The sequence below is a fragment of the Kitasatospora sp. NPDC086801 genome, from assembly GCF_044745805.1.
Lineage (GTDB): Bacteria > Actinomycetota > Actinomycetes > Streptomycetales > Streptomycetaceae > Kitasatospora.
This window is the reverse complement of sequence record NZ_JBIVAX010000006.1, coordinates 230,687-284,806: the sequence shown is the minus strand read 5'-3', so window position 1 is coordinate 284,806 and position 54,120 is coordinate 230,687. Positions and strand designations below refer to the sequence as shown.

Genomic DNA, 54,120 nt, shown 5'->3' with positions numbered 1-54,120 from the left:
GACCAGCCGCGCTCGGTCAGGGACTTGCCGTCGTGGCTGCCGTTCTCGTCCAGTCCCGGGTGGGCGCCGTCCGGCTTCTCGCCGTGCCGGATGATCATCACCAGGGCCTCACCGCCCGCGTCGCTCGCCCGGGCCGCACCGGCGTCCTTGCCCGCCTTCTTGCCGGCCTTGCCGGAGGAGGCCGAGCAGCCCGCCAGCAGCACCGGAGCGGCGATCGCCAGGCCGGTGAGCAGGGTGCGCCGGGCCGGCCGCGCCGCCACTCGGTGCTCCATCACCTGGTCCCCCGTCACTCGGCACCCCGCTCCAGGCGCACCAGCACGTCGATCGCGACGCCGCCGCCCTCCCCCTTGTGCCCGGGTTCCGGGCCGACCGGCCGGTGCACCCGTTCGGCCCGGACGGTGCGCAGGCCGTGGTCGGCGAGGTCGGCGAGGACGTCCTGGGGGGTGAACAGCACGGCCGGATCCTGGGGGCCGCCGACGCCCTCGGTGAGGTTGCTCAGGTCGTGCCCGATCACCAGCAGGGTGCCGCCCGGGGCGAGCGCGGCGGCGGCGCGGCGCAGCGCGGCCCGGCGGTCCTGGGCGGGGACCTGGAGGTAGGCGACCAGGATCAGGTCGTAGCCGGCGGCGGGGGCGTCGAAGGTGCGGGCGTCGCCGTGCCGCCAGGTGAGCCGGTCGGCGACCTCGTCGGGCAGGTCGGCGGTGAGCCGCTCGGCGCGTTCCAGGGCGACGGCGGAGTAGTCCAGGCCGGTGACCTCCCAGCCCAGGGTGGCCAGCCAGATGGCGTTGCGGCCCTCCCCGGTGGCCAGGTCGAGGGCGTGGCCGGGGGTGTGGGCCGGGGTGTGGCCGGTCAGTTCGCGGACCACCCAGCGGTTGGGCTCGGCGCCCCACACCAGCGCGCTCCCGGCGTAGCGGTCGTCCCAGTCCTGGCTGTCCATGGCGAGTCCTCCGTTCGGCGGGCCTGCTCCGCAGCGGTCAACCTACCGGGCCTGGGCGGCGGCGGCCCGGAACGGTCCAGCGGGCGGACACCCTTGACGGCGAATATTGGTCCAGTCCAATCTGTGATGTCGTGATGCGAGCGGGTCAACCGGCCCGCCGCGTCCGCCGTCCGCACGTCGGCACGCTCCACCTGTCCGCGCGCCCCCACAGCGCCCGGGCGGCTCCCCAGGCCCACCCGGGCCACGCACCGCCGGAACCCCCACACATCCGGAGGACACACCGCATGCACGACCGCGTCATGCCCGCACGGGCCGCCCAGGAGCCCACCGGGCGCCGGGCCGCTCCGCGCAGACGGGCCACGGCCCTGGCCCTCGCCGCCACCCTCTGCACCAGCGGCGCCGCCCTCGCCCTGACCCTCGGCCCCGCCTCGGCCGCCCCGGTGAACCTGCTGACCAACGGCGACTTCGAAGCCGGCACCCTGGCCGGCTGGACCTGTGCCAACGGGTCCGTCGTCACCACCCCGGTGCACGGCGGGAGTCACGCGCTCAGCGGCGCCGCCTCGGCCTCCGACACCGCGCAGTGCCAGCAGACCGTCACCGTCCAGCCGAACACCACGTACACCCTGTCCGGCTTCGTCCAGGGCAGCTACGTCTACCTCGGCGCCACCGGGGCGGGCGTCAACTCCTCGGTCTGGACGCCCGGCGGCACCGGCTGGAACCCGCTGAGCACCACCTTCACCACCGGCGCCACCACCACCTCGGTGACGGTCTTCACCCACGGCTGGTACGGCACCGGTGCCTACTACGCCGACGACCTCAGCCTGACCGGCCCGGCCGGGCCCACCTCCTCCGGCAGCCCGACGGCGAGCGGCAGTCCGACGGCCTCCACCAGCCCCACCGGGTCCAGCAGTCCGACCGCGTCCGGCAGCCCCACCGCCTCCACCAGCCCGACGGCCACCGGCAGTCCCACCGCCACCGGCAGCCCGACCGCGACGGCCACCGCCAGCGGCCCGGCCGGGGACGGCAAGGTCACCACGCCCACCGGCGTCGGTGTCAGCACGGTCACCGCGGGCGCCGTGGTCCTCACCTGGCAGCCCTCCACCCTGACCACCGGCGACGGCCCGATCGCCTACAAGGTGTGGTCCAACGGCCAGCTGGTCGCCACCTCGATGGGCACCTCGGTCGCCGTCAGCTCGCTGCTGCCCGGCAAGGCCTACACCTTCAGCGTCCAGGGCTACTCCGGCTCCCACGCCTCCGCCCAGTCCGCCGCGGTGAGCACCACGACCGCCGCCGCCCCCGCGCAACAGCCCGTCCGCTCGGCCTACTTCGACCAGTGGGGCGTCTACGAGAACGCGTACTACCCGAAGAACGTCGACACCAGCGGCGCCGCGGGCAAGCTGGACGTCATCCACTACGCGTTCGCCAACATCGACCCCACCAAGCTCACCTGCTTCCAGGCGGTGAAGGCCTCCGACTCGACCAACGAGAACAACCCCAACGCCGGTGACGGCGCGGGCGACGCCTACGCCGACTACCAGTCCGACTACAACTCCGGCACCAGCGTGGACGGCAGCAGCGACACCTGGGAGCAGCCGCTCAAGGGCAACTTCAACCAGCTGCGCCAGCTCAAGGCCAAGTACCCGAACCTGCGGTTCACCATCTCGATCGGCGGCTGGACGTACTCCAAGTACTTCTCCGACGCGGCCGCCACCGACGCCTCCCGGAAGACCTTCGTCTCCTCCTGCGTCGACATGTTCCTCAAGGGGAACCTGCCGACCGGCGTCGCGGGCGACGCCTCCGGCGGCGCGGCCACGGCGGCCGGCATCTTCGACGGCGTCGACCTCGACTGGGAGTACCCGGGCTCGGCCGGCGGCCACACCGGCAACCACTACTCCCCCGCCGACAAGCAGAACTTCACCCTCCTGCTCAAGGAGTTCCGCACCCAGCTGGACGCGCTCGGCTCCGCCCAGGGCAAGCGCTACCTGCTGTCCGCCGCCCTGCCCAGCGGCCAGGACAAGATCGCCCAGCTGGAGACCGACAAGATCGGCGCCTACCTCGACTACGCCGACGTCATGTCCTACGACATGCACGGCGCCTGGGACGCCAAGGGCCCGACCAACCACCAGGACCCGCTGCACGACAGCCCGGCCGACCCGACCACGCCGATCACCCCCGGCACCCGCAAGTACAACGTGGACACCATGCTCGCCGCATACACCACCGGCCTACCCGAGTACGGCATCCCCGGCGGCTTCCCGGCCGGCAAGCTGGTGCTCGGCATCCCGTTCTACTGGCGCGGCTGGACCGGTGTCCCGGCCGGCTCCGACTACGGCCTGTACCAGAGCGCGACCGGCCCGACGGCCGCCAAGCCGCTGAGCCAGGAGGCCGGACTGGCCGCCTGGAAGGAGCTCAACCCGACCGCCGCCACCACCCACTGGGACTCGGTCACCGAGAGCAGCTGGGTCTACGACGGCACCAACTTCTGGACCGGTGACACCCCGCAGGCCATCCAGGCGCGCGGGGCCTACGCCAAGAGCAAGGGCCTCGGCGGTCTGTTCGCCTTCTCCCTGGAGAACGACGACGCCTCCGGCACGCTGCTCAACTCCATGGACGGCAGCCTGCGCTGACGCCCGGCACACCGGTGGGCCCGCGCGGATCCGCGCGGGCCCACCGTGGTTCAGCAGGTCCTGCTCAGCCCTTGAGCCCGAGGGAGGGGAACAGGTCGACGAACGTCTGGGTGGTCACCGAGACGCTCCGGCCGAACGGATCGTCGAAGTCCCAGATCATGAACAGCAGGAACGCGATCAGCGCGCTGAAGCAGCCCGCCAGGATCAACTCCCGTGGTGTGCGCCGGATCTGTAGCGCGAAGAGCATGCCGACCGTCACCACGGCGCCCGTGATCAGGCCGAACCAGACCACCCCGGGCATGGTCGGCCCGGCGTTCTGCCCGCGCGAGTTGCGGGCGTCGTCGGCCTGACTGATCCGGTCCATGATCGGCTGGTAGGACTGCGACTCCAGCTCGGAGGCCGGCGGCCGGGTGGCGACGTCCACCCGCAGCTTGTCCAGCAGTTCGGTGCCCTTGTCGGAGATCTCGCCGTTCTTGCGCATGTAGTCCCACTCGACCTTCACCACGTACGAGACGTAGGCGTCCACGTCGGCCCGGACCTGGTCGCGGAACTCGGCCGGGTAGACCACCGCCCGGTCGCTCACCTCCTGCAAGGACTGCGCCTCCCGGAACAGGTCGTCCTGGGCGGCGCCGCGCGCCTCCCAGACACCCGCGAGGGCGAGGCCGAGGACGATCGCGTAGACCACGCCGATCATCATCGTGATGTAGTCGATGACGTCCGGGGTCTCGTCGACGTTCTTCTCGGTGCCCACCCGGCGGTGCCGCAGCACCACCACCGCCACCACGACGGCACAGGCCGCCGCCATCGCGATGGCCAACGCCAACCATTCGGACATGGGAACTCCCTTCTCTGGCTCGGCTTGTGACGGAACAAAGGGTCGAGGCCGGCCCCGGGCCAGACAGGTCGGGCTCCAGGGCCGGACCGGGGGCCCGGGGCGGGCCGCCTCGGCGGGGCGGTCAGGACCGCCCGGAACGGCCGCGGCCGCGTCCACGGCCCGGGCGCAGGGCCGCCGCCGCCAGCACGGCGGGCACGGTGACCAGCAGCATGGTGGTCGTCGCCGGGGCGCTGTGGTGGTGCTGCGGCACGGCCAGCGGCCTCGCCGCCCGCACGTGGTACACCGGCTGCGCCGCCGGGGTCGGCCACAGGGGGCTCGGGCGCACCGGGCTCGGCGCGTCCGAACTGGGGGCCGGCGGGGGCCCGGGTGCCACCGGAGCCGGGGCGGGCGGTGGCGGGGGCGCGGGTGACGCCGGTGGCGGGCTGGGGGCCGGCGCCGTCGGCGAGGGGGTGGGTGTCGGCGACGGACTGGGCTTCGGCGTCGGCGAAGGCGTCGGAGTGGCGCTCGGCGGAGGCGTCGGTGTCGGTGTCGGGCTGGGCGTGTGGGTGGGGCTCGACGTCGGGATCGGCGTGGCCGTCCGCGTCGGCGTGGGGGTCGGGCTGGGGGTGGGGCTCGGGCAGGGGTGCGGGTGGTGATGGTGGTGGTGCCACCAGTCCCCGTCGTGCTCCCCGGGCCACCAGTCCCCGTCTTGGCCGCCGTACCCGCCGTGCTCGTCGTACCCGCCGTACCCGCCGTGCTCGTCGTCCGGGCGGCCGGGCTGCCGGCGGACTCCCCCGGTGCCCGAGGACGACGGTGCCGCCGGGCCCGGTGCGGCCTTCGACGCGTGGCACGGGTGGTGCCAGTGCGGGGGCTTGGGGCCCTGGTGCCGCGGGTCGGCCGTCGGGGCGACGGTGACGCCGACCTGGACGTCCACGTCCACTCCGACGTTCACGTCCCCACCCGGCCCGACCTGCACCGACACGTCCGTCCCGGTGCAGACGCAGGAGTCGACGGTCGTGCCGTACCGCTGCCCCCCGCCGTGGTGTTCGGTGCCGGACGCCGAGGCTCCGCTGACCAACGCGCACATCGCGACCACGCCGACCGCGGCGCCGATCAGCCTGGTCCGCCGACCGGAGGCCGCACCCCCACCACCGTCCAGCGATATCCGTCGGGACTGCCGGCGCTGCGGCATGGGCTCCACTCACCTCTCGGGTCGCCAGGGACGGGAACGGGGTCGCGAACAGGATCAGAACAGGGCGATCCGCCCGGCCCGCAGTCGGACGCGGGCAGGCGTGATCAGGCGTGATCAGGCGGACGGCCCGCCTTCGGGGGCGGGCCGTCCGTCATCAGGTCAAACGATCTTCGAGCCGGCCGGTTACGGCCCGGGCCCGCTGTCGGCCGCCCTCAGTGGCGGCGGTGCGCGATCTCGACGTTCTCCAGGACGCCGACCGCGTCCGGCACCAGGATCGCGGCCGAGTAGTAGGCGCTGACCAGGTAGGAGATGATCGCCTTCTCGTCGATCCCCATGAAGCGGACCGACAGCGACGGCTGGTACTCGTCCGGGATGCCGTTCTGGTGCAGGCCGATGACGCCCTGGTTGTCCTCACCAGTACGGATCACCAGGATGGAGCTGGTGTTCTCCTTGGTGATCGGGATCTTGTTGCACGGCAGGATCGGCACCCCGCGCCAGGCCGGCACCTGCTGCCCGCCGAGGTCGACGTGGTGGGGGTACAGGCCACGGGCGTTGAACTCGCGGCCGATCGCGGCGATGGCCCGCGGGTGGGCGAGCAGGTAGTCGGGCTCGCGGCGGCGGTTGAGCAGCTCGTCCAGGTCGTCCGGGGTGGGCGGGCCGGAGTGGGTCTGGATCCGCTGGTCGAAGTCGGCGTTGTTGAGCAGGCCGAACTCCGGGTTGTTGATCAGCTCGTGCTCCTGGCGCTCGCGCAGCGCCTCGATGGTCAGCCGGAGCTGGTGCTCGATCTGGTTCATCGGCTCGTTGTACAGGTCCGCGACGCGGGTGTGGACCTTGAGGATGGTCTGCGCGACGCTCAGCTCGTACTCGCGGGGCTTGAGCTCGTAGTCCACGAAGGCGCCGGGGAGCTCGAACTCGCCGTGGTGGCCGGCCGACATGGCGATCTCGGCCTCGCCGCGCTCGTTCTGGGCCTGCTGCGGCAGGGCCAGGAACGAGAGCAGGTGCTCCTGGAGGCTCGGCGAGTTGTCCCGGATGGCGGCGAAGTCGCGGCGGGTCAGGGTGAGCGCCACACCGGCGGTGGCGGACGTGGCGGTGAACTCCCAGGCGGCGTCCGGGTCCAGCAGGGCGTCGTCGCCGAAGCGGTCGCCGTCGCCGGCCACGCCGACCACGGTGTCGTCGCCGTACTTGCCGGTGCCGATCTTGTTGATCTTGCCGTGCGCGATCAGGAAGATCCGGTCGGCGGCCTCGCCCTGGGTGGTGAGCACCTCGCCGGGGCCGAAGTCGCGCTGCTCGCAGCGGTCGGCGATCGCGGCCAGCACCTCCTCGTCCTCGAAGCCGCGCAGCAGGGCGAGTTCGCCCAGCTCGGCGGGGATCACCCGGACCTGGGAGCCGGTCTTGATGAACTCGACCACGCCGTTGCCGACGGTGTAGGTGAGCCGTCGGTTGACGCGGTAGGCGCCGCCGGCGGCCTGCACCCAGGGAAGCACCTTGAGCAGCCAGCGGGAGGTGATCTCCTGCATCTGCGGTGCGGACTTGGTCGTGGTGGCAAGGTTGCGGGCAGCGGCCGTCGTAAGGCTGGACTGCTGCGGGACCTGCGCTGTCTCCGGGCTCGTGTCCACGGGCATCGGCAGGGGTCTCCTCATCTGGTCGGATCACGCGGTCAGGGACGGACGGCGACGGAGTCGTACCGGTCCACCTCGACTGATGCCATGATGGATCATCAGATACGCGCGTTGGCGGGGGTGTTGGCGATTCATCGCGATCACGGCCACCGTCTCCCGGCGGCCCATGCGGAACCCTAGATCACCAGCCCCCGACCAGACCCGCACGGAGGCCGACTACCCCCCGATAGGGTGAATCTGGAGCGGTCCCATTCCGGTCGGACCCCGGGCCGCGAGAACATCCGTTCGCCGCCGTGGATCCCGCACCGCCAGACGCCCGCCCGACGCCCGCCCGACGCCCGCCCGACGCCCGCCCGGGCGCGGACGGCGGCCCGGCGCCCGCGCGCGGACGGCGGCGTACCTCCCGTACGACATCGGCGGGAGCGGGTCGTCGGCAGGGGCGGTGAGCTGCGCTTCGGCCGTGGGCGCCGTGCCCGCCCCGCCGGGATCCGGGCATGCGAACAGCCCGTCAGGTGCCGGGACGGGGGCGGCCGGCACCTGACGGGGATCGGGGATGCGCAGTGGGGGTTGCGACGGGGGAAGCGGCGAGGGGAACGCCGGTCGGGCGGCGCGTCAGGCGCAGGCGATCTGGCTGCCGGGGATGCCGACGATGCCGGAGTTCTTGGCCTCGCCCCCCTTGTACTCGTAGTACAGGTAGGAGTAGAAGTCGATCCGGGTCGCCGCTCCGCAGGTCGAGTCCGGCGCCACGGTGTAGGTGACCGTGAAGCTGCTCGTGGCGCCGGGGGCGAGCGGCACGTTGTACCGGGCGATGCCGCCGTGGACGTTGTCGCTGCAACCGTTGGTCTGGGTGCCGCAGGCCGTGGCGGTGAACTTGAGGCCGTTCTCCAGACTGGTCCGGTAGGTCGGCTGAACGCTCTGGTACACGAACTGGATCGGCGTGTCGTACGGGTTGCTGAGCGTCAGGGTCAGGGTGAACTCGCCGCCCCGGACGGTCGTTTGCCGGTCGGAGACGGCCGTGAACGGCAGCGGGGCGTCGGCCTGCGCGGGCGTGGCGGACAGGAGCAGACCGACCGCGAGGGCCGGACACGCGGCGAGGGCGACACGGCTCAAATGTGTTCTGCGCATGACCAAGGAGCGTAGGGCGCGGCACCGGTTCCGTTGCCCCGCTCCGCCCCGGTCCGTACCGACGCACGAGTCGGCGGCGGACACCGTGGACCACCCCGGCCGCGTTCCGCCCCCGCCGCCCCGCTCGGGGCCCTATGCTTCGCCGCCGCCCCGGACCGGCCGGTCGGACCGGCCGCGGCGGCCCCGGCCCCGCCCTGGACCGGCCGGTTCAGGCGAGCGGCGGCAGGATGTCGCAGAGCGCGGCGAGCGCCGCCGGGTAGGCGTGGTCGGGCGGCGTGGCATAGCCCACGACCAGGCCGTCCACGACCGGCATGGCCTCCGGGCCGATCCCCGGGTGCCGGTAGTCGGCGAGCCCGTCCAGGCCCAGGCCCCGGTAGGCCGCGGCCTGGAGCACCGAGTGCTCGGTGCCGGGCTCCAGCCGCAGGACGGCGTGCAGACCCGCCGCGACGCCGGAGACCTCGACGTGCGGGGCGCTCGCCGCCAGGGCGGCCACCAGCTGGTCGCGGCGCTCCCGGTAGCGGCGGCGCATCCGCCGCACGTGCCGGTCGTAGCCGCCGGAGTCGATCAGCTCGGCGAGGGTCAGCTGGTCCAACGCGCTGGCCCAGCCCTCGCGTTCGCCCTTGGCGGCGAGCACCCGGTCGACCAGGTGGTCCGGCAGCACCATCCAGCCGAGCCGCAGCGCCGGCGACAGGCTCTTGCTGACCGAGCCGAGGTAGACCACCCGTTCCGGGTCGAGCCCCTGGACGGCGCCGACCGGCTGGCGGTCGTAGCGGAACTCGCCGTCGTAGTCGTCCTCCAGCAGCAGGCCGCCGCGCCCGCGCGCCCAGTCGACCACGGCGGCGCGGCGGCCGGCGTGCAGCGGCCCGCCGGTCGGGAACTGGTGGGCGGGGGTGAGCAGGGCCGTCCGGACGTCCTGACGGTGCGCCAACCCGCCGAGCCGGGCGCCGTGTTCGTCGACCGGAAGGGGCACGGTGGCGACCCCGGCGGCGGCGAGCAGCCCGCGGTGGAACCCCAGCCCGTACGCCTCGACGGCCAGCGGCCCGGTCGCCTCCGGCGGCAGGACGGGCGCCCCGCCGGCGAACAGCAGCCGCAGCGCGTGGGCGAAGCCCGAGCAGACCACGATCCGGTCCGGGTCGGTGCGCACCCCGCGGGCGCGGGCCAGGTAGTCGGCGAGGACGGTGCGCAGCTCGCGCCGCCCCTGCGGATCGCCGGGCCCGAAGGCCTCGTTGGGTGCCGTGGTGAGGGCCCGGCGGGCGGCGGCCAGCCAGGCGGTGCGCGGGAAGGAGGCGGCGTCCGGCTGGCCCTGGCGCAGGTCGTGGACGGGGCCCGGCCGCACGGAGGGCCGGCGGGCCCGGGTCGGCGGGACGGGCTCGGCGCGCTCGGCGACGGCGGTGCCGGAGCCCTGACGGGCGGTCAGCCAGCCCTCCGCGACGAGTTCGGCGTACGCCTCGGCGGCGGTGTTGCGGGCCAGCCCGAGGTCGGCGGCGAGCGCCCGGTACGGCGGCAGTCGGGTGCCGGGTGCGAGCCGGCCGCTGCGGATCGCCTCGCGCAGGGCCGCCATCAGCGCGGCACGGCGGCCGCCGCCGGCGGGGAGGTCGAGGTGCAGGTCGCTGCCGGTCGGGTGGGCGGGCCCGATGGGGTGCGCGCCCGGCGTTTCCGTCATGGTCACGCACCCTACCCGCCGCCGTCCGGCCCCCTGCCGGGCGGCCCGGCAGGGCCCGGCCCGCGCTACGGGACGACGGTGACCGGCCAGCGGCCCGCCTTCACCAGGCGGACGGCGACCGAGCCGATCACCCGGTGCCCGGCCTGCTCGGAGGCGCCGACCACGACGGCGTCGGCGCGCAGTTCGTCCGCGAGCTTGGCCAGCCCCGTATAGGGGTCGCCGCGCATGGTGAGGAAGCGCCATTCCACCCGCCACACCTCCTTCACGTGGTGCTCGGCCTCGCGCAGGGCGGCCAGCAGTTCGTCGGCGATCTCCTGGGTGGTCTCCTCCACCACGGCACCGGCCAGGGCGGTGGCGGCGCCCAGGATCGGCTGGACGTACGCGACCGCGAGGGTGGCGCCCTGCCGGCGGGCCAGTCCGGCGGCGTAGGCGGTGGCGCGCCAGGAGGAGTCGGAGCCGTCCAGCCCGGCCAGGATCACCTTGGGCCCGTCCGTCCCCAGCTCGAAGCCCGCGGGGGCGACCGCCGCCCCGGGCTCCTCGGCGCCGCCGACGGCCTCCACGTCTCCTGTATCGCTCTCGTTGTTCATGGCCCTGAGGCTATGCCCGCCACCGAGCGTGAGTGGAGGGGGCCCTCCGGGTGAGGGCTGTGGCGCGGGCCACCCGGGGCGCCGGGCGACGCGGCGATTCCGGCACCGGGGGCAGGCGGGTCGTCACCCTCTGTCGACGATGTGCGCGGGCTCACACGGCATTTGGCGTGACGCAGGCCACTTCACCAGGTGGTTTGATCTTGCAAATGGGGGCAAATCGGCCCAAATCATGCCATTTCCTTGATCCTTACCGCCGGTAGCAGGCTCCTGACGTGCCTAAACCTCCAAATCCTTGAATCCGCCACGACGGCCCCCGTACCTTCGAACTCGTTGCACCGAGCGACCAGCTCCGATCGGCCTCACCGCCCCGGAACCGGAACGGTGCCGAACCACGCGAGTGATGAGTCCCCGAAACCGACGGCCTTCCGAGGGCCTGGTTCCGCACGCTCGCAGACCCCCTCCGAAAGGACCTTCATGACTTTCCGTAACGAGACTGCCGCTGCCACCACCACTGCCACCCCGAAGCGCCGCAACCGCGTCCGGATGGCTCTGATGGCCGGGGCGATCACCGCCCTGCCGGTGGCCGGCCTCGTCACGGCCACCAGCGCCTCCGCCGCGCCGGCCGGTGTCTGGGACAAGGTCGCCTCCTGCGAGGCCACCGGAAACTGGGCCATCAACTCCGGCAACGGCTTCTTCGGCGGCCTGCAGTTCACCTCCAGCACCTGGGCCGCCTTCGGTGGCACCGCGTACGCCCCGCAGGCCCACCAGGCCACCAAGGACCAGCAGATCGCCATCGGCGAGAAGGTCCTCGCCGCCCAGGGCCCCGGCGCCTGGCCGATCTGCTCGGTCAAGGCGGGCCTGGGCAAGTAGTCCCTCCCCCCGGCCCGCCTGTTCCGGGCCCCCGACGCCGCCGCACCCTCCCCGGGTGCGGCGGCGTCGTCGCGTTCGCGCCCGGGGCGCGGCCGCAGCGCCGACCCTCGGGCCGGCCCCGGGCCGCGCTCCGGGCGGTTGATCGAGCTGCCGGAGCGGCCCCCGCCCCCTGGTCCCGCCAGGCGGGGTCAGTCCACCGTCACCGAGAAGTCGGTGTGCCAGTCGGGCGAGGGGCAGTCCTCCTGCCCGGCCACGTCCAGCGTCCCGCCGGGCAGCACCTGGCCGGCGGTCGTCGCCGGATCAATCACCACGGCCGGGTCGATGAACATCGCGTCCTGGTAGCGCGGCCCGACCCCGTAGTGGCAGGTCAGCGTCCGCGGCCCGGTGGCCGTGCAGTCGTACGGCGTCGTGCCGGTCAGCGTGGTGTGCTCCGGCACGGTGATCCGTACGTCGATCGGGTGGGTCGAGTACGACGGACCCGCGTTGTACACCCACAGCGGCAGGTCGATGGTGGCCCCGGGCTTGCCGGTGAAGTCGCCCGGCTGCGGCACCGGGTGCCCGGCCTGCCAGGCGGAGGAGGCGCCGACCATGAAGTGGGCCCGGGTGTCGGCCGTCGTGAAGCTGTACGGCGTGGTGTGGCCGGACTGGTCCGGGTCGCCCGGGTAGAAGGCCTGCACGTCACCGCTGATGGTGATGAACGGCGAGGTGATCGGCGCGACGTACAACGACAGCCGCTCCACGGACGCCTCCCCCAGCGCCAGGCCGGCCGGGACGGAATAGGAGCTGCCCGTCCCGAAGTACGTCAGCTCCACCGGCGGGTCGGCCGACTTCACCACGCCCGGCGGGGGCAGGTGGACGACCACCAGGGTCGGCTCGGTGGTCGCCGCCGGGCCCTGGTTGGTGACGCGCACCTCCAGGACCCCGGTCTCGCCCGGGACCACCGGGCCCTGGGGCGGGCAGAGTTCGACGGACAGCCGTGCGGTCGCGGGCTGCGCCGCGCGCGGGGCGGTGGCGGCCTGGGCCGGCCACGCCACGAGGACAACGGAGAGCGCAGCCAGAGCGGCCGCACGCAGGGTTCGTATCATGACCATCACGCTCCCCCCATCCGACACGCAGGGCAACCGGATGACTGCCGTCCGTAGCGCGGGCGAGCGGCGGGCGGGGCGGTGCCGACCAGGCAGGTGACCGGCCCGACCGCGATGCGCACCGGGGAACCCTGCCCGCAGGCGGACGCCGCCCGAAGACCCGCTACGGCGTGCCCGGCCGGGGCGGGAGCGGCAACGGGAGGGCGGGCAGGCCGTCGATGCTGCTGCCGACGTACTGCTTGCCCTCGCAGTAGGTGCCGAACTCCTCCTCGCCCTTGCGGTCGAAGTACTGCGCGTGCAGCTCGCGGTCGGCGCGGTAGTCCATCAACGGGACGGCGAACCCGCAGGAGTCGCTGACCCGTTCGGCCCGCACCAGCACGATCGCGCGCAACCCCGAACCGTCGACGGTCGGGTCGAAGCGCCCCAGCAGCCCCGCGAAGCGCGGATCGTCACGGAACACCGGCTCGCCCCGGCCGTGCACCCGCACCACGGTCGGCGGACCGTCGAAGGCGCACCACATCAGCGTGATCCGGCCGTTCTCCCGCAGGTGGGCGATCGTCTCGGCGGTGGATCCGCCGAAGTCCAGGTAGGCGAGGGTGAGTTCGTCGATCACCACGAGCGTGCCGGAGCGGCCCTTGGGCGAGACGTTGACGTGCCCGTCGGTGGCGAGGGGCGCGGTCGCGACGAAGTAGACGGGCTGCCGTTCGATGAACTGCCGCAGCCGGCCGTCGATGCTCTCGTACTGCTTTCCCATGCCCACCAGTGTGCGCCCATCTCGCCTGGTAAGAAAGGATGATCCACTGGGCGAGACGGCCACCACCCCGCCGGGGCGCCCGTAGGATGGCTCGTGCACAAGCCACCCGTCCATCCCGCCAAGGGAGTTGAGATGGCCCGGGACGCCCTCGCCACGGCCGCCCACGGGATGGCCTTCGGCACACCCGCCGCGCCGCTGCGCCCCTACGTACTCGGCTACCGCGGCTACCGGCTGGCGCTGCACGTGCCGCGCCGACGGCTGGAGGTGCCGACGGACGTGGTCACCCTGGCGCTCACCTTCGAGGGGACGATGCGGCTCACCGACGCCGTCGAGCCGGGCCCCGGCGTCGCCCTGGCCTCCGTCGCCGCCGGACTGCGCCGCACCGCCACGATCGCCGAACACGCCGGTGTCCTGCACGGGTTGGCCGTCTCGCTCACCCCGCACGGCGCGTACCGGGCGTTCGGGCCGCTGGCCGGCGAGCTGGGCGGGCAGTGGGCCGAGGCCGGGGACGTACTGGGCCCGCGGCTGCGCACGCTGTCCGCCCGGCTCGCCGACGCCCCGACCTGGCCGGCCCGGTTCGCGTTGCTGGACGCCTACTTCGACGCGCGGCTCGCCGACGGCCCGCGCTGGGAGCCGTCCGTCCACTGGGTCTGGCACCAACTGCGGCGCTCCCACGGGCTGGTGCCGATCCACGCCCTGGTCGAGGGCACCGGGTGGAGCCGCCGCCGCCTGGAGCTGTGCTTCCGCCGCCACCTCGGGCTGGCGCCCAAACAGGCCGCCACCATCCTGCGCCTCCAACGGACGCTCCGCGTCCTCACCCACCAGGCCGCGACCGGCCCGGACGGCGGGCGGCTCGCCGGTGAACGGATCGACGGCGCCCGGATCGCCTCCCTCTGCGGCTACTACGACCAGTCACACCTCGACCGCACCTTCCGCACCATGGTGGGCTGCTCGCCGCGCGAGTTCCTGTCCTCCCGGGGCTCCGCCACCGCCCGGCCCGAGCCCACCGACCGGATCGCCGGGCGGGTGACCAGCGCCGTCCTCGCCCCGGGCGGCTGAACCCGCAGGCCCCGGTGCGCATTTGTACAAGACGCCCGCCCCCACCGCACGGCACCCTCGAAAGGCCCGGCCGGTACGGGGGACCGGCCGGGCCCGGACGGCCGCAGCGGACCGGCGGAACGCTGCGGCACGCGCACCACCGGCCGCCGATACTGGGAACGTGACGACGGAAGCCCCCGAGACGTCCGCAACCGGCGCGACCGGCCCTGCGGCCGCAGCCGACCAGGCCGCCGACGCCGGCCTGATCGACGAAGCCGTCCGCGCCCGGCCCGCGACCGCGCTGCGCCCGTACGTGGCCTGGTACTCCGGGTACCGCCAGCGCGGCATCCCGCCCGCCCTGCACCGTGGCCTGCCGTCCCCGTACCTGACCTTCATCCTCACCCTGGACGAGCCGCTGGTGATCGCCGGGCACCCCGACCCGGCTCAGCCGCCCGGCAGCTACCCGACGCTGCTCGGCGGCCTGCACACCCGTCCGGCGCTGATTACCCACGACGGCCGGCAGTCCGGCGTGCAGATCGCCGTGCACCCGCTGGCCGCCCGGGCGCTGTTCGGGCTGCCCGCCGGGGAACTGGCCGGCATCGACCTCCCGGCGGAGGAGGTGCTGGGGCGGCTCGGCCCGCACCTCCAGGAGCAGGTGCAGGCCGCGCGCACCTGGTCCGAGCGCTTCGCGCTGCTGGACGGGGCGCTGCTGCGGGCCGCCCGCCCGTCCGGGCAGGTGCCGCCGGAGGTCGGCTGGGCCTGGCGGGCGCTGCGGCGCAGCGGCGGCGCCCTGCCGGTGGCGGCGCTGGCCCGGGAGACCGGCTGGAGCGCCCGGCACCTCCAGGAGCGGTTCCGCCGGGAGACCGGCCTGACGCCGAAGGCCGCCGCCCGGGTGATCCGCTTCGACCGGGCCCGCCATCTGCTGGCCGCCTCGCCGCCGCCCCGGCTCGGCGACCTGGCCGTTCGCTGCGGGTACTTCGACCAAGCCCACCTGGCCCGGGAGTTCCGCGCGCTGGCCGGGGCCGCGCCGAGCGCGTGGCTGGCGGCGGAGAGGCCGGAGAAGGCGAAGTTCCGAAACGTCCAAGGCGGGGCGGGTGCGGCGGCCGCAGAGTGGGAGGCGTAAGCGACCCCAGCCCCCTCCCGAGGAGACAGCCATGGACGGCACCGCCCCCGCCCCACAGGTCTGGCCCAGCCTGCGCGCCACCGACGCCCGGGCCCTGATCCGCTTCCTGGTCGACGCCTTCGGCTTCCAGGAGGTCGTCGCCTACGGTGAGGGCGAGTTCGTCGCCCACGCCGAACTGGCCTGGCCGGAGGGCGGCGGCGTGATGCTCGGCTCCGACCGGGAGGCGCCCGAGGGCGCCGCACCCTGCCCGGGCCGGCCGGGCGGCTTCACCGCGTACGTGGTCACCGCCGACCCGGACGGCGTGCACGACCGGGCCGTCGCCGCCGGGGCCCGGATCACCACCGCGCTCACGGAGACGGACTACGGCTCGCGCGACTTCGCCGCCGCCGACCCGGAGGGCAACCAGTGGTACTTCGGCACCTACCCGGGCGCGCCGCGGCCCGCCGCCCCCGCACAGGGGTGAGCGGCCCGCCTCCGCCGGGACGCGCACGCCCTGGTGGGCCCGGCCCGGGGTAACGGCTGCGCCCCCGCCGCCGCCCGGGCAGACTGGCTGCGGGGGCCACTCGCAGGCCCACCCAGGCTTCGGAGAGCGCCCATGCCGCAGCTCACGGTGGACGGGCGCACCCTCGCGCTCTCCCACCTCGACAAGGTGTACTACCCACGCACCGGCACCCTCAAGGGCGAGGTGCTGCGCTACTACGCCGCCGTGCACGACGCCCTGCTCCCCCACCTGCGCGACCGCCCGGTGTCCTTCCTGCGCTGCCCGGACGGCGTCGAGGCCGAGGTGTTCGTCGCCAAGAACCCCCCGGCCGGCACCCCGCGCTGGGTGCGCACCGTCGAGGTGCCGAGCAGCGGCGGTGACCTGCGCCAGGTGGTCATCGACGACGGCGCCGCGCTGCTCTGGGCCGCCAACCTGGGCTGTCTGGAGCTGCACGTCCCGCAGTGGCACGCGGCCGCGCCCGGGCTCGCCGACCGCCTCGTCCTGGACCTCGACCCCGGCGAGGGCGCGTCCGTCCTCACCTGCCGCACCGTCGCCGTGCTGCTGCGCGAGCGGCTCGCGGCGGACGGCCTGACGGCCTGGGTGAAGACCTCCGGCTCCAAGGGCCTGCACCTGCTGGTCCCGATCGAGCCCACCCCCAGCGCCCGGGTCTCGGCGTACGCGAAGGCGCTCGCCGCCGCCCTGGAGGGCGACCACCCGGAGCTGGTGGTGCACACCATGGCGAAGGCCCGGCGGGCCGGCCGGGTGCTGGTCGACTGGTCGCAGAACAACGCCAAGAAGACCACCGCCGCGCCGTACACCCTCCGGGCCCGGCCGCTGCCGACGGTCTCCACCCCGCTGTCCTGGGCCGAGGTGGAGCGCGCGGGCACGGCGGACGACCTGGTGTTCACCCTCGCCGAGGTGCCGGACCGCCTCGCCGCCCACGGCGACCTGTTCGCCCCGCTGCTGGACCCGGAACAGGCCCGGCCGCTCCCGGCCCGGCCGCCCACCACCCGACCGCCCACCACCCCACCGCCCACCACCCCACCGCCCACCACCGGGCCGGCGAAGCCGCAGGAGCAGCCCCGCCAGGTGCTCCACCCGCCCGTCGAGGTGATGCGCCCCGCCGCCGTCCCGGCCGTCCCGCCCGCCGACGGCCTGGGCGGCGCGGGCGTCCAGTACGAGCTGAAGCTGGACGGCTTCCGCTGCGTCGCCTTCGCCCGCGGCGCCCGCCCGCCCTGCCTGCAGTCCCGGACCGGCCGCGATCTCGCCCCCGAGTTCCCACCGATCGCCGCCGCCGTCGCCCGGCTGCCCGAGGGGCTGGTGCTGGACGCCGAACTCGTCGCCTGGCGGGGCGGCCGGTTCGCCTTCGGGGAGTTGCTGCGCACCCGCCGGGCCCGGGCCGCCGCCCCGGACGTCGCCCTCGGCCTGATCGCCTTCGACCTGCTCGCCCTGCCCGGCCGGGACGTGCGGCGGCTGCCGCTCACCGACCGCCGCCGCCTGCTGCTCGCCGCCCTGGCCGACGTCCCGCCGCCGATCCAGCCGGTGCTGGCCACCACCGACCGGGCGGAGGCGCTGGACTGGATGACCCGCCTCGCCGGCACCGGCGTCGAGGGCCTGGTCTGCAAGGCCGCCGCCTCCCCCTACCGCCCGCACGGCGCCGGCCGCGCCTGGGTCAAGTACCGCCGCAGCGACACTCACGACGCCACCGTCCGCGCCCTCACCGGCCCGGCCGCCCACCCGCACGCCCTCGTCCTCGAACTCGACGACGGCCGGATGCTCCTCACCGCCCCCCGGCTGACCCCGGTCCAGGCCCGTGAGGTCGCCGAGGCCGCCGGCCCCCTCCTCGGCCCGCCCGTCACCGACCCCGACCACGGCCCGGTCCACCCCCTCACCAGCCCCCTGCGCGCCGAACTCACCCTCACCGGCCGACCACCCACCGCCACCTTCATCCGGCTGCGCGGCGACTGACCACCCCGCCACACCCCAGGCCGGCCCGCCCGGAACTCCTCCGCACCGGAAGCCCGTTCACCGCTTCCGCCGCTTCGCCGCGTGGACGAACTCGGTGACCAGGGTGTCGTTGAAGACCGGCAGGTCACCGGGTCTGCGACTGGTGACGAGGAGGCCGGGGCCGTCGCGGCAGACGTGGACCTCCTCGTCGACCCAGTGGGCGCCGGCGTTGCGCAGGTCGGTGCGCAGGCTCGGCCAGGAGGTGAGGGTGCGGCCGCGGACGGCGTCGGCCTCGATCAGGGTCCAGGCGGCGTGGCAGATCGCGGCGACCGGGCGGCCGGAGGCGCAGTAGGCGCGGACGAAGGCCACCGCGCCCTCGTCCAGCCGCAGCCGGTCGGGGCTCGCGACGCCGCCGGGCAGGATCAGGCCGTCGAAGGCCGACGGCCGCGCCTCGGCGACGAGGGCGTCGACGGCGAAGGTGTCGCCCGGGGCGCGGTGCCGGACGGCCTGGACGCGCCCGGGCTCGGTGGACAGCAGCCGCGGGGTGCCGCCGGACTCGGCCACCGCCTGCCACGGCGAGGTCAGCTCGACCTGCTCCGCCCCGTACGGCGCGACCAGGAAGGCGATCGTCCGGCCGGTGAGCGTGATGGACGGCCAGCCCATGGTTCAGCGCCGGTGCGGGTCGCGGGCGGCGAGGTCGGGACCCAGGTCGAGGGCGGCGGGCGGGGCGGGGTTGAGCCGGGCGCGCGGGCAGTCCAGGTGGACGGTCAGCTCCAGGTGGTCGACCCGCGACACCAGGCCGACCGGGACGGACAGCCGGGTGCCCGCCACCCAGGGCCCGGCGTCGACCAGCAGGTGGTCCCCGGTGTCCTGTTCGACCCGGCCGAGCGGGCCGTCGGTCGCCTGCACCTCGTACCCGGTCAGGCTCAGGTCGGCAGCGTGGTGGGGGCCCGGGCGGTACTCCCACAGGTCGGTGCTCATCACGCCTCCGGTTGGTCCCAGGGACGGCGTTCGCGGCGCTCGTCCCGGTCGGGGGGTTCGGCCCGGCGTTGGCCCCCGTCCCGGTCCCGGCCCTCGCCCCGGCCCGCGCGGCGGCGCAGCAGCGCCGAGGTGGCGATCGCCGCCACCACCGAGGCCGCCCACACCACCCCGAGGGCGGTCAGCACCGCGGTGGTCGGGGTCCGCACGCCGATGCTGAGGCAGATCGCCGACATCACCAGGGCGGTCAGCACCACCCCGGCGGACAGGCGGCGTCCGACGCCGCGCAGCACGCGCCGGACCCGGCTCGGCGGCTTGGCACCCATCGTGCTCAACTTCCGGTCGAGGCGCGTGTCCTGGCGCAGATCGGACTCGATCTCCTCAAGGAGCCGCCGCTCCCATCCGCTCAACGCGGGTCCGTCCATCTCGGTCACCTCCGACACTTCCGGTGACGTGCTCGCACCCGGGCGGTTGCCCGGTACGGGCCGGCGCTAACCGCTCAGGGGGCCGCCTGTTGCGGCGTGTGATGCGGCACCGGTCGCGGCGCCGACGGGGCCGAAGGCCCGGGGGCGGGCCAGCAGGCTGTCGTCCAGGACACGCAGCAGGGCGTCGACGTCGCGGTGGACCTCGACCGCGCCCGCCGCCCGGAGCTCGGGGCCGGCATCCGCGCCGGCCGCCAGGGCGACGCACGGCACCCCGGCCCGCCGCGCCGCCAGCACTTCGCGCACGCTCCCGGCCACCGCCACGGCGTGCGGCGGTGTGCCCCCGACCAGCTCCAGCGCGGCCCGCATCGGGTCACGCCCGGGGGCCGTCACGGTCAGGGCCGGCGCCCCGCCCGGCCCGGGCCCGGTCAGCACGACCGTCCAGCCCCGGGCGGCGCACTCGCGCAGCAGTGCGACGGAACCGGGCGGCGCGGGCCGCCAATCGGTGCCGAAGAGAGCCGCCGAGATCACCGTCATGGCCCACCGCTTCCCTTCCCAGGCCACGCACCGTACGCGCCCTTCCAGGTTAGGCCGCTCCCCCGCCGCGCGCGCAGCCTGCCGCCCACCGGTTTCCCGGCACCGGGAAAACCCGCTCGGCGACCTGCCGACCTGCCGACCTGCTACCAGCGACCGGCCTACCCGACGTCCGGGTCGGTGGCGAGGCGGGCGTGGAGGTGTTCGTCGACGTAGTCGCCGTCGCCGTAGCGGTAGGAGGCCCGGGTGGTTCCCTCGTGGGGGAAGCCGCCGCGGGCGGCGACGCGGCAGGAGGCCTCGTTGCCGACTCCGTGCCACAGCTCGATGCGGCGGGCGTCGGCGGTGGCGACGGCCCAGCGGGTGACGGCGGTGGTGGCGCGGGTGGCGATGCCGCGGCCGCGGGCGGTGGGGAGCAGCCAGTAGCCGATCGTGGCGACGCCGTCCTCCTGGTTGGTCCAGCCCAGGAAGGCGTTGCCGTGGAGGGTTCCGTCGGCGGCGTCGGTGATCGCGAAGGAGGCCCGGTTCCCCTTGACCCAGCCGGTGTCACAGCGGTCGAGGTAGGCCTCGGCGCCGGCCGGGTCGGCGATGCGCAGGGGGTTCCAGCGGTCGATCACCGGGTCGGCCGCGGCCGCCATCAGGGCGGGGACGGTGCCGCCGGGCACGTCGAGGGCCCTGCCCCAGGGGCGCAGCACGATGTCGCCCAGGTCCAGGGTGGCGGGACGGAGGACGCGGCGCTCGGTGGAGGTCTCGGTAGTGCTCATCCGGCCTTCCTATCCCGTCCGCTCCGGTGCCTGCCAGCGAATATCACCGGCGGCCGGGTCGGTCGATCCGGGACAGGCGCCCGTCACCGCCCCGGCGCGACCCGCCCGATCAGGTGGAGCAGCCGGTCGAGGGCGTCCTTGGAGTTGGGCTCGGTGAGGTTGACCATGAGCCGGAACGCCACCTTCAGCAGCGCCGGGTGGCCGAGCCCGGCAGCACCGGCGGCGCCGAGCAGCCTGGGCCGGCCGAGCAGGTCGGCGGCGAGGCGGCCGAGCGCGAAGTAGCCGGCGTAGGCGGAGCGCAGGGCCTGCGGGTAGGCGCGCAGGGCGAGTTCACGGCCGCGGTCGGTGCGCCGGGCGAGGGCCTGGACGATGGTCTCGGCGGCGTAGCGGCCGGATTCCATGGCGTAGGCGATGCCTTCGCCGGTGCCGGGGCTGACCGTGCCGCCGGCGTCGCCGATGAGCAACAGGCCGTCGGCGTAGTGGGGTTGGCGGTTGAGGCCCATGGGGAGGGCGGAGCCGCGGACGGGTTCGGTGACGGCGTCGGGGGTGTAGCCGTACGCGGGCGGCAGGTCGTCGCACCAGCGGCGCAGCAGGTCGCGCCAGTCGAGGTCGACGTGGGCGGTGTCGAGGACGCCGAGGCCGACGTTGGCGGTGCCGTCGCCCATGCCGAACACCCAGGCGTAGCCGGGCAGCAGGCGGCGGGCGGGGTCGCTCGGGTCGCGCAGGTCGAGCCAGGCCTCCAGGTAGCGGTCCTGGTGGCGGGGGGTGGTGAAGTAGGTGCGGTAGGCGACGCCCATGGCGCGGTCGGTGCGGCGGTAGCGCTTCATGGCGACGGAGAGGCGGGTGGAGTTGCCGTCGGCGGCGACCACGACCGGCGCCTGGTAGCTGACGGGCCGGCGTTCGTCGCCGAGCTTCGCGGTGACGCCGGTGATCCGGCCGCTCCGCTCGTCCACCAACGGGCCGGCCACGTTGGCCCGTTCGATCAGCCGGGCGCCGGCCGAGGCGGCCCTGCGGGCGAGCAGTTCGTCGAAGTCGGCGCGCCGGCGGACGAGTCCGTAGCCGGGGTAGGCGGACAGCTCGGGCCAGTCGAACTCCAGCGCGCGCCGGCCGGAGATCAGCCGCAGCCCCTGGTTGTGCAGCCAGCCGGCCTGCTCGGAGACGTCGATGCCGAGGTCGGTCAACTGCTTGACGGCGCGCGGGGTGAGGCCGTCGCCGCAGACCTTCTCGCGCGGGAACGCGGACTTCTCCAGCAGCAGGACGTCCAGGCCGGTGCGGGCGAGGTGGTAGGCGGCGGTGGAACCGGCCGGGCCGGCGCCGACCACGATGACGTCGGCGTGCTCCTCGGTCCGGGCGGGCCGGGGGGCCCGGCCGCCGTCTGCGGGCACCTGCTGCTCTGGGCCGGGCATCACGCACTCCCACGGGGTCGGATCGGCTGCGGGCCCGGCGGGGCCGGAGGGGCACCGGACGGACTCGGACAGGTTCATTCGGACAGGTTCATTCGGACGGGGCCGTTCGGACGCGGCCGGACTCGGCGGTCCGAGACGGACGATAGAGAACCACGGCACCCACCCGCCGCCCCGACACGCGGGCCCGCCCCGATGACCGGTCAATACCGGCCACCGGGGCGGCTTCGCGGTCACCCGCCGGATCAGAGCCCGCCGTTGACCACCGCGCTGGAGACGGCTCCCGCGCTCGCGTTCCACTTGGCGAGGATCCCGTCGCACGGTCCCGCCCCCCCCCCGGGCCGGGAAGCACCGAGCCCCCACCCTCCGACGGCGCCGTCGGTGGGCAGGGGCTCCCCGGGGCGTGTCCGGCGGCGTCAGGGGTTCAACGCCAGCACCATGTAGGCGGCCAGCACGGCGAGGTGCACGGCGCCCTGGAGCGGGGTGGCCCGGCGCGGGATGACCGTCAGGGTGCCGAGCACGATGGTCAGGGTCAGCAGCACCATGTGCGCCGGGTCGAGGCCGAGGACGAGCGGGCCGGAGAGCCAGTAGGAGGCGATCGCGACGGCCGGGATGGTCAGGCCGATGCTGGCGAGCGCCGAGCCGAGGGCCAGGTTGAGGCTGGTCTGCACCCGGTTGCGCAGGGCCGCGCGCAGCGCCGCGATGGTCTCCGGCAGCAGGACGAGCAGGGCGATCACGACGCCGACGACGGAGTGCGGCAGTCCGGCGTCGTCCACGGCGGACTCGATGGTCGGCGAGACGCCCTTGGCGAGGCCGACCACCGAGACCAGGGCCACGCCGAGCAGCAGCAGGCTGGTCCAGGCGGCCTTGACGGTCGGCGGCGCGGCGTGCTCCTCCTCGTCGAGCACCCGGCCCTCGGGAGTGACGGGCAGGAAGTAGTCCCGGTGCCGGAAGGTGAGGGTGGCGACGAACAGCCCGTACAGCACGATCGAGGCGGTGGCCGCGAAGACGAGCTGGGTGGTGGAGAACTGCGGGCCCGGGGAGCTGGTGGTGAAGGTCGGCAGCACCAGGCTGAGGGTGGCGAGGGTGCCGATGCAGGCGAGGGCGGCGCCGGTGCCCTCGGCGTTGAAGACGGCGGTCCGGTACTTGATCGCGGCGACCAGGATGGACAGGCCGAGGATGCCGTTGCAGGTGATCATCACGGCGGCGAACACGGTGTCCCGGGCCAGGGTGGAGGACTTGTCGCCGCCGTCGGCCATCAGCGTCACGATCAGCGCGACCTCGATCACGGTGACCGCCACCGCGAGCACGAGCGATCCGAAGGGCTCCCCCACGCGGTGCGCGATCACCTCGGCATGGTGCACGGCGGCGAGCACGGCGCCGGCCAGGAAGCAGGCGACGACGCCCACCACCCAACCGGGCAGGTCCCGGTGCCAGGTCACGGCGAGGACGACGAACGACACCACCGGAACGACGACGGTCCATTGCGCGGTGGCCGCGCGGAGCTTCGTGATCATGCCGCCGAGCATTCCAGACCAGGGCCCGCTCACCCGGTTGCCCGCGCCGGATACGGAGGGATGTGGCAGAACTCATCCCGTTTTGACCGATCACCCACCGTAGTCGGCGAGGTACTGGAGCACCTTGTCGACGTGCGGGCGGACCCGTTCCGGGACGCCGCCGGCGGCCGCCACGGTCTTGTCGCTGGTCCGGTAGGCGGCGGTGACCAGGGCCGGCAGGTCGCGGGTGAAGCCCCGCCGCTTGAGCTGCTGGTCCAGCCAGCAGACGTAGTTGCCCATCGCGGCGATCGCGTCGCCCGGGTCCAGGTAGGACTTGGGGCCGTCGTGAACCGCGGCCTTCGACCAGGCCTCGAAGACAGCGGGCGTCCACATCGCGATGCCGTACTCGCCGGTCTCGGGGCGGGCCGCGTTCGGGTCGAAGCCGCTCTCGGCCTTGAGCATCGCGGCCAGCAGCACCGGGGTGATCTCGGGTTCGGGGCAGCGCCGGGCGGCGTTCTCGATCATGCCGCGGTAGGCCACCGGGACGTCGGAGCCCGCCGGGATCGCGCCGGGCAGCGGGGGCGCGGCCGGGTGGGCGGCCGGCCCTGCGGCGGATCCGGCGGCGCCCCGGTCCGCGGCGTCCGGCTCGGGGGCCCCGGTCAGGGCGAGGACGGCGGCGGCGCAGGCCAGCAGGCCGGTGGCGGCCCGCAGGGCGGCGCGGCGCCGGCAGGGCGGTCGGGCGACGGCCCGGGCGACCAGCGCGGCGAGGTCGGTGCGGGCCCGCTCCTCCCGCCCGGCGGCCAGGCAGGCGGTGACCACGGCCCGCCAGGGCCCGGGCAGCGCCTCGTCCAGCCGCAGCGGCGCCGCGCCGCGCGCGTACGCCTGGGCGGCCAGCGAGCGGGCCCGGGAGGTGGCGCCGAGGAACGGGTGCAGGCCGCCGGTGAGCAGCTGGTGGGCGATCACCCCGAAGGCCCAGACGTCGGCGCTGGGGCGCACCGCGACGCCGCGCGCCCCGGTGCGCTCGGACCACCACTCGGGCGGGACGTGGTCGGGCGAGCCGAGCGGCGGAGCGTAGGCGTGGGTGCCCTCCAGTTCGGCCGTGAGACCGAAGTCCGCGATCTTGGCGGTGCCGTCGGGCATCAGCAGGATGTTGGCCGGTTTGAGATCCCCGTGCACCCAGCCGCCCCGGTGCATGTGGGTGAGCCCGGCGCAGACCTCGGCGAGGACGCGTTCGGCGTCGGGCACCGGGGCGCCGGGGCGAGCGGCGGCGAGGACGTCCTGGAGGCTGCGGGCGGCGCGTTCCATCACCAGGGCGACGGCGCCGTCCAGTCCGGGGTGGGCCGGGTCGTCGACGACCGTCACGGCGAGGGTGCGGATCAGGTGGGGGTGGTCGGCGCGGCGGCTGAAGCGCATCTCGCTGCGGGCGACCTCGGTCATGGTCCGGCGCTGGCCGGGGCTGAGCCGGGCGGGGCTGAGCAGTTTGACGGCGGCCGGGGTGCCGTCGGGGCCCTCGGCCGCGTACACGCTGCCCCAGGCGCCGGCCCCCAGGTAGGCGCCGGTGCGGTAGCCCGCGAGCCGGTAGCCGGCCGGTACCTCGAACTGCCGCTCCGGCACGGGCCGGTCGGACGTCCGGTCGGGCTCCGACACCGGCCGGTCGGGCTCCGGCGAGGGCCGGCCCTTCTCCGGTGGCGGCTGGCCGGACGCCGGCCCGGCGGGCTCCGCGTCGGCCACCGGTTCGGCGGGCGGCCGCCCGTCGGGGGCCGGGCCGGCGGGTCTCACGGCCGGGCGACCGGGCGCCGGGGCGGGAACAGGGCCAGGTGCTCCTCCCGGACGAGGTCGAACTTCAGTGCCAGGGCGACGAGTTCCTCGCGCTTGCCGCCACCGGGGCCGTCCTCGTACGGCTCGCGCAGTCGCAGCTTCGTCCACACCAGGTAGTCGATGTGGTAGTTGACGGCCGAACGGGTCAGCCCGCGGCAGGAGGGCAGGGCTCGCAGCCGGGCCAGCACGTCGGTCACGCCGGGGACGGCGGCGGCGGAGGGCGAGCGCAGCCGGGGCTCGCAGAGCGCGAGCAGCACCAGGAAGTACTTGGCGGTCGGGTCGAGGGCGAACGGGCTGACGGTGAGTTCGCCGTCGACGCCGCCGGGCCGGCCCTCCAGGTAGGCGTGCTGCGGGGCGAAGACCTTGAACCAGGCGGGTTCGCCGAGGGCGGGCAGCAGCACCCGGGAGAACTCGAACGGGACGGGCGCGCCGAGCCGGCCGGGCGCCACCTTGACGTGCTCGCCCGCGCCCTCCAGGTTCTCCACCACATAGGTGGCGGAGGCACTGAAGTTGGACAGTCGCCAGTAGTCCTCGGCGGCGGCGACCTCCCCCGCGCGCCGGGAGACGCCCTGGTCGGGCAGCGGGATGGGGACCGGACGGCCGGGCTCGCCGCGCCCGAACACCGCGGCCTCGCCGGGGCCCATCCGCAGCAGGGCGGGCGGTTCGCCGGGTGCCATCACAGGCCCCCGGTCGGGCAGTTGCACGATGACCGTGTCCACGCAGACACCTCCGTGGTTCGGGTCGATGCTAACCGCCCGATTCGCCCCGACGGCAGTTCGCCACCCGGACGAGTGAAGGAGCACCGCCAACCCGGCCCGGGCGTCACCGACTTGCCCCCGACCCGTCAGCTGACGGCCCGTCGAACATTCGGCAAACGGTTGCAGCACGTAGTTGAACGGTCACCTTGAGTGTGACGCAACACACACGCGGCATGTCCACGTTCTGTGCAAGACTCATCTCAAGGAGTGAGATCCCCTTAATTTCCAAGGAGGTTCATATCATGCGCGCTCGGATCGCAGCTGTGACGATGTTGGTGGCAGGGATAGCAGGCCTGACGGCCGGACCGGCCATGGCGGCCTCGGCGACGACCGAGAACGACGCGGTGGCCTGCGCCGCCGTGCTCAACACGCCGTGCATCTCGCACCAGCACGACGGCGAGGGCTTCTTCGGCGTCGCCCAGGTCTCCGCCGACCCGCGCCAGTTGACGGTGGTTCAGGTCGAGGTGCGGACCCAGAAGGCCTGGGGCAGCCCGTGGGAGACGGTCGCCTCCGCCACCACCGTGCGCCTGGGCTCCGCGAAGGCGGTCACCCCGCGCGTCGTCACCACCGACCTGCGGATCATCTGCGCCACCGCCGGCCCGGCGCTGGAGGCGACCCAGCAGGTCACCACCTGCACCAACCCGTTCTGACGGACCGCGCCCGACCCGTTCCGGCGGACCGCGCCGCTCCATCGGCACCGAGTTCCTCGATCGACCCGACCCACCCGACCGGCCGGGGCGTCCGCGCCCCGGCTCCAGGGCCGACCGCCATCGCACCCGGCGGCCGGCCCGTCGGCCTTGCCGCCCCCGCCGGTCGGCGCCCCGGGGGGGGCAGGGGCGATGGCGGCCGGGCCAGAGGGTCCGGAGGTCGGGAGAGCGGCTCCGACCAGGGCCCGAGTGGACCTGGGGCACCCGTTCACGGCAAACTGGTCTAGACCCTTGAGGTCTAGACCAAGCACCCGGCTCAGAACGGTGGACCAGTATGGAAATCGTGATCGTCCCTGACGCCTCAGCGGCCGGCGAACTCATCGCCGCGGCGATCACCGATCTGCTGACCGGCAAGCCCGACGCCCTGCTCGGCGTGGCGACCGGCTCGACCCCGCTGCCGATCTACCAGGCGCTCGCCGCTCGGGTCCGCGACGGCCGGCTCGACGCCTCCCGGGCGCGCATCTGCCAGCTCGACGAGTACGTCGGCCTGCCCGCCGGCCACCCCGAGTCCTACCGTTCGGTGGTGCTGCGCGAGGTCGTCGAGCCGCTGGGTCTGACCGAGGACTCCTTCCTGGGCCCGGACGGCAACGCGACGGACATCGCCGCGGCGGCCGCCGCCTACGACCGCGCGCTGGCCGCGGCCGGCGGAGTGGACCTCCAACTGCTCGGCATCGGCACCGACGGCCACATCGGATTCAACGAGCCCTGCTCCTCGCTGGCCTCCCGGACCCGGATCAAGACGCTGACCCGGCAGACCCGCGAGGACAACGCCCGGTTCTTCGACAGCCTCGACGAGGTCCCGCACCACGTCATCACCCAGGGCATCGGGACCATCCTGGAGGCGCGCCACCTCGTCCTGCTCGCCACCGGCGAGGCCAAGGCCGAGGCCGTCGCCCTCTCCGTCGAGGGGCCGCTGTCCGCCGCCGTCCCCGCCTCGGCGCTGCAGCTCCACCCGCACGCCACCGTGGTGGTCGACGAGGCCGCCGCCTCCCGCCTCAAGCTCGCCGACTACTTCCGCGACACCTACACCGCCAAGCCGGCCTGGCAGAAGCTCTGAGGTCGGCGGGCCCGTTCGGGAGGCGGCCGCCTCCCGAACGGGCCCGCACTCCTTCGCGGCGGCGCCCGGCGGTCAGCGCTTGCGGAGCCAGTCGCCGAAGGCCGCCAGGGCGGGGCCCGGGTCGCGGCGGCCGAGACCGATCCGGAAGCGGTCGACGGGGGCGGGCGTCAGGTCGGAGTGGAACATGCTCGCGGGCAGCAGCAGGACGCCCGCCTGCTCGACCAGCGCGGTGCAGAAGTCCTCCACGCCGTCCGCCCCGAGGTAGCGCGGGTAGGCGACGCAGCCACCGTCCGGGGCACGCCACTCGAAGAGGTCGCCGAACTCGGCGAAGAACGCGTCGAACCGCGGCAGGTTCTCCGCGATGATGGTGCGGTTGCGCGCCAGGATCCGCTCGCGGGCGTTGATCGCGATCCGGGCCAGCACCTCGCTCGGCGCCGAGTTGCAGATCGTGGTGTAGTGCTTGGCCCGCTCCAGCCGGGAGCGCAGCTCCCGGTCGCGGCAGGCGATCCAGCCGATCCGCAGGCCGGGAAGGCCGAGCGACTTCGAGGTGACGTTGAGCGAGAGGGCGCGCTCGGAGAGGTCGGCGGCCTGTGGCAGCGCACGGGCGGGGTCGCGTTCCAGGCCCCGGTAGACCTCGTCGGAGAAGAGCCGGATGCCGCGCTCGTCGCACAGCTCCACCAGGCGCGTGAAGTCGGCCGCGTCGATCACCTTGCCGGTCGGGTTGTGGGGGAAGTTCACCGACAGCACCCGGGTGTTCGGGCGCAGCGCGGCCCTGACCGCGTCGAGGTCGAGCGCCCAGTCGTCCTTCTCGTCCAGGGCGACGCCGGTGACCTCGCAGAGCGAGAGCGGGATGGTCTCGGCGGACTGGTAGTTGGGGGTCACCACCACGGCGTGGTCGGCCCGGTCGAGGAGCACCTGCATGGCGAGGTTGAGCCCCTCCTGCGCGCCGCCGAAGCAGAGCACGTCGTCGGCGTCGACCTCCTGGTACATCCCGGCGATGGCGCGGCGCAGCTCCGGATCGCCGTAGGTCTCGGTGTAGCCGAGGGCGAGGCCGTCCCAGGCCTGCCGGTCCTCGGGGCCGGCCAGGGCGAGGAGTTCGGCCATCGTCATGGTCTGGGCGTCGGAGGCGGCCAGGTGGTGGCGGGCGGTGAACTCCCAGCGCGAGAAGTAGGTTTCGAGCCGGAAGTCGGGGAGCCTGGTCATCTCTCTGTCACTCACTCTCGTTGGCGTCAGCGGCGGCGGGCGGCAGCGGCAGCGTCGGCGGCGACGCCGGGGTGCCGGTGCTGGTTCTCGGGGGTCTGCTTGAGCTCGGGGGCCTGCTTGAGCTCGGGGGCCTGCTTGAGCTCGGCGAGCAGGGTGTAGGCGGTCGAGCGGGAGACCCGCAGTGCGGTGGCGACGGCCGGGACGGCGCGGCGGACGGCGAACACCCCGGCCTGGTCGAGTTCGCGCAGGACGGCGAGCCGGTCCTCCCGGCCGAAGCGTTCGAGCGGGCGGCCGTGCGCGCGGACGTAGCCGCCGATCACGTCGTTCATCCGCTCCGTCCAGTCGCGCTCGAAGAGCGTTTCGGGGCGGGGCGCGGTGGGCGCGGCGAAGCCCGCCAGCAGGGCGGCGGCGTGCTCCAGGGGGCCCCGGTCGAGGTTGACGCAGAGCACCGCCGAGGGCCGTCCGGCGTCGTCGCGCAGCACGGCGCTGACGGAGGAGAGCCGGCGCCCGTCGGGCAGCAGCTTCTCGTAGGGCCCGAAGACGTCGGGGGCGGACGGGTCGAGGGTGTCCAGCTCGCCGAGCAGCGACGGATCACCGGGGGCGCGGGGGGTCATCGGGTTCCAGATGGCCAGCACCTGGTCGGCGGCGGCGTCGTGCAGCACCACCTCGGCGTACGGCCCGAGCAGCAGGGCCACGGCGCGGCAGACCGGTGTCCAGGTCCGGACCCGCGGGTCGGGGGTTTCGATGGTCATGCTCGGACTGTACGTCCAGTCCAGACGTTTCGTCCAGGCACTCGTCCGGGCAATTCGTCCGGGCAATTCGTCCGGGCGTTTCACCCAGGCATCGCCCAGGCGTCGTCCGGGCGTTTCGTCCGGACATGCGCGAAGGCCCCGCCGCGGCGGGGCCTTCGGGGCTCGGGGAGGGTCAGCGGCAGGTGATCAGCAGTCCGAGGACGGCGGTGCAGCTGCGGGTGTCCCGGCTGGTGGCCGGGGTCGGGTCGGCGGGCACGCCGGCGGTGCGGGCCACGGTGACGTCGAAGCTGCGGATCAGGCTGAGCAGGCCGACCGAGATCGAGAAGTGCCGGGTGGTGCTCGACCCCTTGGCGAGCGGCCCGGCGAGCGTGCAGGTGAGCTTGGTGCCCGCGACGGTGCAGTCGCTGGAGGTCGCCGCGAGGCCGGCCGGGAGGTCGGCGGAGACGGTGCCCGAGGTCAGCGTGTCCGGGCCCTGGCCGGTCAGCGTGACGGTGTAGTCGACCCGGCCGGTGAGCAGGTCGGACACCGGCGTGGCGGTCAGGGCGACGCCGAGGTGGGCGCTGGGGGCCGTGTAGCTGAAGCGGGCGGCGGCGACGGCGGCGCTGGTGCCGCCGGGCGTGGTGACTCGGACGTCCACCGGCCCGGTCACCGTGGTGGCGGGGGCGGTGGCGGTGCAGCTGGTCCTGGTGCAGCTGAACGCGGTGGCGGCGCCGGCCGCGCCGAAGGTCACGGCGGTGGCGCCGTTCAGGTCGGTGCCGGTGACGGTCACCGTCGTGCCGCCGACCCCCGAGCCGCCGGACGGGCTGATCCCGGTGACGGCCGGGACGGGCAACGGGAAGTCGAGCACGTCGACGGCGCCGCCGGTGAAGTCGGCGAGGTAGCCGCGCCGGCCGTCGCCGGTGATCGCCAGGCCGTACGGGCTCGCGCCGACCGGGACGGTCGCGGTGACCGTCCGGCTGGCGGTGTCCACCACGCTGACCGTGTTGTCGCCGTAGTTGGAGACGTACGCGGCGCTGCCGTCCGGGGCGAGCGAGACGGCGTACGGGCCGGTGCCGACGGCGACGGTGCCGACGAGCGCGTTGCCGGTGGTGTCGACGACGCTCGCGGTGGCGTCGTCGGCGTCGGCGGCCCACAGTCGGGTGCCGTCCGGGCTGAGCGCGAGGCCGAAGACGCTGTGGCCGACGGGAACGGTGGCGCTCACCGTGCTGCTCGCGGTGTCGATCACGTTCACCGCCTTCGCACCGGAGGCGGCGACGTAGAGCCGCTTGCCGTCCGCCGAGACGGCGAGCCCGTGCGGCCCGGCGCCGACCGGGACGGTGGCGGTGACCGTGTTGGTGGTGGTGTCCAGCACGCTCACGGTGTCGGCCCCGGCGTTGCCGACGTAGGCGCGCGAGCCGTCCGCCGAGAGCGCGAGGCCCCACGGCTGGGCACCGACCGGGACGGTGGCGGTCACGGTGTTGCTCGCGGTGTCCACGACGCTGACGGTGCCGTCGAGGTGGTGGGTCAGGTACGCCCGGTGCCCGTCGGGCGACAGGGCGACCGCGTAGGAACCGGTGCCGGCGGTGAAGGTGGCGGCCACCGTGTTGCTCGCGGTGTCCAGCACGCTCACCGCGCCGCTGCTCTGGCTGGTCACGTAGGCGCGGCCACCGTCCGGGGTGAGCGCCACGCCCGCCGGGTAGGGCGCCACCGGCACGTGGGCCTTGACGGTCGGCGGCGGCGTGGCGGCCTCGGCGGTGGCGGGCTGCGACAGCAGTGCGGCCGTGGCCGCGGCTATCGCGGTCACGGCCGTCCAGGTGCGCCCGGGTGCGGGACGTGTTCTCACGTGGCGTGTTCTCACGGGTCTCTCCAGAATGGTCGGTCAAGGGATGCAACGCCGGTCGCTCCGGCCCCCCGCGGATCCGGAGCCGCACGAAGCGTAGAAGCCGGTATGACCATCCGTCAGGGGCTGATCGCTAATGTCGTCAACTGTTCAGATTCGACCGTGTTGCGGGCCCGACATCCCCTGCCACACCCCCCTCGACGGCCAGGGGTCGGTCGGCGGCCGGTCGGGGGCGTGCAGAAAATTGGAGTTGTGGAATCGCATTAGGTAGCGTCCAGAACGTGAGGCTGACCAAGAGCACCGACATCGCCCTGCGGATCGCCATGCGACTGGCCGTCCTGGACGAGGACGCCAACCCGACCACCCGCGAGGTGGCCGAGGCGGTCGGCGTGCCGTACACCCACGCGGCGAAGGTGGTCAGCCGCTTGCAGCACCTCGGGGTGGTGGAGGCCCGACGCGGTCGCGGCGGCGGGCTGCTGCTCACCTTCGCCGGGCGCACCGGCTCGCTCGGGCTGCTCCTGCGCGAGCTGGAGGGGGTCGGCGACGTGGTCGGCTGCGAGGACGACCCGCCGTGCCCACTGCGGGCCGCGTGCCGCCTGCGCGGTGCGCTGCGGACCGCCCAGGAGGCCTTCTTCGCCGCGCTCGACCCGCTCAGCATCGACGACCTGGTGGCCGCCCCCACCGGGCCGGTGCTGCTCGGCCTCACCACCAGACCCACCGGCTGATCCCCCCACCCCCCGGGGCCGGGCTCACGCACGGCCTTAAATGCGAATCTCATATACCAGTTAGGAGCCCGACTGATGCTGTCCGCCAAGTCCGCCGAGGTCATCGAGGCCACCCTGCCCGTCGTGGGCGGCGCCATCGGGGACATCACCCCGCTCTTCTACGACCGGCTGTTCGCCGCCCACCCGGAGCTGCTGCGCGACCTGTTCAACCGCGGCAACCAGGCCAACGGCACCCAGCAGCAGGCGCTCGCCGGGTCGATAGCCGCCTTCGCCGGCGCACTGATCGCCCATCCCGACCAGCGGCCGGACGCGATGCTCGCCCGGATCGCCCACAAGCACGTCTCCGTCGGCATCGACGGCAGCCAGTACCGGATCGTCCACGAGCACCTCTTCGCCGCCATCGTCGACGTGCTCGGCGACGCCGTCACCCACGAGGTCGCCGCCGCCTGGGACGAGGTGTACTGGCTGATGGCCAACGCCCTCGTCGCCGTCGAGGACCGGCTGCGCGCCGAGGCCGCCGCCGGCGGCGACCCGGCCGACCTCTGGCGCCCCTACACCGTCGTCGCCCGCTACCAGGAGACCGACACCGTCACCACCTTCCTCGTCCGCCCCGCCGACGGCGGCCCCGTCCCCGCCTCCCGACCCGGCCAGTACGTCTCGGTGCGCACCGAACTGCCCGACGGCGCCCGGCAGATCCGCCAGTACAGCCTCTCCGGCACCGCCGACGGCGCGCTGCGCTTCACCGTCAAGCGCGAGCCCGGCGGCGAGGTCTCCGCCCACCTGCACGACCACCTGCACACCGGCGGCCTCGTCCACCTCGCGCCGCCGCTCGGCGACATCGCCCTCGCCGACGGCGACGGGCCGGTGCTGCTGGCCTCCGCCGGCATCGGCAACACCCCGATGACCGCCATGCTCGACCACCTCGCCGCCACCGGCTCCGCCCGGACCGTCGTCTCGGTGCACGGCGACCGCGACCAACTCGCCCACGCCTTCCGCGCCGACCTCGCCCAGCTCACCGCCAAGCTGCCGAACGCCACCGCCCACGTCTTCTACGAGCGGCCGCTCGGCGACTGGCCCGCCGAGCGCACCGGGTTGGTCGACCTCTCCACCGTCGACGTCCCGGCCGGCACCACCGCCTACCTGTGCGGGCCGCTGCCCTTCCTGCGCGCCGTCCGCGAGCAACTCCTCGCGGCCGGCGTCCCGGCGGCGGACATCCACTACGAGGTGTTCGGCCCCGACCTCTGGCTCGCCTGAGATCCCTCGAGATCCCCGAGGCCTCCTGAGATCCCGCGCCCCGGCCGGCCGGCTCGGTGCGATCACGAGCGGGCCGGCCGGCGACGCCGGACGAAGGGAGGGCCGATGCGGGTCGCACTGTTCGCCACCTGCGTCAACGACGCGCTGCTCCCCGCCACGGCGGTCGCCACCGTCCGGCTGCTCGAACGCCTCGGTGTGGCAGTGGACTTCCCCGCCGGACAGACCCGCTGCGGGCTCGACCGGGTCGAGGGCGTGCACGGCCCGCGCACTCTGGAGGTGCTGCCGGTCGAGGGCTGACATCCATAAGAGCATCATCCATAAGAGCATCCCTGCCGATCGGGCAGCCCGACGAAGGACCGGGCAACCCGACGAAGGCGGCTCAGGTCATCTCCACCTCGCTGTACCGGTCGCCCTGCGAGCTGTCCCAGCTGACCCGCACCCGGCAGTCGACCGGTGACCCGGAAGCGGCCAGCCCCTGGCCCGCGATGGCCGCCGACGGGTCGGCCAGCGTGCTGAACAGGCCGCCCGCCGGCGGAGCGCCGCCCTGCGCGAAGCCCAGATCCGCGGGCGCGACGACCGTGGGGTAGAAGACCGCCCGGCCCGTGATCGTGTACGTCCCCCGGGTGGTGTCCTTGCGCTTGCGGCCGGGGATGACCGAGCACAGCGAGAAGGTGTCCTCGGCGCCGTCGGAGACGTTGCCCGCCGCGTCCACCGTCCACAGCTCCCAGTAGCGGGCGACGGTGGCGTGGGCGCTCGAACCCTTGGCGGTGATGTACGTGTCGATGCGGGCGCCCGGCATGGCGGTCCAACCCTCGCCGTCCCACTCCTCCACGGCGAAGACCCGGTTGATCTCCTGGATGATCACCCCTTGCTGCGGCGCGTTGACGCTCAACTGCCGCCTGCGCTCGAAGTAGCCGCATTCGCCTTCCAGGTCGTCGCCCGGGAGGTGGGTGAGCGCGATCTGCGTCGCGGGCGCGGCCCCGGGCGTGGGTGCCCGCTGGACCGGCGCCCCGGCTCCCGGCCGGCCGCCGGAGGCGTCGTGACCGTGCCGCTGCCGCTCGACCAGCCGGGCCACCGCGGCGTTCCCGAGGGCGCGTTGCAGCGGCAGTGCCGTCGAAGGGGACAGCGGGCCACCGGCCGCAGCCTCCCGGACCCCCTCGGCCGGGAGGTCCGTGCTCCGGCGGTCGGGCGCCGCCCTGCGCCGCCGCGCCGCCTCGTCCTCGGATGTGGGCGTCTGATCCCGCATGTGGCCCTCCTGTCGGCACGGCACCGCCCCGGATGCCCTGGTCAACCTCTACCGGACGGCCGGGCGCCCGGGAAGGTCCGCGAGGGCAGCGCGGAGGGCAGCGCGGAGGGCAGATCCCTAGTCACGCGGGCCGCAGCTCCAGCGTGCAGCACTTGGCCCCGCCACCGCCCTTCAACAGCTCCGAGACGTCCACCGGGACCGGCTCGTAGCCGTGCTCGACGAGCCGCCCGGCCAGGTGCTTCGCCGCCTCGGGCAGCAGCACCCGGCGGCCGTCCGAGACCGCGTTGAGCCCGAACACCTCGGCGTCGGCCCGGTCGGCGAGGATCGCGTCCGGGTACAGGGTGCGCAGCACGGACCGGCTGTCGGCGTCGAAGGCCTCCGGGTAGTACACGACGTGGTCGTCGGCGAGCACGGCCAGCGCCGTGTCCAGGTGGTAGAAGCGCGGGTCGACCAGGGTCAGGCCGACCACCGGGACGCCGAAGAACTCGCCCGCCTCGGCGTGCGCGGCCCGGGAGGTGCGAAAGCCCGTCCCGGCGAGCACCCGGCCGCCGGCCACCAGGTGGTCGCCCTCGCCCTCGTTGACGTGCCCGGCGCGGTGCACCTCCCGGTACCCGTGCGACCGGAACCAGGCCTGGTAGGCCGCGGACTCGGCGGCCCGCTCCGGGTAGCGGAAGGTGGCGACCAGCGCCCGGCCGTCCAGCACGGTCGCACCGTTGGCGGCGTAGACCATGTCGGGCAGGCCGGGCACCGGGTCGATCAGCTCGACGGTGTGGCCGAGGCGGCGGTACAGCCAGTACAGCCGCTCCCACTGGCGGACGGCGAGCGCGGTGTCGGTGGGCTGCGCCGGGTCCATCCACGGGTTGATCGCGTAGTCCACGGTGAAGTACGTCGGCCGGCACATCAGGTAGCGCCGCGGCCTGGCGGTGCGCTCCGGGGTCTGCATGGGCATTCCTCAACCGTCCTCGGGTGCAGGGGAGTTCGTGGATTCCGTTCCCCAGGCCGCTGCCCCGGCGGCGCCGTTCGCACACCCGCACGGGCGCCCCCGACGGGCGCAGGACCCCGCGCACCCGGCGCGGGCCCCGGCGCACGTGCGGCCGAACGTCACCGGCAGACCGCGCGGAGTGTCATCGGCGGGCCGCACCGAGCGTCACCAGCGGACCGCGCCGAAGTCCACCGGCGCCGTCCGCAGGCCCCGGCAGCGGACGGCGAGCGCCCGCAGCCGGGCCGCCGCCTCCTCGGCGGGCATCCGGTGCCGCTGGCCGTGGCCGGGCAGCAGCCACTCGAAGCGCAGCGCGTCCAGGCTGCGGTCCAGCGAGGCGGAGAGCTCCTCGATCGAATACCAGGTGACGGTGTCGTACACCTCCAGGTCCCCGGTGGTGCGGGACCAGTACAGGGTGTCGCCGGTGAAGCAGTACAGCTCGTCGACCAGGTACAGCACGCTGCCGAGGGTGTGGCCGGGGAAGGGGTGGGCGGTGACGCCCGGGGCGACCTCCACCGGGTCGAGGCCGCGCAGCACCCGGTCGGCGTCGGGCACGGCCTCCAGGTCGCCCTCGTGGATCCAGAGCCGGGCGCCGAGCCGGTCGGCGTACGCCCGGCCGTGCGCCGCGTGGTCACGGTGCGTCAGCAGGATGTCGGTGACCGGCCCGAGCGCCTCGTACCGGGCCGCCAGCGGCTCGGCGTAACGCGGCGTGTCGACCATCAGCCAGCCCGTCGGGCGGCGGCAGAGGTAGGAGTTGGCCCCGGCGGTGTGGCGGGAGTTCTGGCCGAGCAGCAGCAGGCCGTCGTCGAGCGCGAGCGGGAAGGGGTCGGTGGCCGGGTCGAGCGGACCGGTGCCCGGCCGGATGGAGCGGGTGGGGCAGGCGTGGGCGGCGGCGAGCAGCTGGCGCTGCTCGGCCTCGTCGTGCGGCTGGCGGACCAGCTCGGAGCGGCCGGCGCGCTCGCGGATCAGTCCGGGCGCGAGCTGGCGGGCCACGTCGCAGTTGGTGCAGCGGTCGTCGACGGACCACTGCCCGGACAGACCGGAGGTCGGATTCAGAGCCATGGATGTCTTCCCCCTGGAAGGACGGCGGCCGGGCCGGCCGCGCCCTTCGAGGATCGTCCGGACGGGCCCAAAAGCGGAAGGGGGGCGGGATCTTGTGGTTTCCGGGGCCCGGCGCTCTGTATTCCGCAGGGGCACGTGGCCCATCTCACGTGCCGTCGGGGACACCTACGGTGGCGTAGGTCACTTGAATGGGTGAACTATCTCCTTCATGCCGAACCTCCAGGAGACCCTTGACCTCAGTTCGTATGCCGCCCTCGGCGACAGCTTCACCGAGGGCCTGAACGACCCCGGTGCCGACGGCGCGTTCGCCGGCTGGGCCGACCGCCTGGCCGGGCTGCTCGCCGACGGGCGTCCGCCGGGCGGGTTCCGCTACGCCAACCTGGCGGTGCGCGGCCGGCTGCTGGACCAGATCGTGGCCGAGCAGGTGCCGCAGGTCCGCAGGCTCCAGCCCGACCTGGCCACCTTCTGCGCCGGCGGCAACGACATCCTGCGGCCCGGCAGCGACCCGGACGAGGTCGCCGAGCGCTTCGAGGCGGCCATCGTCCAACTCACCGCCTCCGCCGGGACGGTGCTGATCTGCACCGGCTTCGACACCCGGGACGTGCCGCTGTTCAAGCACCTGCGCGGCAAGATCGCCACCTACAACGGGCACATGCGGGCGGTCGCCGACCGCAACGGCTGCAAGGTCGCCGACCTGTGGTCGCTGCGCGCCGTCCAGGACCGCCGGGCGTGGAGCGAGGACCGGCTGCACCTGTCCCCCGAAGGCCACCAGCGGGTCGCCCTGCTGGCCGCCCGCTCCCTGGGGCTGCGCACCGCGCAGGACCCTGAGGCGGCCTGGCCCGCCACGCCGGAGCCGTCCGCCGCCGACCAGCGGCGCGAGAACCTCCAGTGGGCCCGCGAGTACCTGCTGCCCTGGGTCGGCCGACGACTGCGCGGGGAGTCCTCGGGGGACCACGTCGAGGCCAAGCGGCCGGAGCTGCTTCCGCTCTGACGCCCCGTCAGGCGGCACCGGGCGCTGCGGTCCGCGCAGCCCCTGCGGCCCTCGCGGTCTTCGCGGTCCGCAGCGCCCGGTGCACCAGCACGGCGAACGCGGCGCCGACCAGGTACCAGAACAGGTCCGGCGGGTTGAACGTCGACCCCAGCACCAGCCGGGCCAGCCCGCTGCGCCGCCCCAACTCCTCGGGCACCCCGGTGATCTGGAACAGCTCCACCGCCCAGCTCAGCCCCGCCGCCACCACCGCCGCGCGCCCCGGCCGCACCCTGGGCGCGACCAGTACCACCAGCGCGTACACCAGCACCGTGTAGAGCGCGTCCCCGGCGTACTTCGCCACGTCCCCGCCCAGCACGGCCCGCACGCCCAGCCCGGCCGCCACCGTCACCCCGGCCGCCAGCAGCGGCACCGCCCGCACCCGCAGGCGCCCCCAGAGATCATCCACGTGCCCCACCCTACGACCCGGCCGCCGGGGTCAGGGCTGCTGGGCCGTACGGGTGACAGCGCGCACCCGCCGCGCCCGCGCGTCGTTGGCCGCTGCGTGACCGCACACCGATACCTGCTCCGCGTGGCCGCCGCCGCGTTGCTCCTGACGGCCGTCGCCGCCCCCTCCGCCGCCCCGGCCGGCGCCGCCGTCCCCGCGGCCCACCCCGCGCCGCGGACCGTCCGCGACATCCTCGAACCCCCGCTGCCCGTCGACCAGTTCCCGCCCCAGGTCGAGGAGGCGTGCCACATCTGGCAGGACCTGAACTGGCCGACCGCGAACGCCCCCCGCGACTACCCGGTGGCCGACTCCCCCTACGTGATCCGCGGCAGCAACGTCTACGGCAACCGCAGCGGCGACCTCCCCCAGGACGGCCACTACCGCGAGTACGACGTCAACCCGCGCATGCCCGGCCAGCACCGTGACGCCGAGCGCCTGGTCCGCGACGCCGCCAACCACCACGTCTGGTACAGCGACGACCACTACGCCAACTTCCGCGAGATCAGCGAGGGATGCTCCTGATCCGGACGCCCGGACACCACCCCCTCAGGCCGGGGCCGGGCGCGTCACTCGCGTGACCACTCGGTCTCGGCCTCGGGCTCGCCGACGGCGTCGGCCCCGCCCCAGACCCGGACCCTGACCGCCCGGGGCCCCGGGGCCGGGTGGGAGAGCGTGCGCACGAACACCTCCCGCACGTGGTTGGCGGCCTGCTGGGGCGGCCCGTCGTACTCCAGGGGGTTGGGCATGGGCGAGCCGTCCTGCCGGGCCCAGCGGCCGTCGTCGTCCTGGGTCTCCAGGACCCATCGGTAGTGCCACATCCTGACCTCCTCCGGCCCGGGGCCGCTCCTCGGTGCGTTTCGACCAGTGCACCTCCATCAGTGCCGTTCGGTCAGTGCCGTTCGGTCAGTGCCGTCCGATCAGTGCCGTTCGGTCAGTGCAGCTCGGTCAGTGCAGCTCGGTCGTGGGCTCGGGGCCGATGCCGGTGGCCAGCAGGATCTGCCGCGCCGAGTCGGTGCCGCCGGCCCGGACCGCGCGGGCCATCGCGGTCAGGGCCGCCTCCCGGCCCGCCTGCGGCGGAACCACGAGCAGACTGAAGTGATCGCGGTCGCCCCGCGTGACGATCACCGTGTCGTCGCCGACCGGGTACCGGTCGATGCGCACCGACCGCCCGTCGACGACGATCCGGGCCGGCACCTCGTCCCAGGCGTCCGCGTCCAGGCCCACGCTCACCACGGGGCCGAGGTGTTCGGTCAACGCGCCGACCAGACCGGGAAGTTCGGCACCGATGTTCCGGGAGCGCGGCCACCAGGCGCCATCGAGTGCGCCCTCGCGGGACTGCGTGGTCTCCAGGCGCAGCAGGACCGTCCCCGGTTTCACCGCCTGCCGGAAGTGGTCCGGCAGGAGCCCGGGGTGCGGGGCACCGGCATCGTCCGACATGGCTCGCCGCCTCTCCGCGGGCGCGGATCGGGCCCGCTGAGCGGGGCCGGCCCTTCGGTTCCAGCAGCAGGGGCCGCCCCGCCCTCCCACGGTACTCCGACCGCACCAGCGCCGGTCCGGTGCGGAACGGGGCCGGGCGGGACCGGTCCGGGACCGGTCCGGGACCGAACGGGACGGGGCGAGCGCCGTCGGCCCTGCGCCGCCGGAGGCCGCGATGCGTAACACTGTGTGTCGTGTCGAATACGAAGAATGACGGCGGTGGCGCCGGGGCGGGCGGCGCGCCCAGCCCTGACGCCCCGCTGCCGGCACTCGACCGGGAACAGGTCGGGGTGCTGCGCCGGGTGGGCCGGGAATGGGGTCGGACGGCCGGGGATCCGCGGGCGTGGCGCCGGGCGCTGCCGGTGGACCCGGAGCTCGGCCGCTATCCGGCCTCCTCCGAGATCCGGCCGGTGCGCTTCGGCCGCTTCGTGCGGGTGGCCACCGTCGGCGGGCAGCCGCCGTCGGTCGAGGCGGGCGGCGAGGACGCCCCGACCTCCCGACTCGGCCGGGCGGGCGCCTCGGTCCGGCACGTGCTGCTCGGGGCCCCGCTGCGCAGCACCGCGATCGCACACGAGCGGATGCGCAAGCTGGTGGCGCTGCCGGTGCTCTCCGCCGACGCGCTCTCGTCCGTCGCCTACGGGCCCGAGGCGATGCTGGCCGTCCTGGTCCTGGCGGGCACCGCCGGCCTGCCCTACTCGGTGCCCATCGCCGCGACGATCGCGTTCCTGATGCTGGCGGTCGGGGTGTCCTACCGTCAGACGATCCGCGCCTACCCGCACGGCGGCGGCTCGTACATCGTCGCCACCGCGAACCTCGGCCGTCTCCCCGGGCTGGCGGCGGCCGCCGGCCTGATGACCGACTACATCCTCACGGTCGCGGTCTCGATCGCCTCCGGCATGGCGGCGGTCACCTCGGCGATCCCCTCGCTGCAGGGCGACGTCGTGCCGATCGGCCTCGCCGTGATCGGCGTGCTGCTCGCCGGGAACCTGCGCGGCGTACGGCAGGCGGGCGTCCTGTTCGCCGCACCGACCTACGCCTTCGTCCTCGTCATCCTCGCCCTCATCGCCTTCGGCCTCTACCGCGCGGCCGCCCACGGCTTCCAGCCCACCGCGGCACCGCCGTCGACCGCGACCGAGGGGGTCGGCGTGCTCCTGGTCCTGCGCGCCTTCGCCTCCGGCGCGACGGCGATGACCGGCATCGAGGCGATCTCCAACGCCGTCCCGGCCTTCCAGCCCACCGAATGGCGCAACGCCCGTACCACCCTGACCTGGATGGTCGGCCTGCTGATCGTGCTCTTCGCCGGCACGGTCGCGCTGGTCCACCTCGACGGCGTCGTCCCCGATGCCCAGGAGACGGTGCTGTCGCAGCTCGCCCACCGCGCCTTCGGCCCGGGCTTCGGCTACGTCTTCACCCAGGCCGCCACCGCCGCGATCCTGCTCCTGGCGGCCAACACCGCCTACAACGACTTCCCCCGCGTCCTCTACCTCCTGGCACGCGACAACCAGGCGCCGCGGATCTTCCTGCGGCTGGGCGACCGGCTGGCCTTCAGCAACGGCATCGTCGTGCTCTCCGTCGCCGCGGCCGCGATCTACGCGGCGTTCGACGGCAGGACCGCGCCGCTGATCCCGCTGTACGCGGTCGGTGTGTTCCTCGCCTTCACGCTGTCGCAGACCGGGATGGTCGTGCACTGGTGGCGCCTGCGCGACCGCCACTGGCGCAAGAGCCTGATCTTCAACGCCGTCGGCGCGCTGCTCTCGGCGATCGTGCTCGTCACCGCCGCGATCACCAAGTTCACCTCCGGCGCCTGGTTCGCCGCGCTCGTCGTGGGCCTGTTCATCCTGGTGGCCACCAGGATCCGGCACCACTACGAGCAGGTCGCCGCGGCGCTCGCCCTGCACCCGCACGCCGTGGAGGTCCCCGGCCGCGCCCTCACCCGGCCACGTCCACGGGACGGCGCGCCCGCGCTCGCGCCCTCACCCTCGGCGGAGGCGGAGGCGGAGGCGGAGACGACGGTCGCGGAGACGACGGCGGAGAGCCAGGAGAGCGAGGAGACCCCCGAGGAGATCCACCCCCTGCTGATCGTGCCGATCGCCGCACTGGACCTGGCCGGCATGCGCGCCCTCGCCTACGCCGCCTCGCTCCGCCAGCCCGTCCTCGCCCTGCACATCAGCCCCAGTGAGGAGGAGGCCCAGCGCTTCCGCGCGTACTGGAACCTGTGGGGCGACCACCTGCCGCTGAAGATCCTCCTCTCCCCCTACCGCGCGATCGTCGCGCCCCTGGTCAACTACATCGAGTCCCTGCACCGCCAGCGCCCGGACCTCACCTTGACCGTCGTCCTCCCGGAGATCGTCGTACGACACCGGCGCCACCGCCTCCTGCACAACCGGCTCGCCCCCCGCCTGCGCAGAGCGCTCCGCCCGCTGCCGAAGATCATCGTCACCACCGTCCCCTTCCACGTGTAGCCGGGTGCCCACACCCGAACCGCTACCCGTCGACGGGCCAGGAGGCGGCGCGGCTTCGGGCGACGTCCGCCCGCCGGCCGGCCTCGTCCGCGCCGGTGGCGGGCGCGACCGCCGAGGGCAGGACATCGGTACCGGGCTCCGCTCCGGCCGCGCCGCGGCCCGGCTCCGAGGCGAGCAGTTCGCTCGCGGTCCGGCTGTCGGCGGGGTCGGCCGCCCGGGCCATCAGCCGCTCGGCGGTGCCGGCGTCCGTCTCCGGCGGGACGATCAGCAGGTTCAGCCGCAGCGGGGCGTACGAGCAGACCACGATCAGGTGCTCGTCCTGCTCGGTGGTGAACCAGCCCACGTGGACGGTGTGCCCGGCGACCGGGGCCCGGTGCGGGACGACCGGCCACTGCGTGGGGTTCACGGTGACCCGGGTGACCCGCCCCCACGGACCGTCCAATGCGGCGGCGAGGGAGGGGAGTTCGAGGAGAAGGTCACGCGAGCGGGGCCACCAGGCGCCGTCCAGCCGGCCGGGCCGGGTGCCCTCGGGTACCCGGGAGAGCCGTGCCGCGGGTTCCCCGGCGGTGAGCGTCATCGCGCGATCGAGGGTCGTAGTCATGATCGAAGACCTGTCCCCGGACCCGGCCTCGGGCCGGATCCGGCATCGCCGTTCGCCGGAGACGACGCCAGTTGTCTTGCCGGCATGCGAGGTGCCTTCGGTGACATCCAGGCTACTCTCCGCCAGGCCCGGACCTCGTGTGGCGGCTGTAGCAGCGCTTCCCCGATGATTCGTCGGCCACGAGTCGGCACCCGGCTTCGATCAGATGGTTCCGGCGGTGCGCCGGTGACTGTTTGTACACGCGGCACCGACGCCGACGGTGACGGGCGCCGCTGGCCCGCCGGTCCCCCGCCCGGCCCGGAGCGCCGACCGCGGCCTCTGCCAGGATGGGCGTCCTCGACCCCGGGCGCGGCGAAAGGGCGGCACAGTGGTGGAACTCGACCCGAAGAGGCTGCTGATCCTGCGCCAGATCGCCGACTCCGGCAGCGTGGCGGGCGCCGCACGGGCGCTGGGCCACACCCCCTCCGCGGTGTCCCAGCAGCTGGGCCGACTGGAACGCGAGGTCGGCGTCCCGCTGGTGGACCGCACCGGTGGTCGGGCCGAACTGACCGCTGCGGGCCACCTGTTGGCCGGCTACGGCGACCGGATCGGCCAGGCGCTCCAGGACGCCGCCCGCGACCTGCGCGCACTCGGCGGCGCCGCCACCGGCCCGGTCGCCATCGGGGTGCCGGCGCCCGCCATCACGTTCTTCGCCACCACCGCCGTCCACCTGCTCGCCCGCACCCACCCCGACCTGGCCCCCCGGCTGGTGGAGACCGGACGGCAGGAGGGCCTGCGCGCGCTGCGCCTGGGCGAACTGGACGTCCTGGTCATCGAGGACGACCGGGAGGAACCCACCCCGCTGCCGCCCGGCGTCGAGGCGAGCGTCATGTTCGAGGACGCCTACCGCCTGATCGTCCCGTCCGACTGGCCCCCGCCCACCGACCCCGCCCAGCTGTCCGGCCGCCCCTGGATCGCCGCCCCGGCCGGCTCCCCCCGGCAGCTGGCCTTCCAGCGGCTGGCCGCCCGGCACGGCATCGTGCCCCAGGTGGAGCACACCGCCCGCTACCGCTTCGCCGTCTACACCATGCTCGCCGCCCGCCTGGGCGCCGCGATCCTGCCCGCGAACGCCGCCGCCCTGATCGGCCCGGGCGCCGGCACCGTCACCACGCTGCCGGTGCCCGGCAGTTACCTGGTGCGCCTGCTCCGCCGGACCGGCCCGTGGGGAGCGCCCCCGGCGGTGCGGGCGGCGGCCGAGGCGCTGCAGAGCGCGCTGCTGGCGGCGAGCGAGCGGTTGGCGGCCCAGGGCCTGGCCGACGGGGAGCCGCGCGTGAACGGCCACCTGGTCGACCCCAGCGAGCAGAGCACGTCCACCGCGACGCCGTAAGCGTTGCTGAACGCCAGGGGTGAGGACCGCTTTCTGGTGCCCGGCCCGGCCCTCTGCCAGCGTGGCCGGGTGACCAGCATCGCGGACGAGCGACCCCCCACCCCCGAGGACCGCCGGCCCTCCACCCCCGAGGACCGCCCGCCCTCCACCGCCCCCACCCGGGCCGGATCGCTGCGCCGCCGGGCGCGCGCCGCCACGCGCCTGCTCCAACGGACGGCCTGGGCCGCCGTGCTGGTCGGCGCGGTGACGACGGCCTGCACGTCGTGGGGATCGGCGCCCTGGTACGCCGGCTGGGTCGGCGCGGCCGGTGCGGCGGCACTCGCGGCGCTGGCCTCGCCGGTGCGGCTGGCCCTGGGCGAGAGCCCGCGCTCCGGCTCCGTCGCCGCCCTGTTCCACGGCGCCATGCTCGCCCTGATGCTCTGCGTCCTCGCCGGCTGCTTCGCCTTCTCCCTCAGCGGCTGGTTCCACGCGCACGACCGCGACCTGCACGCCACGCTGCGGGTGTCCGCCACCGTCACCGGCTGCCACAGCAGCGGTGACACCAGCACCGAGTGCACCTACCTCTGGGCGGCGGACGGGCACGAGTACCGCGCCGAGGAGGGCTCGGACGACCAGTGGCCCGACGGGCACCGGGTCGACGTGCGGGTCGATCCCGTCCACCCGCAGCGGGCTCCCGTCACCGCCGGCGGCTACTGGCCGCTGTGGTTCGGGGTCGTCCTGGGCGGGCTCGGCACCCCGTTCAGCCTGTGCGTCTGGTGGGTCCTGGAGGAGTCCGCGAACGACTGACGCCGCACCGCGGAGGGCGACTTGGCCTGCCGGGCCCTGAAACGCCCAAGGCCCCGCCGTCGGCGGGGCCTTGAGCGGGGCACTGTCAGCCCTGGGTGGTGGATGCTCAGGCGTCCACGCCGTAGTACTGCGCGAGGAAGCCGGTCACGTCGGCCGCGTGCGGGAGCAGCTCCGGCAGTTGGGCGGCGAGCGCGGAACGGGTGGCCTCGGCGAGTTCGGGCAGGCCGGTGGCGGCGCCCTTCACGTACGGGTCGAGGCGGCGGATGAGCTCGTAGTTGCTCTCCACGTCGAGCTGGCGCATGGCCTTCTCCAGCGGCGGCGCCCCGGCCGGCGGGACGGCGGGCAACACCCGGCTGACGAAGGTGACGCGGTGCAGCACCCGCCAGCACGGGGGCTTGCGGTCGGACTGGCGGGCCTGGCGCAGCGCCGCCGCGTTGGGGTCGTTGCCGTTCGCGAGCCAGGTGGGGTCGACGACCTTGTGGAAGAAGGTGTCGAAGTGCTCGCTGTCCTCGCCGAGGTAGAAGCTGAGGAAGCGGTAGGCGTCGACCTTGCCGGGCACCTTGACGGGTTGGCCGTCCTGGTCGAAGACGGGCTTGCGGTCCTGGTCGTAGCGCTGGAGGTTGGTGGCGGGGTTGACCTCCACGTTCAGTCCGAAGGAGCGGGTGGCCTCCTTGCCGCGGGCCCGGGTGGCGGTCATCCCACCTCCGACGGAGGCGTCCAACTGGGCGCCGATGCCGATGCCGGCGATCTGGAAGGAGGTGCCGACCGAGGTGCCGACCGATCCGGACAGCGAGTACGAGCCCGAGGTCGTCTCGCTGACCACGTCGGTGGTCTCGGTGGTCTCGGCGAAGAACCCGCCGGCGGCGGTCCAGACGTAGGTGTTGACCAGGTCCCTGCGGGAGAAGCCCTGGCCGGTGGCGCTGTCGGTGGTCCCCCGCTCCTTGGCCGGTGCGGCGTCGGCTCCGATCGCGCCGCCGAGCACCCGCCCGGCCCGTTGGGCGGTGGGGTCGGGGGCGTGGGTCTCGGTGGAGACGGTGTCGTAGTAGCTGTGCAGGCGCTGCTGGTCGCGCTGGATGCGACGCTTGAGCGCGCAGCGACTTGCTGCCGGCGGGGTGGTCCCCCTCGAAGCGGAAGCCGTGGCCGCCGACGGTGACGAAGCCGGGGCCGGCGAGCCGGGCGAGGGTGCCCTCGGTGAACTCCACCACGCCGCCGTCGATCCGCAGCACGGTGCCGATCGGCACCGGCTGTTCGGCCGGGCGCCGGCGGCCGCGCCGTGCCCGATCAGGAAGTCCTCCCGGCCTCCCGTCGCGGTGCGCCGGGCCCAGAACTCCACCGTGAAGTCCGCGTCGGCGAGTTGCAGGCCCTTGGCGGGCAGCTCGGCCACGTCGTCGACGCCGTCGAAGCGCAGCGCCGTCTCGGCGTGGCCGCTCTCGCTCACCGCCGGCACCAGCGGCCGGCCGGTGAACGGGCAGGTGCCGGGGGCAGCTTCGTGGACGGCCTCGCGGTAGCGCTCGTCGGGGCTGGTCCAGGCCTGCGAGCCCTGGGTGTTGAACAGCCCGTCGCGGCTGCGCTCGACGCTGAAGCCGTCGATCCGGGCGGTGGCGTCGTTGTGCGCGAAGATCTGCCAGCGCTCCCGGCCGTGCACGGCGGTGGGCACCAGCAGGGCGGTGAACCGGCCGCGGGAGAGGTTGCGGACGAAGTTCAGCTCCTGGGTCGGCTCGATGAACGCCCGGCCCTCCATGTCCCGGGTGCCGAGGCTGTCCTTCGCGGAGTCCGGGCGTGCACGGGCACCCGGGGGCGGGTCCGGTCCTCGGTGGTCGCCCGGGGCGTTCACCGTTCTGGCCTACCCTGGCAGCCCGTGCCACACCCTCGAAAGCTGGTCACGCCATGATCGAACTCGACTACGACGGCTCCGGGTTCCGCCGCAACGGGGCCCCGCACCGGATCGTCGCCGGCGCCCTGCACTACTTCCGCGTCCACCCCGGGCTCTGGGACGACCGGCTGCGCCGCCTGCGCGCCCTCGGCGTCAACACCGTGGACACCTACATCCCCTGGAACTTCCACGAACTGCCCAGCGGTGAGATCGACTTCACCGGCTGGCGGGACGTGGCCCGGTTCGTCCGGCTGGCCCGGGAACACGGACTGGACGTCATCCTGCGGCCCGGCCCCTACATCTGCGCCGAATGGGAGTTCGGCGGCCTGCCCGCCCGGCTGCTCGCCGTCGACGGCCTGCGCCTGCGCTGCGCCGACCCCGCCTTCCTGGCCGCCGTGGACGGCTGGTTCGACGCCCTCGCGCCCGAACTGCTGCCGCTGCTGGCGAGCCGCGGCGGCCCCGTGGTGGCCGTCCAGGTCGAGAACGAGTACGGCAGCTACGGCACCGACGCCGCCTACCTCGCCCACCTGCGCGACGGCCTCGTGGCGCGCGGCGTGGACTGCCTGCTGTTCACCGCCGACGGCGCCGAGGACTTCATGCAGCAGGGCGGCGCGATCCCCGGTCTGCTCGCCACCGCGACCTTCGGCTCCCGCGCCCCCGAGCGCTTCGAGGTGCTCCGCCGCCAGCAGCCCAAGGGGCCGCTCGCCGCCATGGAGTTCTGGATCGGCTGGTTCGACCGGGTCGGCGGGCCCCACCACGTCCGCGACCCCGAGGAGAGCGCCCGCTCCCTGGACGCGCTCCTCGCCACCGGCGCCTCCGTCAACCTCTACATGGCCCACGGCGGCACCAACTTCGGCCTCTGGTCCGGCGCCAACCACACCGGCACCAGCCCCGACACCCCCGGCTACGAACCCACCGCCACCAGCTACGACTACGACGCCCCCATCGGCGAGGCCGGCGAACTCACCGCCAAGTTCCACGCCCTGCGCGACGTCATCGGCCGGTACCTCCCCTTGCCCGACGGCGAACTCCCCGCCGACCCGCCCCGTCTGACCCCGCGCCGCATCGACCGCGGGACCGGCCGGGCCCGCCTGCTCGACTCCCTCGACGCCCTCGCCGCCCCCCGGCACCGGCCCGTCCCGGAACCCATGGAGAACCTCGGCCAGTCCCTCGGCCTCATCCACTACCGCACCCGCGTCCCCGGCCCCCGCCCCACCCTGCCCCTGCGCATCGACGGCCTCGGCGACCGCGCCCAGGTCTTCGCCGACGGCCGCCCCCTCGGCACCCTCGACCGCAACACCCCCGGCGCCACCCTCCCGCTGGCCACCGCACCGGCCGGCACCACCCTGGACATCCTCGTCGAGGCGCTCGGCCGCACCAACTACGGCCCCCAACTCGACGACCGCAAGGGCATCCGGCGCGGCGTCTCGCACGAACGCCAGCGCCTCCACGGCTGGGAGATCCGCCCCCTGCCCCTCACCGACCTGAGCGGCCTGGCCTTCGACCCGGCCACCACCGCCACCGACGGCGACCCCGCCTTCCACCGTTTCGAGACCGACCTCGACACCCCCGCCGACGCCTTCCTCGCCCTCCCCGGCTGGGGCCGCGGCCTGCTCTGGCTCAACGGCTTCCTCCTCGGCCGCTACACCGACGAGGGCCCGCAGCGCACCCTCTACGCCCCCGCCCCGCTCTGGCGCCCGGGCACCAACACCCTCGTCCTCCTCGAACTCACCCGCCACGGCGACGCCCTCGACCTCCGCGACCAGCCCGACCTTGGCCCCGCCACGGACGCCCCCAGCTCCGAGTTCTGAAGCCCCGCTCCCGGCCGGCCGCGAAGGGCCCGCCGCGTGGCGGGTCCTTCGCGGCCGGCCGGCCTACGCCAGGAACCCGCCGTCGACGGCGAGGTGGCTGCCGTTGATGTAGGAGGCGTCGTCGGAGAGCAGGAACGCGACGGCGGTCGCGATCTCCTCCCCGGTGCCGACCCGCCCCATCGGGATCCCGGTCTCCGCGACGCGCCGGGTGCCGTCGGGGTTGGCCCGGGTCATCTCGGTGTCGATGACGACGGGTTGCACTTCGCTGACGCGTACTCCCCGGCCTCCGTACTGGATCGCCGCGGTGCGCGTCAGGCCACGGATGCCGTGTTTGGCGCTGGAGTACTCGGCGGTCGGGCCGCCGCGGTCGGCGAACACGCTGGAGACGTTGACGATCGCGCCGCCCCCGGCGGCGAGGATCGCCGGGATCTGGTACTTGATCCCGTAGAACAGGCCGTTGAGGTCGATGTCGATGGTGCGCTGCCACTGCCGGGGGGTCATCTCGGTCAGCGGGGTGAAGGCGCCGGACACGCCGGCGTTGTTGACGGCGTAGTGCAGGAAGCCGAACTCCTCGACGGTACGGGTGACCGCACGCTCGTGGTCCTCGGGCCTGCTGACGTCTCCCGGGACGGCGAGGGCCCGCCCGCCGGAGGCGGTGATCTCGGCGACCACCTCGGCGAGCTTGTGCTCGCGCCGGCCGACGACGGTGACGGCGGCGCCCCGCCGCGCCAACAGGATCGCGGTGGCCCGCCCCATGCCCGATCCGGCGCCGGTGACCAGCGCGACTCTCCCGGTGAACGGTCGCATCCTGCTCCTCCCTTCTCCGCTGTCGGCCTCAGCGGGCGGTGGGCAGGTCGACCGGGTAGTCCGCGCCGGTGTCGGCGGAGGCCGAGACGGCCTGCCAGGCGGTGGCTTCGGCGATCTGCCCGTGGGAGTAGTCCAGGGCCATCCGGGCCGCGCCGCCGCCCAGGAGCAGGTGGGTGGGCGGGTTCCCGGCCTTGACGATCCGGACCAGGATCTCCGCCGCGCGGTCGGGGTCGCCCACGGCGGCGGCGCCGCCGCGCAGCAGGTCCGCCATGGCGCCCACGCTGGCGCGGTACTCGGCGGGGACGTCGTCGACCTCCATCGAGGCTCCGGCCCAGTCGGTGGCGAAACCTCCCGGTTCGACGACCAGGTAGCGGATCCCCAGCGGCGCGGTCTCGGCGGCGAGGACCCTGGTGAGGCCGTCGACGGCGAACTTGGCCGCCTGGTAGGAGCCGAGCCCCGGGTTCCCGCCGACGCGCCCGCCGATGGAGGAGAACTGGATCACGAGGCCGGCGCCCTGTTCCTTGAGCAGGGGCAGCGCGGCCTTGGAGACGTTGTGGACGCCCCAGAAGTTGGTGTCGAACTGGCGGCGGAAGTCCGCCTCGTCGCCGGTCTCCACCGGCGCGAGGTTGGCGTAGCCGGCGTTGTTGACGACGACGTCGACCCGGCCGAACGCCTGGCGCGCGGTGGCGAAGGCGGCCTCGGCCGCGGCGGCGTCGGTGACGTCGAGGGACACCGGGAGGACGCGGTCGCCGTACCGGGCGACCAGGTCGTCCAGCTGCCCGGGCTTGCGGGCGGTCGCCACGACCCGGTCGCCGGCCGCCAGGGCCGCCGTGGTCAGGGCGCGACCGAAGCCGCGCGAGGAACCGGTGATGAACCATGTCTGCGGTTGCGTGCTCATGGTTCTACTGCATGGCGGCGGACGCCTGGGAGGAGTGGTCGGCCGAGGTGCGGAGCCGTCTGGGCTCCGTGCGGCCCTGCGGAACCGCCGCCGAGCCGGAGTGGGGGCCGACCGCCCGTTCGATCGCCGGCGTCCTGGCGCAGTCCCTGGTGGCCCGCCCGCTCTTCTGCGACCTGCTCGCGCACACCCCGCTGAACCTGGAACGGAACGTCTCCCTGGACACCGTCCGGGCGTTCAAGCTCCGCGCCATCGCGGAGGTGGCGCGGATCGGCGCCGCGCTGCGCACGGCCACCCCGCTCGACGCCGACCAGGCGCGCAGCGTGGTGGTGACCGCGACGTCGATGGCCGGAGCCCTGTGGCAGATGGCCGCACCGGGCACGACGCTGCGCGCCTTCTACGAGACCGACCCCGAACTGTGCCACTCCGTCGTCGAGGTCGAACCCCGCCTCACCGACCTCGTGACCGCCCTGCTCACCGGCTACGCCGTCGCCTCGATCCGACCGGGCGGGGGCTGAGGTTCACCGCAAGGCCGTTCCGTCATGGTCCCCGACCAGGCGCTGTCCGGCCGGTCTCGCCGGACAGAGCACTGGACAGGGCACTGGACAGGGCACCGGACAGGCCCTACCGGCGCCGGCCCCAGCAGGTGATCAGCGGGGCGGTGGTCACGTCCAGCTCGGTGTCGCGGAGGTTGGCCAGGTGCCGGTCCAGGTCGGCGGCGGGGAGGTCGGGGCCGACCAGCTGGTCGCGGAGCTGACGGACCGTCGCCGCCTCCAGTTCCCGGCAGGCCGGGGAGGTGACGGGGAAGTACGCCTCGGCGGCGACCTCCGTCAGGTCCGCGGCACGGAGCAGCCGGGGCAGGGTGCGGCCGAAGGCGAGGTCGGCGCCCCGCTCGGCGAGCCGGGCCCGGAACGCCCGGCGCACCCGGTTCGCCAACTCCTGGTCCGGTCCGTGCTCGTCCGGGCAGGCGAGCGGCTGGAGGGCCGGGTCCGCGTCCTCCACCACCAGCCAGCCTCCGGGCCGCACCGCCGACGCCAGCCGTCGCAGCACCTCGGCCCGGTCGGGCAGGTGCACCAGCAGCAGGCGGGCGTGCACCAGGTCGAACCGCTCGTCGGGCAGCGGATCGCGGGTGACGTCGTGCCAGCGGACCTCGACCCGGTCGGCGGGCAGCCCGGTCAGCCAGCTGGTGTCGAGGTCGCTGGCCAGGACCCGGCCGCTCGGCCCGACCCGCTCGGCCAGCGCCAGCGGGATTCCCGGCCCGCCCGCGCCCACCTCCCAGCAGTGGTGCCCGTCGAGCGGGCCCAGCCGGTCCAGGTGCTCCAGCGTCCACGCGTCGAACAGCTCGGCGATGGCGTCGAACCGCCGGCCCGCCTCCCGCTGCCGGTTGTCCAGCAGGTAGCCGTGCTCGTCGGCCATGCTCCGCCGCCTCTCGGTTCGCTCTTGCCCGTCGCCCGGGATCCGTCGCCCTGCCCGTCGCTCGACGCGGCAGACCGTGATCGTAGGCGATCGGTGCCGGGTGGGCGAAGGCACCCCGGGGCGACCCCGGGGGCGCCGTTCCGTCCCGGGACGCGGCGCTCCCTGGTGGGACGGCCGGGCAGGGGGCACGGCAGGGTGCGGGAGCGGCCCGGGGAAGCGGGTGGGAGCCGAGGCGAGTCGACCGATTAAGCTGATCATCCGAAAGTGGATCAGTCCGCATCCCCCCGCACGACCCGCCCGAGGTGCCCACGATGAGTCAGTCCTGGCAGCCGCTCCCTGACGACCTTTCGGAGCCCGCTCGTCGCCTGGCCGAGGAACTGCGCGCGGTCAAGGACGCGCATCGGATCTCCCTGGCCGAACTCGGGAAGAGGACCTACCTCAGCAAGGCCTCCTGGGAACGGTGGATGAACGGGAAGCGCCTGATCACCCCCCAGGCCCTGGCCGGCCTGATCGCCACGGTCGAGTGCGACGCCGATCTGCTCACCTCCCTGCTGCGGAAGGCCGAGGCCGCGCGCGACACGGACGAGGCGCTCTCCTCCGCGCCCTGGCCGGCGGCCGACGCGGCCCGGTCCGCGCCCGCACCTGAACCCGCAGAGCCTGAACCCGCAGAGCCCGCGCCCGCAGAGCCCGCCGAGGTGCCCGAGCCTGCCCCCGCCCCGGCTGCGCCGTTCGCCCCGTGGCGGCGGCCGTCGGCCCTCGTGGGGGCCGCCGTCGCCGCCGTGCTCATCCTGTTCGCAGGCCTGTACCTGCGCGGCCCGCACGGCGGCCACGGCACGGCGTCGGCGGCGACGCTCCCGCCGAAAACGGCGACGGCGACCGCCGTGAGGGCGCCGCTCTGCGAGGGCGTCGGCTGCGCGGGCAAGGACCCCCAGGCCATGGGATGCGACGTCGACCAGCGCACCCTCCTGACCGGCACCGTGGGCAAGGTCGTCCTCTACGTCCACTACAGCCCGCGCTGCCGGGCCGCCTGGGCCGGGATCACCGACGGCTCCCCGGGGGACAGCGCCACCATCACCACCAACAGCGGCTGGCAGGAGACCGCCCTGATCCACTGGGGCTACGACAACTACTCCGTGATGGTCGACGCGAGCCCCGGCGACACCACCTTGCAGGTGTGCGGCCATCAGAAGGACGGCAACGGCTGCACCGACGTCGTCACCGACCCCGCCGCCCGCGCGAGCGCCCTCCCCAGCCCGGCACCTCCGGCCGCCGCTCCCACCCCCACGCCCTGATCCGGCGTCGCCCGCGCCCTCTCCGGAACCTGGAAGTGATCACCGCGGGGAAACCCACTGGCGGCCCGGGCCCGCACGAACGAACATGGCCCGTATGAGCGACCGACCCGAGCGATGGACCCAGGCGACCGTCTACCCCGACATGTGGACCGACCCTGACGACGACCCCCGCAACAGCGAGGGCGTCTGCCCGGACGGCGAACTCGCCACCCTGGACGACTTCCTGACGAACTACCGCCATACCCTGCGGATGAAGTGCGAGGGCCTGGACCCGGAGCAACTGGCCCGCCGGTCCGTCCCGCCGTCGACGATGTCGCTGCTCGGCCTGGTCCGGCACCTCGCCGAAGTGGAACGGGACTGGCGCGGCTGGATCAGCGACGGTGATCCGCTGCCGAAGCTCTACGGCAAGCGGGACGCGGACTTCGACGGAGCCGTCGCCGGGCAGGCCGAGGTCGACGCCGCGTTCGCCGACCTGGCGCGCGAACAGGCCGCCACCGACGCCGCGCTGGCCGCGCACCCGGATCTGGGCGTGCGGCTGGGGAGGAGCGGGATCGCGGTGCGAGAGCTGCTGGTGCACCGGATCGACGAGTACGCCCGTCACTGCGGGCACGCGGACCTGTTGCGCGAGTGCGTCGACGGGCGGGTGGGCCAGTGAGGCCCGTCCCGGCGCGCTGACCTTCGCGGCCGGCCCCACCAGGCTCAGGAACCGTCGCCCGGTGTCGGACGTCACTCCCCCCGAAGGCCGTTCGCGCAGGTCGCGGGCGGGTGGGAGCCGGAAGGGACGGGTGGGGAGCGGTGACGCAGGTGACCGAAGTGACCGAAGTGACCGAGGTGGCGGACGGGGCCGTGGCGGGCGCCGACGGGACGGGGCCGCAGGGGCGGCGGGCGTTCGCGGTGGCCGGGTTCGCCTCGGGGCGGGGCGGGCGGGCCCGGGAGCGGGGGAAGGCACTGCGGGGCCGGATCCCCCGGGAGCGGCATGCGGAGTTCTCGCCCGTGCCCGGGCGGCCGACGGCCGTCGAGGCGATCG

54 protein-coding genes and 1 pseudogene (2 of these 55 only partly in view) are annotated in these 54,120 nt (G+C 74.6%); 23 read left to right on the top strand and 32 right to left on the bottom strand.

What is annotated here, in order from left to right; all coding sequences use genetic code 11:
• Together ACIPLC_RS11090 and ACIPLC_RS11085 are read right to left on the bottom strand one after the other, a co-directional pair.
• A protein-coding gene (locus ACIPLC_RS11090; protein ID WP_400472663.1) for a hypothetical protein crosses the window boundary here: on the bottom strand, nt 1–272 show its 5' portion. Its footprint begins 406 nt before the window's first position; 272 of the gene's 678 nt are visible here — the first part of the coding sequence; it begins with the start codon at nt 270–272; the stop codon falls past the left edge of the window.
• 14 nt (nt 273–286) lie between these two features.
• Nucleotides 287–934, bottom strand: coding sequence for a class I SAM-dependent methyltransferase (locus ACIPLC_RS11085; RefSeq protein WP_400472662.1), 648 nt, complete (start codon nt 932–934; stop codon nt 287–289).
• A gap of 284 nt (nt 935–1,218) precedes the next feature.
• Between ACIPLC_RS11085 and ACIPLC_RS11080 the strand changes: the two genes are divergently transcribed.
• Nucleotides 1,219–3,561, top strand: a complete 2,343-nt coding sequence (locus tag ACIPLC_RS11080) for a glycosyl hydrolase family 18 protein (protein WP_400472661.1) — start codon at nt 1,219–1,221, stop codon at nt 3,559–3,561.
• A 64-nt stretch (nt 3,562–3,625) separates the two neighbouring features.
• Here the strand turns inward: ACIPLC_RS11080 and ACIPLC_RS11075 are convergent, their stop codons facing one another.
• Nucleotides 3,626–4,396, bottom strand: coding sequence for a hypothetical protein (locus tag ACIPLC_RS11075; protein ID WP_400472660.1), 771 nt, complete (start codon nt 4,394–4,396; stop codon nt 3,626–3,628).
• A gap of 197 nt (nt 4,397–4,593) precedes the next feature.
• Between ACIPLC_RS11075 and ACIPLC_RS11070 the strand changes: the two genes are divergently transcribed.
• A complete protein-coding gene (locus ACIPLC_RS11070) occupies nt 4,594–5,031 on the top strand; it encodes a hypothetical protein (protein ID WP_400472659.1) in 438 nt (145 codons plus the stop codon).
• A 748-nt stretch (nt 5,032–5,779) separates the two neighbouring features.
• On the opposite strand, the gene ACIPLC_RS11065 is transcribed toward ACIPLC_RS11070, so the two are convergent.
• The 4 genes from ACIPLC_RS11065 to ACIPLC_RS11050 all read right to left on the bottom strand — a co-directional run bounded on the left by ACIPLC_RS11065 (nt 5,780) and on the right by ACIPLC_RS11050 (nt 10,561).
• Nucleotides 5,780–7,189, bottom strand: a complete 1,410-nt coding sequence (locus ACIPLC_RS11065; protein WP_400472658.1) for a family 2B encapsulin nanocompartment shell protein — start codon at nt 7,187–7,189, stop codon at nt 5,780–5,782.
• 609 nt (nt 7,190–7,798) lie between these two features.
• Nucleotides 7,799–8,311: a hypothetical protein gene (locus ACIPLC_RS11060; RefSeq protein ID WP_400472657.1), complete on the bottom strand. Its 513-nt coding sequence runs from the start codon at nt 8,309–8,311 to the stop codon at nt 7,799–7,801.
• Nucleotides 8,312–8,519: 208 nt separating this feature from the next.
• Nucleotides 8,520–9,974, bottom strand: a complete 1,455-nt coding sequence (locus tag ACIPLC_RS11055) for a PLP-dependent aminotransferase family protein (protein WP_400472656.1) — start codon at nt 9,972–9,974, stop codon at nt 8,520–8,522.
• A 65-nt stretch (nt 9,975–10,039) separates the two neighbouring features.
• On the bottom strand, nt 10,040–10,561 hold the full coding sequence (locus ACIPLC_RS11050; protein WP_400472655.1) for a universal stress protein: 522 nt from the start codon (nt 10,559–10,561) through the stop codon (nt 10,040–10,042).
• Between the two features lie 474 nt (nt 10,562–11,035).
• On the opposite strand from ACIPLC_RS11050, the gene ACIPLC_RS11045 reads away from it, so the two are divergent.
• Nucleotides 11,036–11,431, top strand: coding sequence for a transglycosylase family protein (locus ACIPLC_RS11045; RefSeq protein ID WP_400472654.1), 396 nt, complete (start codon nt 11,036–11,038; stop codon nt 11,429–11,431).
• Nucleotides 11,432–11,619: 188 nt separating this feature from the next.
• Here ACIPLC_RS11045 and ACIPLC_RS11040 read toward each other — a convergent pair whose 3' ends face one another.
• Nucleotides 11,620–12,516: a hypothetical protein gene (locus ACIPLC_RS11040; RefSeq protein ID WP_400472653.1), complete on the bottom strand. Its 897-nt coding sequence runs from the start codon at nt 12,514–12,516 to the stop codon at nt 11,620–11,622.
• 163 nt (nt 12,517–12,679) lie between these two features.
• Nucleotides 12,680–13,270: a pyridoxamine 5'-phosphate oxidase family protein gene (locus tag ACIPLC_RS11035; RefSeq protein ID WP_400472652.1), complete on the bottom strand. Its 591-nt coding sequence runs from the start codon at nt 13,268–13,270 to the stop codon at nt 12,680–12,682.
• A gap of 132 nt (nt 13,271–13,402) precedes the next feature.
• On the opposite strand from ACIPLC_RS11035, the gene ACIPLC_RS11030 reads away from it, so the two are divergent.
• From ACIPLC_RS11030 to ACIPLC_RS11010, 5 genes and pseudogenes are all read left to right on the top strand, one after another.
• Nucleotides 13,403–14,329 (top strand): helix-turn-helix domain-containing protein, encoded by a 927-nt coding sequence (locus ACIPLC_RS11030; RefSeq protein ID WP_400472651.1) that lies wholly within the window; start codon nt 13,403–13,405, stop codon nt 14,327–14,329.
• A 160-nt stretch (nt 14,330–14,489) separates the two neighbouring features.
• The gene (locus ACIPLC_RS11025; protein WP_400472650.1) at nt 14,490–15,431 is read left to right on the top strand and encodes a helix-turn-helix domain-containing protein; all 942 of its coding nucleotides are present in this window, start codon (nt 14,490–14,492) and stop codon (nt 15,429–15,431) included.
• A gap of 31 nt (nt 15,432–15,462) precedes the next feature.
• Nucleotides 15,463–15,894, top strand: a complete 432-nt coding sequence (locus tag ACIPLC_RS11020) for a VOC family protein (protein ID WP_400472649.1) — start codon at nt 15,463–15,465, stop codon at nt 15,892–15,894.
• Between the two features lie 132 nt (nt 15,895–16,026).
• A pseudogene (ligD, locus tag ACIPLC_RS11015) lies at nt 16,027–16,905 on the top strand (non-homologous end-joining DNA ligase); the annotation flags it as partial.
• 120 nt (nt 16,906–17,025) lie between these two features.
• Entirely contained in the window at nt 17,026–17,880 is an 855-nt protein-coding gene (locus tag ACIPLC_RS11010; RefSeq protein ID WP_400472692.1) for a DNA ligase, read from the top strand.
• Between the two features lie 57 nt (nt 17,881–17,937).
• On the opposite strand, the gene ACIPLC_RS11005 is transcribed toward ACIPLC_RS11010, so the two are convergent.
• The 9 genes from ACIPLC_RS11005 to ACIPLC_RS10965 form a co-directional block, all read right to left on the bottom strand.
• Nucleotides 17,938–18,522, bottom strand: a complete 585-nt coding sequence (locus ACIPLC_RS11005) for a type 1 glutamine amidotransferase domain-containing protein (protein WP_400472648.1) — start codon at nt 18,520–18,522, stop codon at nt 17,938–17,940.
• 3 nt (nt 18,523–18,525) lie between these two features.
• Entirely contained in the window at nt 18,526–18,840 is a 315-nt protein-coding gene (locus tag ACIPLC_RS11000) for a PRC-barrel domain containing protein (RefSeq protein ID WP_400472647.1), read from the bottom strand.
• Nucleotides 18,840–19,262 carry a hypothetical protein gene (locus ACIPLC_RS10995; protein ID WP_400472646.1) on the bottom strand — a complete coding sequence of 141 codons (423 nt, stop codon included), beginning with the start codon at nt 19,260–19,262 and terminating at the stop codon, nt 18,840–18,842. Before ACIPLC_RS10995 ends, ACIPLC_RS11000 begins: the two co-directional genes overlap by 1 nt.
• Before the next feature lie 66 nt (nt 19,263–19,328).
• A complete protein-coding gene (locus tag ACIPLC_RS10990) occupies nt 19,329–19,796 on the bottom strand; it encodes an HAD family hydrolase (protein WP_400472645.1) in 468 nt (155 codons plus the stop codon).
• 158 nt (nt 19,797–19,954) lie between these two features.
• A complete protein-coding gene (locus ACIPLC_RS10985; RefSeq protein WP_400472644.1) occupies nt 19,955–20,554 on the bottom strand; it encodes a GNAT family N-acetyltransferase in 600 nt (199 codons plus the stop codon).
• A gap of 83 nt (nt 20,555–20,637) precedes the next feature.
• Nucleotides 20,638–21,960: a geranylgeranyl reductase family protein gene (locus ACIPLC_RS10980; RefSeq protein WP_400472643.1), complete on the bottom strand. Its 1,323-nt coding sequence runs from the start codon at nt 21,958–21,960 to the stop codon at nt 20,638–20,640.
• A gap of 413 nt (nt 21,961–22,373) precedes the next feature.
• On the bottom strand, nt 22,374–23,474 hold the full coding sequence (locus ACIPLC_RS10975) for a calcium:proton antiporter (RefSeq protein WP_400472642.1): 1,101 nt from the start codon (nt 23,472–23,474) through the stop codon (nt 22,374–22,376).
• Between the two features lie 90 nt (nt 23,475–23,564).
• Entirely contained in the window at nt 23,565–25,232 is a 1,668-nt protein-coding gene (locus ACIPLC_RS10970; protein ID WP_400472641.1) for a protein kinase, read from the bottom strand.
• Nucleotides 25,229–25,990, bottom strand: coding sequence for a serine/threonine protein kinase (locus tag ACIPLC_RS10965; RefSeq protein ID WP_400472640.1), 762 nt, complete (start codon nt 25,988–25,990; stop codon nt 25,229–25,231). The genes ACIPLC_RS10970 and ACIPLC_RS10965 overlap by 4 nt, the downstream gene beginning before the upstream one ends.
• 281 nt (nt 25,991–26,271) lie before the next feature.
• On the opposite strand from ACIPLC_RS10965, the gene ACIPLC_RS10960 reads away from it, so the two are divergent.
• Both ACIPLC_RS10960 and ACIPLC_RS10955 read left to right on the top strand, forming a co-directional pair.
• Nucleotides 26,272–26,679 (top strand): hypothetical protein, encoded by a 408-nt coding sequence (locus ACIPLC_RS10960; RefSeq protein WP_400472639.1) that lies wholly within the window; start codon nt 26,272–26,274, stop codon nt 26,677–26,679.
• 331 nt (nt 26,680–27,010) lie between these two features.
• Nucleotides 27,011–27,793 (top strand): glucosamine-6-phosphate deaminase, encoded by a 783-nt coding sequence (locus ACIPLC_RS10955; protein ID WP_400472638.1) that lies wholly within the window; start codon nt 27,011–27,013, stop codon nt 27,791–27,793.
• Nucleotides 27,794–27,865: 72 nt separating this feature from the next.
• Here the strand turns inward: ACIPLC_RS10955 and ACIPLC_RS10950 are convergent, their stop codons facing one another.
• From ACIPLC_RS10950 to ACIPLC_RS10940, 3 genes are all read right to left on the bottom strand, one after another.
• A complete protein-coding gene (locus ACIPLC_RS10950) occupies nt 27,866–28,996 on the bottom strand; it encodes an aminotransferase class I/II-fold pyridoxal phosphate-dependent enzyme (RefSeq protein ID WP_400472637.1) in 1,131 nt (376 codons plus the stop codon).
• A 26-nt stretch (nt 28,997–29,022) separates the two neighbouring features.
• On the bottom strand, nt 29,023–29,748 hold the full coding sequence (locus tag ACIPLC_RS10945) for a transcriptional regulator (protein WP_400472636.1): 726 nt from the start codon (nt 29,746–29,748) through the stop codon (nt 29,023–29,025).
• Nucleotides 29,749–29,920: 172 nt separating this feature from the next.
• Nucleotides 29,921–31,570 (bottom strand): beta-propeller fold lactonase family protein, encoded by a 1,650-nt coding sequence (locus ACIPLC_RS10940; protein WP_400472635.1) that lies wholly within the window; start codon nt 31,568–31,570, stop codon nt 29,921–29,923.
• A 278-nt stretch (nt 31,571–31,848) separates the two neighbouring features.
• Here ACIPLC_RS10940 and ACIPLC_RS10935 point away from each other — a divergent pair, with 278 nt between their 5' ends.
• The 3 genes from ACIPLC_RS10935 to ACIPLC_RS10925 all read left to right on the top strand — a co-directional run bounded on the left by ACIPLC_RS10935 (nt 31,849) and on the right by ACIPLC_RS10925 (nt 33,843).
• A complete protein-coding gene (locus ACIPLC_RS10935) occupies nt 31,849–32,292 on the top strand; it encodes an RrF2 family transcriptional regulator (RefSeq protein ID WP_400472634.1) in 444 nt (147 codons plus the stop codon).
• 75 nt (nt 32,293–32,367) lie between these two features.
• Nucleotides 32,368–33,546 carry a globin domain-containing protein gene (locus tag ACIPLC_RS10930; RefSeq protein WP_400472633.1) on the top strand — a complete coding sequence of 393 codons (1,179 nt, stop codon included), beginning with the start codon at nt 32,368–32,370 and terminating at the stop codon, nt 33,544–33,546.
• 105 nt (nt 33,547–33,651) lie between these two features.
• Nucleotides 33,652–33,843, top strand: a complete 192-nt coding sequence (locus tag ACIPLC_RS10925) for a heterodisulfide reductase-related iron-sulfur binding cluster (protein ID WP_400472632.1) — start codon at nt 33,652–33,654, stop codon at nt 33,841–33,843.
• Nucleotides 33,844–33,925: 82 nt separating this feature from the next.
• Here the strand turns inward: ACIPLC_RS10925 and ACIPLC_RS10920 are convergent, their stop codons facing one another.
• From ACIPLC_RS10920 to ACIPLC_RS10910, 3 genes are all read right to left on the bottom strand, one after another.
• Nucleotides 33,926–34,792, bottom strand: a complete 867-nt coding sequence (locus ACIPLC_RS10920; RefSeq protein WP_400472631.1) for a hypothetical protein — start codon at nt 34,790–34,792, stop codon at nt 33,926–33,928.
• Between the two features lie 121 nt (nt 34,793–34,913).
• On the bottom strand, nt 34,914–35,741 hold the full coding sequence (gene ddaH, locus ACIPLC_RS10915; RefSeq protein WP_400472630.1) for a dimethylargininase: 828 nt from the start codon (nt 35,739–35,741) through the stop codon (nt 34,914–34,916).
• A gap of 198 nt (nt 35,742–35,939) precedes the next feature.
• Nucleotides 35,940–36,833, bottom strand: a complete 894-nt coding sequence (locus ACIPLC_RS10910) for a 4Fe-4S domain-containing protein (RefSeq protein ID WP_400472629.1) — start codon at nt 36,831–36,833, stop codon at nt 35,940–35,942.
• 208 nt (nt 36,834–37,041) lie between these two features.
• On the opposite strand from ACIPLC_RS10910, the gene ACIPLC_RS10905 reads away from it, so the two are divergent.
• On the top strand, nt 37,042–37,824 hold the full coding sequence (locus tag ACIPLC_RS10905) for an SGNH/GDSL hydrolase family protein (RefSeq protein ID WP_400472628.1): 783 nt from the start codon (nt 37,042–37,044) through the stop codon (nt 37,822–37,824).
• A 7-nt stretch (nt 37,825–37,831) separates the two neighbouring features.
• On the opposite strand, the gene ACIPLC_RS10900 is transcribed toward ACIPLC_RS10905, so the two are convergent.
• The gene (locus ACIPLC_RS10900; protein ID WP_400472627.1) at nt 37,832–38,269 is read right to left on the bottom strand and encodes a DUF2809 domain-containing protein; all 438 of its coding nucleotides are present in this window, start codon (nt 38,267–38,269) and stop codon (nt 37,832–37,834) included.
• Between the two features lie 96 nt (nt 38,270–38,365).
• On the opposite strand from ACIPLC_RS10900, the gene ACIPLC_RS10895 reads away from it, so the two are divergent.
• Nucleotides 38,366–38,830, top strand: coding sequence for a ribonuclease domain-containing protein (locus ACIPLC_RS10895; RefSeq protein ID WP_400472626.1), 465 nt, complete (start codon nt 38,366–38,368; stop codon nt 38,828–38,830).
• A 44-nt stretch (nt 38,831–38,874) separates the two neighbouring features.
• Here ACIPLC_RS10895 and ACIPLC_RS10890 read toward each other — a convergent pair whose 3' ends face one another.
• Both ACIPLC_RS10890 and ACIPLC_RS10885 read right to left on the bottom strand, forming a co-directional pair.
• On the bottom strand, nt 38,875–39,126 hold the full coding sequence (locus ACIPLC_RS10890; RefSeq protein ID WP_400472625.1) for a hypothetical protein: 252 nt from the start codon (nt 39,124–39,126) through the stop codon (nt 38,875–38,877).
• 127 nt (nt 39,127–39,253) lie between these two features.
• A complete protein-coding gene (locus ACIPLC_RS10885) occupies nt 39,254–39,745 on the bottom strand; it encodes a DUF5994 family protein (RefSeq protein ID WP_400472624.1) in 492 nt (163 codons plus the stop codon).
• Between the two features lie 617 nt (nt 39,746–40,362).
• Here ACIPLC_RS10885 and ACIPLC_RS10880 point away from each other — a divergent pair.
• On the top strand, nt 40,363–42,246 hold the full coding sequence (locus ACIPLC_RS10880; protein ID WP_400472691.1) for an APC family permease: 1,884 nt from the start codon (nt 40,363–40,365) through the stop codon (nt 42,244–42,246).
• 22 nt (nt 42,247–42,268) lie between these two features.
• Here the strand turns inward: ACIPLC_RS10880 and ACIPLC_RS10875 are convergent, their stop codons facing one another.
• Nucleotides 42,269–42,847: a DUF5994 family protein gene (locus tag ACIPLC_RS10875; protein WP_400472623.1), complete on the bottom strand. Its 579-nt coding sequence runs from the start codon at nt 42,845–42,847 to the stop codon at nt 42,269–42,271.
• A gap of 370 nt (nt 42,848–43,217) precedes the next feature.
• Between ACIPLC_RS10875 and ACIPLC_RS10870 the strand changes: the two genes are divergently transcribed.
• The gene (locus tag ACIPLC_RS10870) at nt 43,218–44,213 is read left to right on the top strand and encodes a LysR family transcriptional regulator (protein WP_400472622.1); all 996 of its coding nucleotides are present in this window, start codon (nt 43,218–43,220) and stop codon (nt 44,211–44,213) included.
• A 69-nt stretch (nt 44,214–44,282) separates the two neighbouring features.
• Nucleotides 44,283–44,999 (top strand): DUF3592 domain-containing protein, encoded by a 717-nt coding sequence (locus ACIPLC_RS10865; RefSeq protein ID WP_400472621.1) that lies wholly within the window; start codon nt 44,283–44,285, stop codon nt 44,997–44,999.
• A gap of 106 nt (nt 45,000–45,105) precedes the next feature.
• Here ACIPLC_RS10865 and ACIPLC_RS10860 read toward each other — a convergent pair whose 3' ends face one another.
• Nucleotides 45,106–46,833, bottom strand: a complete 1,728-nt coding sequence (locus ACIPLC_RS10860) for a hypothetical protein (protein WP_400472620.1) — start codon at nt 46,831–46,833, stop codon at nt 45,106–45,108.
• A gap of 53 nt (nt 46,834–46,886) precedes the next feature.
• Between ACIPLC_RS10860 and ACIPLC_RS10855 the strand changes: the two genes are divergently transcribed.
• Nucleotides 46,887–48,683, top strand: coding sequence for a beta-galactosidase (locus ACIPLC_RS10855; protein ID WP_400472619.1), 1,797 nt, complete (start codon nt 46,887–46,889; stop codon nt 48,681–48,683).
• A 63-nt stretch (nt 48,684–48,746) separates the two neighbouring features.
• On the opposite strand, the gene ACIPLC_RS10850 is transcribed toward ACIPLC_RS10855, so the two are convergent.
• Complete coding sequence (locus tag ACIPLC_RS10850) at nt 48,747–49,490, bottom strand: SDR family NAD(P)-dependent oxidoreductase (protein ID WP_400472618.1); 744 nt, start codon at nt 49,488–49,490, stop codon at nt 48,747–48,749.
• Nucleotides 49,491–49,518: 28 nt separating this feature from the next.
• Nucleotides 49,519–50,388 carry an SDR family NAD(P)-dependent oxidoreductase gene (locus ACIPLC_RS10845; protein ID WP_400472617.1) on the bottom strand — a complete coding sequence of 290 codons (870 nt, stop codon included), beginning with the start codon at nt 50,386–50,388 and terminating at the stop codon, nt 49,519–49,521.
• Here ACIPLC_RS10845 and ACIPLC_RS10840 point away from each other — a divergent pair.
• The gene (locus tag ACIPLC_RS10840) at nt 50,367–50,903 is read left to right on the top strand and encodes a TetR/AcrR family transcriptional regulator (RefSeq protein WP_400472616.1); all 537 of its coding nucleotides are present in this window, start codon (nt 50,367–50,369) and stop codon (nt 50,901–50,903) included. The genes ACIPLC_RS10845 and ACIPLC_RS10840 overlap by 22 nt on opposite strands.
• A 106-nt stretch (nt 50,904–51,009) precedes the next feature.
• Here the strand turns inward: ACIPLC_RS10840 and ACIPLC_RS10835 are convergent, their stop codons facing one another.
• On the bottom strand, nt 51,010–51,801 hold the full coding sequence (locus ACIPLC_RS10835) for a class I SAM-dependent methyltransferase (protein WP_400472615.1): 792 nt from the start codon (nt 51,799–51,801) through the stop codon (nt 51,010–51,012).
• 311 nt (nt 51,802–52,112) lie between these two features.
• On the opposite strand from ACIPLC_RS10835, the gene ACIPLC_RS10830 reads away from it, so the two are divergent.
• The 3 genes from ACIPLC_RS10830 to ACIPLC_RS10820 form a co-directional block, all read left to right on the top strand.
• The gene (locus ACIPLC_RS10830) at nt 52,113–53,093 is read left to right on the top strand and encodes a DUF2690 domain-containing protein (protein ID WP_400472614.1); all 981 of its coding nucleotides are present in this window, start codon (nt 52,113–52,115) and stop codon (nt 53,091–53,093) included.
• A 94-nt stretch (nt 53,094–53,187) separates the two neighbouring features.
• A complete protein-coding gene (locus tag ACIPLC_RS10825; RefSeq protein ID WP_400472613.1) occupies nt 53,188–53,748 on the top strand; it encodes a DinB family protein in 561 nt (186 codons plus the stop codon).
• A 167-nt stretch (nt 53,749–53,915) separates the two neighbouring features.
• A protein-coding gene (locus tag ACIPLC_RS10820; RefSeq protein ID WP_400472690.1) for a DUF2252 domain-containing protein crosses the window boundary here: on the top strand, nt 53,916–54,120 show its beginning. 1,235 nt of this gene lie beyond the right edge of the window; 205 of the gene's 1,440 nt are visible here — the first part of the coding sequence; it begins with the start codon at nt 53,916–53,918; its stop codon lies off the right edge, out of view.

What these genes read in the sequence shown, in the direction of transcription:
- ACIPLC_RS10885 (WP_400472624.1), bottom strand. Translation starts at nt 39,745, where the DNA reads ATGTCGGACGATGCCGGTGCCCCGCACCCCGGGCTCCTGCCGGACCAC.
- ACIPLC_RS10835 (WP_400472615.1), bottom strand. Translation starts at nt 51,801, where the DNA reads ATGGCCGACGAGCACGGCTACCTGCTGGACAACCGGCAGCGGGAGGCG.
- ACIPLC_RS10910 (WP_400472629.1), bottom strand. Translation starts at nt 36,833, where the DNA reads ATGGCTCTGAATCCGACCTCCGGTCTGTCCGGGCAGTGGTCCGTCGAC.
- ACIPLC_RS10975 (WP_400472642.1), bottom strand. Translation starts at nt 23,474, where the DNA reads ATGATCACGAAGCTCCGCGCGGCCACCGCGCAATGGACCGTCGTCGTT.
- ACIPLC_RS10855 (WP_400472619.1), top strand. Translation starts at nt 46,887, where the DNA reads ATGATCGAACTCGACTACGACGGCTCCGGGTTCCGCCGCAACGGGGCC.
- ACIPLC_RS11035 (WP_400472652.1), bottom strand. Translation starts at nt 13,270, where the DNA reads ATGGGAAAGCAGTACGAGAGCATCGACGGCCGGCTGCGGCAGTTCATC.
- ACIPLC_RS10925 (WP_400472632.1), top strand. Translation starts at nt 33,652, where the DNA reads ATGCGGGTCGCACTGTTCGCCACCTGCGTCAACGACGCGCTGCTCCCC.
- ACIPLC_RS11075 (WP_400472660.1), bottom strand. Translation starts at nt 4,396, where the DNA reads ATGTCCGAATGGTTGGCGTTGGCCATCGCGATGGCGGCGGCCTGTGCC.
- ACIPLC_RS11000 (WP_400472647.1), bottom strand. Translation starts at nt 18,840, where the DNA reads ATGAGCACCGACCTGTGGGAGTACCGCCCGGGCCCCCACCACGCTGCC.
- ACIPLC_RS10950 (WP_400472637.1), bottom strand. Translation starts at nt 28,996, where the DNA reads ATGACCAGGCTCCCCGACTTCCGGCTCGAAACCTACTTCTCGCGCTGG.
- ddaH (WP_400472630.1), bottom strand. Translation starts at nt 35,741, where the DNA reads ATGCCCATGCAGACCCCGGAGCGCACCGCCAGGCCGCGGCGCTACCTG.
- ACIPLC_RS11050 (WP_400472655.1), bottom strand. Translation starts at nt 10,561, where the DNA reads ATGAACAACGAGAGCGATACAGGAGACGTGGAGGCCGTCGGCGGCGCC.
- ACIPLC_RS10920 (WP_400472631.1), bottom strand. Translation starts at nt 34,792, where the DNA reads ATGCGGGATCAGACGCCCACATCCGAGGACGAGGCGGCGCGGCGGCGC.
- ACIPLC_RS10930 (WP_400472633.1), top strand. Translation starts at nt 32,368, where the DNA reads ATGCTGTCCGCCAAGTCCGCCGAGGTCATCGAGGCCACCCTGCCCGTC.
- ACIPLC_RS11010 (WP_400472692.1), top strand. Translation starts at nt 17,026, where the DNA reads ATGCGCCCCGCCGCCGTCCCGGCCGTCCCGCCCGCCGACGGCCTGGGC.
- ACIPLC_RS11020 (WP_400472649.1), top strand. Translation starts at nt 15,463, where the DNA reads ATGGACGGCACCGCCCCCGCCCCACAGGTCTGGCCCAGCCTGCGCGCC.
- ACIPLC_RS10850 (WP_400472618.1), bottom strand. Translation starts at nt 49,490, where the DNA reads ATGCGACCGTTCACCGGGAGAGTCGCGCTGGTCACCGGCGCCGGATCG.
- ACIPLC_RS10960 (WP_400472639.1), top strand. Translation starts at nt 26,272, where the DNA reads ATGCGCGCTCGGATCGCAGCTGTGACGATGTTGGTGGCAGGGATAGCA.
- ACIPLC_RS11045 (WP_400472654.1), top strand. Translation starts at nt 11,036, where the DNA reads ATGACTTTCCGTAACGAGACTGCCGCTGCCACCACCACTGCCACCCCG.
- ACIPLC_RS10980 (WP_400472643.1), bottom strand. Translation starts at nt 21,960, where the DNA reads ATGCCCGGCCCAGAGCAGCAGGTGCCCGCAGACGGCGGCCGGGCCCCC.
- ACIPLC_RS11005 (WP_400472648.1), bottom strand. Translation starts at nt 18,522, where the DNA reads ATGGGCTGGCCGTCCATCACGCTCACCGGCCGGACGATCGCCTTCCTG.
- ACIPLC_RS11060 (WP_400472657.1), bottom strand. Translation starts at nt 8,311, where the DNA reads ATGCGCAGAACACATTTGAGCCGTGTCGCCCTCGCCGCGTGTCCGGCC.
- ACIPLC_RS11040 (WP_400472653.1), bottom strand. Translation starts at nt 12,516, where the DNA reads ATGATACGAACCCTGCGTGCGGCCGCTCTGGCTGCGCTCTCCGTTGTC.
- ACIPLC_RS11065 (WP_400472658.1), bottom strand. Translation starts at nt 7,189, where the DNA reads ATGCCCGTGGACACGAGCCCGGAGACAGCGCAGGTCCCGCAGCAGTCC.
- ACIPLC_RS11080 (WP_400472661.1), top strand. Translation starts at nt 1,219, where the DNA reads ATGCACGACCGCGTCATGCCCGCACGGGCCGCCCAGGAGCCCACCGGG.
- ACIPLC_RS10985 (WP_400472644.1), bottom strand. Translation starts at nt 20,554, where the DNA reads ATGAGCACTACCGAGACCTCCACCGAGCGCCGCGTCCTCCGTCCCGCC.
- ACIPLC_RS10990 (WP_400472645.1), bottom strand. Translation starts at nt 19,796, where the DNA reads ATGACGGTGATCTCGGCGGCTCTCTTCGGCACCGATTGGCGGCCCGCG.
- ACIPLC_RS10825 (WP_400472613.1), top strand. Translation starts at nt 53,188, where the DNA reads ATGAGCGACCGACCCGAGCGATGGACCCAGGCGACCGTCTACCCCGAC.
- ACIPLC_RS10875 (WP_400472623.1), bottom strand. Translation starts at nt 42,847, where the DNA reads ATGACTACGACCCTCGATCGCGCGATGACGCTCACCGCCGGGGAACCC.
- ACIPLC_RS10945 (WP_400472636.1), bottom strand. Translation starts at nt 29,748, where the DNA reads ATGACCATCGAAACCCCCGACCCGCGGGTCCGGACCTGGACACCGGTC.
- ACIPLC_RS11055 (WP_400472656.1), bottom strand. Translation starts at nt 9,974, where the DNA reads ATGACGGAAACGCCGGGCGCGCACCCCATCGGGCCCGCCCACCCGACC.
- ACIPLC_RS10830 (WP_400472614.1), top strand. Translation starts at nt 52,113, where the DNA reads ATGAGTCAGTCCTGGCAGCCGCTCCCTGACGACCTTTCGGAGCCCGCT.
- ACIPLC_RS10905 (WP_400472628.1), top strand. Translation starts at nt 37,042, where the DNA reads ATGCCGAACCTCCAGGAGACCCTTGACCTCAGTTCGTATGCCGCCCTC.
- ACIPLC_RS10995 (WP_400472646.1), bottom strand. Translation starts at nt 19,262, where the DNA reads ATGGACGGACCCGCGTTGAGCGGATGGGAGCGGCGGCTCCTTGAGGAG.
- ACIPLC_RS10890 (WP_400472625.1), bottom strand. Translation starts at nt 39,126, where the DNA reads ATGTGGCACTACCGATGGGTCCTGGAGACCCAGGACGACGACGGCCGC.
- ACIPLC_RS11085 (WP_400472662.1), bottom strand. Translation starts at nt 934, where the DNA reads ATGGACAGCCAGGACTGGGACGACCGCTACGCCGGGAGCGCGCTGGTG.
- ACIPLC_RS10840 (WP_400472616.1), top strand. Translation starts at nt 50,367, where the DNA reads ATGTCTGCGGTTGCGTGCTCATGGTTCTACTGCATGGCGGCGGACGCC.
- ACIPLC_RS10880 (WP_400472691.1), top strand. Translation starts at nt 40,363, where the DNA reads ATGCGCAAGCTGGTGGCGCTGCCGGTGCTCTCCGCCGACGCGCTCTCG.
- ACIPLC_RS10845 (WP_400472617.1), bottom strand. Translation starts at nt 50,388, where the DNA reads ATGAGCACGCAACCGCAGACATGGTTCATCACCGGTTCCTCGCGCGGC.
- ACIPLC_RS11030 (WP_400472651.1), top strand. Translation starts at nt 13,403, where the DNA reads ATGGCCCGGGACGCCCTCGCCACGGCCGCCCACGGGATGGCCTTCGGC.
- ACIPLC_RS10955 (WP_400472638.1), top strand. Translation starts at nt 27,011, where the DNA reads ATGGAAATCGTGATCGTCCCTGACGCCTCAGCGGCCGGCGAACTCATC.